This is a genomic window from Burkholderia pyrrocinia (assembly GCF_001028665.1).
GTDB lineage: Bacteria > Pseudomonadota > Gammaproteobacteria > Burkholderiales > Burkholderiaceae > Burkholderia > Burkholderia pyrrocinia.
This window is the reverse complement of the sequence record NZ_CP011503.1, coordinates 1,130,294-1,185,378: the sequence shown is the minus strand read 5'-3', so window position 1 is coordinate 1,185,378 and position 55,085 is coordinate 1,130,294. Positions and strand designations below refer to the sequence as shown.

54 protein-coding genes (2 of these 54 running past the window's edge) are annotated in these 55,085 nt (G+C 67.9%); 23 read left to right on the top strand and 31 right to left on the bottom strand.

Translation table 11 applies throughout. The features are described 5' to 3' along the window. A protein-coding gene (locus tag ABD05_RS05515) for a response regulator transcription factor (protein WP_011546464.1) crosses the window boundary here: on the top strand, positions 1-320 show its 3' portion. Its footprint begins 223 nt before the window's first position; 320 of the gene's 543 nt are visible here — the last part of the coding sequence; its start codon lies beyond the left edge, outside the window; its stop codon occupies positions 318-320. A gap of 166 nt (positions 321-486) precedes the next feature. On the opposite strand, the gene ABD05_RS05510 is transcribed toward ABD05_RS05515, so the two are convergent. Continuing rightward, entirely contained in the window at positions 487-1,605 is a 1,119-nt protein-coding gene (locus tag ABD05_RS05510) for a helix-turn-helix transcriptional regulator (RefSeq protein WP_047899304.1), read from the bottom strand. 256 nt (positions 1,606-1,861) lie between these two features. Here ABD05_RS05510 and ABD05_RS05505 point away from each other — a divergent pair, with 256 nt between their 5' ends. Further along, on the top strand, positions 1,862-3,934 hold the full coding sequence (locus ABD05_RS05505; RefSeq protein WP_047899303.1) for a hypothetical protein: 2,073 nt from the start codon (positions 1,862-1,864) through the stop codon (positions 3,932-3,934). Positions 3,935-4,025: 91 nt separating this feature from the next. On the opposite strand, the gene hslU is transcribed toward ABD05_RS05505, so the two are convergent. From hslU to dapF, 8 genes are all read right to left on the bottom strand, one after another. Further along, positions 4,026-5,369 carry an ATP-dependent protease ATPase subunit HslU gene (gene hslU, locus ABD05_RS05500; protein WP_047899302.1) on the bottom strand — a complete coding sequence of 448 codons (1,344 nt, stop codon included), beginning with the start codon at positions 5,367-5,369 and terminating at the stop codon, positions 4,026-4,028. Between the two features lie 10 nt (positions 5,370-5,379). Further along, positions 5,380-5,916, bottom strand: coding sequence for an ATP-dependent protease subunit HslV (gene hslV, locus ABD05_RS05495; protein WP_047899301.1), 537 nt, complete (start codon positions 5,914-5,916; stop codon positions 5,380-5,382). Positions 5,917-6,147: 231 nt separating this feature from the next. Continuing rightward, positions 6,148-6,564: an RNA polymerase-binding protein DksA gene (gene dksA / locus ABD05_RS05490; RefSeq protein ID WP_006477498.1), complete on the bottom strand. Its 417-nt coding sequence runs from the start codon at positions 6,562-6,564 to the stop codon at positions 6,148-6,150. Between the two features lie 495 nt (positions 6,565-7,059). Beyond that, entirely contained in the window at positions 7,060-8,136 is a 1,077-nt protein-coding gene (locus tag ABD05_RS05485; protein ID WP_047899300.1) for a CobW family GTP-binding protein, read from the bottom strand. A 193-nt stretch (positions 8,137-8,329) separates the two neighbouring features. Continuing rightward, entirely contained in the window at positions 8,330-9,544 is a 1,215-nt protein-coding gene (locus ABD05_RS05480; RefSeq protein WP_034179327.1) for a class I SAM-dependent rRNA methyltransferase, read from the bottom strand. 76 nt (positions 9,545-9,620) lie between these two features. Beyond that, the gene (xerC, locus tag ABD05_RS05475; protein WP_047899299.1) at positions 9,621-10,541 is read right to left on the bottom strand and encodes a tyrosine recombinase XerC; all 921 of its coding nucleotides are present in this window, start codon (positions 10,539-10,541) and stop codon (positions 9,621-9,623) included. A gap of 9 nt (positions 10,542-10,550) precedes the next feature. Then, a complete protein-coding gene (locus tag ABD05_RS05470; protein WP_047899298.1) occupies positions 10,551-11,276 on the bottom strand; it encodes a DUF484 family protein in 726 nt (241 codons plus the stop codon). 37 nt (positions 11,277-11,313) lie between these two features. Then, on the bottom strand, positions 11,314-12,183 hold the full coding sequence (gene dapF, locus ABD05_RS05465; protein ID WP_047899297.1) for a diaminopimelate epimerase: 870 nt from the start codon (positions 12,181-12,183) through the stop codon (positions 11,314-11,316). Between the two features lie 165 nt (positions 12,184-12,348). On the opposite strand from dapF, the gene ABD05_RS05460 reads away from it, so the two are divergent. Further along, positions 12,349-12,672 carry a HigA family addiction module antitoxin gene (locus tag ABD05_RS05460; RefSeq protein ID WP_047899296.1) on the top strand — a complete coding sequence of 108 codons (324 nt, stop codon included), beginning with the start codon at positions 12,349-12,351 and terminating at the stop codon, positions 12,670-12,672. Positions 12,673-12,702: 30 nt separating this feature from the next. On the opposite strand, the gene ABD05_RS05455 is transcribed toward ABD05_RS05460, so the two are convergent. Continuing rightward, entirely contained in the window at positions 12,703-13,587 is an 885-nt protein-coding gene (locus ABD05_RS05455; protein WP_047899295.1) for a lipid A biosynthesis lauroyl acyltransferase, read from the bottom strand. Between the two features lie 265 nt (positions 13,588-13,852). On the opposite strand from ABD05_RS05455, the gene metK reads away from it, so the two are divergent. Next, positions 13,853-15,040, top strand: a complete 1,188-nt coding sequence (metK, locus tag ABD05_RS05450) for a methionine adenosyltransferase (protein ID WP_039353866.1) — start codon at positions 13,853-13,855, stop codon at positions 15,038-15,040. Positions 15,041-15,150: 110 nt separating this feature from the next. Here the strand turns inward: metK and ABD05_RS05445 are convergent, their stop codons facing one another. Beyond that, positions 15,151-15,492 (bottom strand): hypothetical protein, encoded by a 342-nt coding sequence (locus ABD05_RS05445; RefSeq protein WP_047899294.1) that lies wholly within the window; start codon positions 15,490-15,492, stop codon positions 15,151-15,153. A 353-nt stretch (positions 15,493-15,845) separates the two neighbouring features. Here ABD05_RS05445 and ABD05_RS05440 point away from each other — a divergent pair, with 353 nt between their 5' ends. After that, positions 15,846-16,619: a phytanoyl-CoA dioxygenase family protein gene (locus ABD05_RS05440; RefSeq protein WP_047899293.1), complete on the top strand. Its 774-nt coding sequence runs from the start codon at positions 15,846-15,848 to the stop codon at positions 16,617-16,619. Positions 16,620-16,771: 152 nt separating this feature from the next. Here the strand turns inward: ABD05_RS05440 and ABD05_RS05435 are convergent, their stop codons facing one another. Then, complete coding sequence (locus ABD05_RS05435; RefSeq protein ID WP_006477510.1) at positions 16,772-16,978, bottom strand: DUF3185 family protein; 207 nt, start codon at positions 16,976-16,978, stop codon at positions 16,772-16,774. 185 nt (positions 16,979-17,163) lie between these two features. Between ABD05_RS05435 and mgrA the strand changes: the two genes are divergently transcribed. Beyond that, positions 17,164-18,207, top strand: a complete 1,044-nt coding sequence (gene mgrA, locus ABD05_RS05430) for an L-glyceraldehyde 3-phosphate reductase (RefSeq protein WP_047899292.1) — start codon at positions 17,164-17,166, stop codon at positions 18,205-18,207. 109 nt (positions 18,208-18,316) lie between these two features. On the opposite strand, the gene ABD05_RS05425 is transcribed toward mgrA, so the two are convergent. Beyond that, complete coding sequence (locus tag ABD05_RS05425) at positions 18,317-18,502, bottom strand: hypothetical protein (RefSeq protein ID WP_014895742.1); 186 nt, start codon at positions 18,500-18,502, stop codon at positions 18,317-18,319. A 259-nt stretch (positions 18,503-18,761) separates the two neighbouring features. Next, complete coding sequence (locus tag ABD05_RS05420; RefSeq protein WP_047901088.1) at positions 18,762-19,643, bottom strand: DMT family transporter; 882 nt, start codon at positions 19,641-19,643, stop codon at positions 18,762-18,764. An 804-nt stretch (positions 19,644-20,447) separates the two neighbouring features. Between ABD05_RS05420 and ABD05_RS05415 the strand changes: the two genes are divergently transcribed. Next, entirely contained in the window at positions 20,448-20,660 is a 213-nt protein-coding gene (locus tag ABD05_RS05415) for a hypothetical protein (protein WP_011353523.1), read from the top strand. Between the two features lie 49 nt (positions 20,661-20,709). After that, the gene (locus ABD05_RS05410) at positions 20,710-21,744 is read left to right on the top strand and encodes a serine/threonine protein kinase (RefSeq protein ID WP_047899291.1); all 1,035 of its coding nucleotides are present in this window, start codon (positions 20,710-20,712) and stop codon (positions 21,742-21,744) included. Between the two features lie 72 nt (positions 21,745-21,816). On the opposite strand, the gene ABD05_RS05405 is transcribed toward ABD05_RS05410, so the two are convergent. Continuing rightward, on the bottom strand, positions 21,817-23,259 hold the full coding sequence (locus ABD05_RS05405; protein ID WP_047899290.1) for a coniferyl aldehyde dehydrogenase: 1,443 nt from the start codon (positions 23,257-23,259) through the stop codon (positions 21,817-21,819). A gap of 39 nt (positions 23,260-23,298) precedes the next feature. After that, entirely contained in the window at positions 23,299-23,829 is a 531-nt protein-coding gene (locus ABD05_RS37320; RefSeq protein ID WP_193389171.1) for a hypothetical protein, read from the bottom strand. A gap of 211 nt (positions 23,830-24,040) precedes the next feature. On the opposite strand from ABD05_RS37320, the gene ABD05_RS05395 reads away from it, so the two are divergent. Beyond that, positions 24,041-25,681, top strand: coding sequence for a GMC family oxidoreductase (locus ABD05_RS05395; protein WP_047899288.1), 1,641 nt, complete (start codon positions 24,041-24,043; stop codon positions 25,679-25,681). A gap of 26 nt (positions 25,682-25,707) precedes the next feature. Here ABD05_RS05395 and ABD05_RS05390 read toward each other — a convergent pair whose 3' ends face one another. The 6 genes from ABD05_RS05390 to fliF are packed head-to-tail and all read right to left on the bottom strand — an operon-like array spanning position 25,708 to position 32,568. Then, positions 25,708-27,099 carry a flagellar hook-length control protein FliK gene (locus ABD05_RS05390; RefSeq protein ID WP_047899287.1) on the bottom strand — a complete coding sequence of 464 codons (1,392 nt, stop codon included), beginning with the start codon at positions 27,097-27,099 and terminating at the stop codon, positions 25,708-25,710. Between the two features lie 30 nt (positions 27,100-27,129). Continuing rightward, positions 27,130-27,588, bottom strand: a complete 459-nt coding sequence (gene fliJ, locus ABD05_RS05385) for a flagellar export protein FliJ (RefSeq protein WP_047899286.1) — start codon at positions 27,586-27,588, stop codon at positions 27,130-27,132. 5 nt (positions 27,589-27,593) lie between these two features. Further along, entirely contained in the window at positions 27,594-29,147 is a 1,554-nt protein-coding gene (gene fliI, locus ABD05_RS05380) for a flagellar protein export ATPase FliI (RefSeq protein WP_047899285.1), read from the bottom strand. Continuing rightward, a complete protein-coding gene (gene fliH, locus ABD05_RS05375; RefSeq protein WP_047899284.1) occupies positions 29,141-29,824 on the bottom strand; it encodes a flagellar assembly protein FliH in 684 nt (227 codons plus the stop codon). The genes fliI and fliH overlap by 7 nt, the downstream gene beginning before the upstream one ends. After that, on the bottom strand, positions 29,817-30,812 hold the full coding sequence (gene fliG / locus ABD05_RS05370) for a flagellar motor switch protein FliG (protein WP_047899283.1): 996 nt from the start codon (positions 30,810-30,812) through the stop codon (positions 29,817-29,819). Before fliG ends, fliH begins: the two co-directional genes overlap by 8 nt. Further along, positions 30,802-32,568 (bottom strand): flagellar basal-body MS-ring/collar protein FliF, encoded by a 1,767-nt coding sequence (gene fliF, locus ABD05_RS05365; protein WP_047899282.1) that lies wholly within the window; start codon positions 32,566-32,568, stop codon positions 30,802-30,804. The genes fliG and fliF overlap by 11 nt, the downstream gene beginning before the upstream one ends. A 250-nt stretch (positions 32,569-32,818) precedes the next feature. Between fliF and fliE the strand changes: the two genes are divergently transcribed. The 6 genes from fliE to ABD05_RS05335 all read left to right on the top strand — a co-directional run bounded on the left by fliE (position 32,819) and on the right by ABD05_RS05335 (position 36,941). Then, positions 32,819-33,163 (top strand): flagellar hook-basal body complex protein FliE, encoded by a 345-nt coding sequence (gene fliE, locus ABD05_RS05360; protein WP_047899281.1) that lies wholly within the window; start codon positions 32,819-32,821, stop codon positions 33,161-33,163. 216 nt (positions 33,164-33,379) lie between these two features. Beyond that, complete coding sequence (gene fliS, locus ABD05_RS05355) at positions 33,380-33,814, top strand: flagellar export chaperone FliS (RefSeq protein WP_047899280.1); 435 nt, start codon at positions 33,380-33,382, stop codon at positions 33,812-33,814. After that, positions 33,811-34,143, top strand: a complete 333-nt coding sequence (locus ABD05_RS05350) for a flagellar protein FliT (RefSeq protein ID WP_047899279.1) — start codon at positions 33,811-33,813, stop codon at positions 34,141-34,143. Before fliS ends, ABD05_RS05350 begins: the two co-directional genes overlap by 4 nt. A gap of 137 nt (positions 34,144-34,280) precedes the next feature. After that, positions 34,281-35,624 (top strand): flagellar hook-length control protein FliK, encoded by a 1,344-nt coding sequence (fliK, locus tag ABD05_RS05345; RefSeq protein ID WP_047899278.1) that lies wholly within the window; start codon positions 34,281-34,283, stop codon positions 35,622-35,624. Next, entirely contained in the window at positions 35,621-35,938 is a 318-nt protein-coding gene (locus tag ABD05_RS05340; protein ID WP_047899277.1) for an EscU/YscU/HrcU family type III secretion system export apparatus switch protein, read from the top strand. The genes fliK and ABD05_RS05340 overlap by 4 nt, the downstream gene beginning before the upstream one ends. Positions 35,939-36,206: 268 nt before the next feature. After that, positions 36,207-36,941, top strand: coding sequence for a PepSY-associated TM helix domain-containing protein (locus ABD05_RS05335; RefSeq protein ID WP_047899276.1), 735 nt, complete (start codon positions 36,207-36,209; stop codon positions 36,939-36,941). A gap of 91 nt (positions 36,942-37,032) precedes the next feature. On the opposite strand, the gene ABD05_RS05330 is transcribed toward ABD05_RS05335, so the two are convergent. The 9 genes from ABD05_RS05330 to ABD05_RS05290 form a co-directional block, all read right to left on the bottom strand. Then, the gene (locus ABD05_RS05330) at positions 37,033-38,058 is read right to left on the bottom strand and encodes an XdhC family protein (RefSeq protein ID WP_047899275.1); all 1,026 of its coding nucleotides are present in this window, start codon (positions 38,056-38,058) and stop codon (positions 37,033-37,035) included. Positions 38,059-38,343: 285 nt separating this feature from the next. Then, complete coding sequence (locus ABD05_RS05325) at positions 38,344-39,750, bottom strand: branched-chain amino acid transporter BcaP (protein WP_047899274.1); 1,407 nt, start codon at positions 39,748-39,750, stop codon at positions 38,344-38,346. Between the two features lie 223 nt (positions 39,751-39,973). After that, complete coding sequence (gene rqpR, locus ABD05_RS05320) at positions 39,974-40,630, bottom strand: response regulator transcription factor RqpR (RefSeq protein WP_047899273.1); 657 nt, start codon at positions 40,628-40,630, stop codon at positions 39,974-39,976. A 7-nt stretch (positions 40,631-40,637) separates the two neighbouring features. Continuing rightward, entirely contained in the window at positions 40,638-41,453 is an 816-nt protein-coding gene (rqpS, locus tag ABD05_RS05315; protein WP_047899272.1) for a quorum system sensor histidine kinase RqpS, read from the bottom strand. Positions 41,454-41,869: 416 nt separating this feature from the next. After that, the gene (locus ABD05_RS05310) at positions 41,870-42,640 is read right to left on the bottom strand and encodes a ferredoxin--NADP reductase (RefSeq protein ID WP_047899271.1); all 771 of its coding nucleotides are present in this window, start codon (positions 42,638-42,640) and stop codon (positions 41,870-41,872) included. Positions 42,641-42,868: 228 nt separating this feature from the next. Further along, complete coding sequence (locus ABD05_RS05305; protein ID WP_047899270.1) at positions 42,869-43,516, bottom strand: LysE family translocator; 648 nt, start codon at positions 43,514-43,516, stop codon at positions 42,869-42,871. Between the two features lie 109 nt (positions 43,517-43,625). Then, a complete protein-coding gene (locus ABD05_RS05300; protein WP_047899269.1) occupies positions 43,626-44,441 on the bottom strand; it encodes an endonuclease/exonuclease/phosphatase family protein in 816 nt (271 codons plus the stop codon). A 5-nt stretch (positions 44,442-44,446) separates the two neighbouring features. Next, positions 44,447-44,935 (bottom strand): hypothetical protein, encoded by a 489-nt coding sequence (locus tag ABD05_RS05295; protein ID WP_047899268.1) that lies wholly within the window; start codon positions 44,933-44,935, stop codon positions 44,447-44,449. A 146-nt stretch (positions 44,936-45,081) separates the two neighbouring features. Then, a complete protein-coding gene (locus tag ABD05_RS05290) occupies positions 45,082-45,801 on the bottom strand; it encodes a nitroreductase (protein WP_047901087.1) in 720 nt (239 codons plus the stop codon). Positions 45,802-46,030: 229 nt separating this feature from the next. On the opposite strand from ABD05_RS05290, the gene ABD05_RS05285 reads away from it, so the two are divergent. From ABD05_RS05285 to ABD05_RS05250, 8 genes are all read left to right on the top strand, one after another. Next, entirely contained in the window at positions 46,031-47,011 is a 981-nt protein-coding gene (locus ABD05_RS05285) for an AAA family ATPase (protein WP_047899267.1), read from the top strand. A 145-nt stretch (positions 47,012-47,156) separates the two neighbouring features. After that, positions 47,157-48,266, top strand: a complete 1,110-nt coding sequence (locus tag ABD05_RS05280) for an NAD(P)/FAD-dependent oxidoreductase (protein ID WP_047899266.1) — start codon at positions 47,157-47,159, stop codon at positions 48,264-48,266. A 138-nt stretch (positions 48,267-48,404) separates the two neighbouring features. Beyond that, positions 48,405-48,716, top strand: coding sequence for a high-potential iron-sulfur protein (locus ABD05_RS05275; RefSeq protein WP_047899265.1), 312 nt, complete (start codon positions 48,405-48,407; stop codon positions 48,714-48,716). A 187-nt stretch (positions 48,717-48,903) separates the two neighbouring features. Further along, positions 48,904-50,211 (top strand): MFS transporter, encoded by a 1,308-nt coding sequence (locus ABD05_RS05270; protein ID WP_047899264.1) that lies wholly within the window; start codon positions 48,904-48,906, stop codon positions 50,209-50,211. A gap of 334 nt (positions 50,212-50,545) precedes the next feature. Continuing rightward, positions 50,546-52,174 (top strand): ABC transporter substrate-binding protein, encoded by a 1,629-nt coding sequence (locus tag ABD05_RS05265; protein WP_047899263.1) that lies wholly within the window; start codon positions 50,546-50,548, stop codon positions 52,172-52,174. Positions 52,175-52,290: 116 nt separating this feature from the next. Further along, positions 52,291-53,301 carry an ABC transporter permease subunit gene (locus ABD05_RS05260; protein ID WP_047899262.1) on the top strand — a complete coding sequence of 337 codons (1,011 nt, stop codon included), beginning with the start codon at positions 52,291-52,293 and terminating at the stop codon, positions 53,299-53,301. A gap of 4 nt (positions 53,302-53,305) precedes the next feature. Beyond that, positions 53,306-54,223, top strand: a complete 918-nt coding sequence (locus ABD05_RS05255; protein ID WP_047899261.1) for an ABC transporter permease subunit — start codon at positions 53,306-53,308, stop codon at positions 54,221-54,223. An 84-nt stretch (positions 54,224-54,307) separates the two neighbouring features. Next, positions 54,308-55,085 carry the 5' portion of an ABC transporter ATP-binding protein gene (locus ABD05_RS05250; RefSeq protein WP_047899260.1) on the top strand. Its footprint extends 269 nt past the window's final position, so 778 of the gene's 1,047 nt are visible here — the first part of the coding sequence; the start codon lies at positions 54,308-54,310; its stop codon lies off the right edge, out of view.

Below are 55,085 nucleotides of genomic sequence, written 5' to 3'. Positions count from 1 at the left end.
ATGCGCGGATTCTGGTGCTGACCGGCTACGCGAGCATCGCGACCGCCGTGCAGGCCGTGAAGGAAGGCGCCGACAACTATCTCGCGAAGCCCGCGAACGTCGAGTCGATCCTGGCTGCTCTGCAGACCAACGCGACCGAAGTGCAGGCCGACGAGGCGCTCGAGAATCCGGTCGTGCTGTCGGTCGACCGGCTCGAATGGGAGCACATCCAGCGCGTGCTCGCGGAGAACAACAACAACATCTCGGCGACCGCGCGCGCGCTGAACATGCACCGCCGCACGCTGCAGCGCAAGCTCGCGAAGAAGCCGGTGCGGCAGTAAGGCGGGCGTGCGCGGATTCGCGCGGCAAGCCGTTTGCGCGAGGGAGCCGGCGTCGGGCCGCGCGCCGGCTGCCGCCGCCTCGGACGCGTGCGGTAGCGGTGGGCTGCGAGGATCACCGCGGGAGCGCACCGACGGCCGGGTGCGCGACACTTGCCGATTCGTGGCGTCAGTTTTCGCGTGGGTGCCGCGGAAGCACCCACAGCATTCTTCCCACCGCCTCGGCCTGGTTTCGTGAATGCGTTTTCTCGTAGATCGCGCGCAACTGGGTGCGGATGGTGGCGAGCGACACCCGGGCGCTCGCCGCGCATTCCTCGGGCGTTTTGCCACCGATCAACGCCTCCGCAACGGCGGCTTCGGCACTCGACAGGCCGAACGCCTGCCGCAGCTGTTGCGCGACGACGAGCGGCGCGGCGCTTCTCCGCCTGGCCGTCACGAGCATCGTCGCGCCGCCGAACGCGGCGTGGAGCGCCGGTCCGGTCAGCGCGGCAATGCCGAGAAAGATTTCGTGGGCGGCGTCCAGCGAGCCCGCCAGGGCGAGGCTCTCACCGTTGCGGGTTTTCGCGACGCGTGCCAGTGCGGCCTTCAGCGCATCGTTGTGCGGCGCGCTCGCGGCACTCAGGTGTCCATGCTCGAGCTTGAGGCAGGTCGTCGCGCGCAACATCGACTCCGCGGCCCGATTGACGAAGACGACGCGCGCATGCCGGTCCAGCGCGAACACGGCCAGCCCCAGCTCTTCCATCAGTTCGGCGCCGAGCGCGGCGTCGCGGTGCAGCACGGTCGCATCCTGCCAGAGGTTGATCGCGCGTTGCAGATGTCCGGCCATGCCCGACAGGGTCGCGCGTTCCTCGGGCGAGTAGGGTGGGCGGCCGCAAGCCCTCAGCAACCCGAGCAGGATGTCGTCGCCGCCCGGGCGCGCGAGGCGGACGCCCATCAGATAGCGAATGCCTGACGGAATCTGGTAGTCCTGGAAGAATTCGCTGCGCGCGACATCCTGCTCGGTGAGGTGATCCTGACAGCAGACGAATTGCCCGAGCGGTGCCTGCTCGACAAAGCTGCGGCGCGGATCGAGTGCGCCGTAATACTGGTCGTAGAGCGCCACGACACTTTCCAGTTCCGCGCGCGGCGAGTAGATCGAGAACTGCGGCGCATTGCGCGCGGAGTCCCAGCTGAACATGTGAAAAACGTTTGCACCGAGTGATTCGGATACCTGATGAAAGACTTCGAGAAAGCCGTCCGGGCGCAGCGCGGCCTCATAGAGGTCGCCGATGAGGTGGTCTCTTTGCATTGTTGTTCCCCCGCTTCCCTCGGTGTCGCGCGTGGCAATCGCGGCGCATCGGTCTTTTGTCTGATGATATTGCTTCGAACCCCGAATGTTTGGTCAGGCTATCACAGGTCCTTTGCGAACAAGGGCATGCGCGATCGCGATTTTCATCTACCTGGATGATGATCCGGAAAATCGGTTTTGCGAGAATCCCCGCCATTCAGCGTGCATGCGCGACGCGTATGTCACGCAATAACCAGAAGGTCCTCGGGGAAAAGCAATGAAACGCACACCTGTCGTACTCGGTATTGCCGCACTGGTCCTGACTGCTTGCGGGGGCGGCAGCGATTCGTCGTCCGGCGGTTCGCCGCCGCCGGCCGCGCAGACGGTCAGCGGCGTCGCGGCGGCGGGTGCCGCGATGCAGGGCGCGACCGTCACGCTCGTCGACGCGACGGGCAAGTCGGCCGACTGTCCGGCCGACGCGACCACGGGCGCGTTCCATTGCACGGTGACCGGCATGACCGCGCCCTTCGCGCTGTCGGCCGTCGGCAATGTCGCCGATTCGCAGGCGACGCTGATCTCGCTCAGCGCCACCGCGGGCACGCAGACGATCAACATCACGCCGCTCACGAATGCGATCGCCGCCACGATCGTCGGCGACAACCCCACGAAGTTGCTGGGCAACACCGGACTGCTGCAGAGCAAGGTGACGGCGAAGGCCGTCGCCGGCGCCGTGCAGGCCTACTCCGCCGCGCTGGCCGACGTGCTGGCCGCGACCGGCAACGCCGGCGTCGACCTGATCGCGGGCCCGCTGACCGCGGGCGCGCCGGGGCTCGACCGGCTGCTCGACCAGTTGAAGGTCAGCGTGCTTCCGGACGGCGGCGTGCAGATCAGCTCGGTGGCGGGCGCTTCGAGCGATACGCCCGCGCAGCTTCAGCTCGCGCCCGGCGTGGCGCCGCAAGCCGGCGACAAGGCCAGCCTGCCGGCTGTCGCGACCATCAACGGCGCGCCGGTGACGAGCCTGCCGAGCGCCAGCGATCTCGCCGCACTGCAGGCCGCGTTCAACAAATGCTTCGCCGGCACCACCGCCGCCGCGCGTCTCGGCGGCGGCGCGGCGGCCTGCAGCCAGCTCGTCGTCGACGACGTCGCTTCCGGCGCGTTGAACGCCGGCGTGCCTTCCACCTACCTCAACAACGGGATGTCGGCGCAACAGGAGTTCGGCACGGCGCCGGGCATCGTGGCCGACGATGCGATGAACAACGCGAGCTTCAGCCTGCCGGAAGTGATTCGCGTGACGGCAGGCGACACGATGTGGGTCAAGCTGTCGTGGACGCGAGCGGACGGCATTCGCGACGGCATGCAGCAGCACGTGCAACTGGCGGTGAAGGAAGGCGCACGCACAAGCGGCGACACTGGCTGGCGCGTGATCGGCAACCAGCGCGCGGTGCTGAGCAAGGTGAATGCGAACGCGCAGAAGTGGGACTGGCTGAATCCGGCCAATCCGTCGACCGGCACCAACGCGTTCGTCGACTCGCTGAACCTGCAGGTCGGAATCGTCGATGCTGCCGGCAAGGCAGTGGATTTCGCGATCGTCAAGGGTCCGGGCTTGCGCAACGGCGTGTTCCTCCAGCCGTCGAGCGGCACGTGCGACACGCTCAATATCCGCGCGCAGATCGCCGGCGGGCAGACGCCGGCCCAACTCGCCGCGCTCGCGAAGGGCAGCCAATGCCGCAACAACTATCGGCTGGCCGGCGTCGCGCAGGACCCGGCGAACCAGGGCGTGTTCACATGGCCCGGCGACGCGCCGCGTAACAACACGGCATGGTCGAAGCCGCAATTGAGCGCAGCGGAGCTGGCCGACATCAAGCCGTTCAGCGCCTATACGATCGACCTCTACCAGGACGGCAGCACGGCCGCGCCGGCAAGGAGCTATACGGTCCGACTGCGTACTCCGTCGCCGTTGCCCGACGCGCTGCGCCAGTATCAGTGGCACGACCCCGCGCAGTCGACGCGCGACATGCTGACGCCGGGCACGGCCAGCACGTTCGCGGGCGGCACGATCTTCCCGCTCGGCTGGACGTCGAAAGCGGGGCTGCCGTTCGTCAAGCGCGGCAACGTGCAGATTCGCGCGACGTCGGCGGGGCAAGCGTCGGCGGTCTTCGTCAACGGGTCAGCACGCGCCACGCCCGCGCAGCCGGGCACCGCGGTGACGCTCAACGTGCCGGGCGATCAGGGCGTGGCGTTTCCGTCGGTGGCCGGCTGGACGGGCAGTGCCGATTTTTCGTTCGCGAATCTGAGCTGGTCGGATCCGTTCGACATGCAGTTTACGGTGTCGGTCGAGTACGACCGCTGACGGGCCGGTGTCGGCGGGCCGCTGCGCCCGCCAAAAAAAACGGGCGGCTCCAGCGGAGCCGCCCGTTTTTCGTTGGATGCCGGGTGCCGCGTTACAGCACGTAGCGCGACAGATCCTCGTCCTGCGACACTTCGCCGAGCGCCCGGTCGACATACTTCGCGTCGATCGTCACGCGCTCGCCGGCGTGATTGCCGGCCGAGAACGACACTTCATCGAGCAGTTTCTCGATCACCGTGTACAGCCGGCGCGCGCCGATGTTCTCGGTCTTCTCGTTGACCGCATACGCGATCTCCGCGAGGCGGCGGATGCCGTCCTGGGCGAATTCGAGCTGCACGTCCTCGGTCGCGAGCAGCGCCTGATACTGCTTGACGAGGCTCGCGTCGGTCGCGTCGAGGATCGCCTCGAAGTCTTCCACCGACAGCGATTCGAGCTCGACGCGGATCGGGAAGCGGCCCTGCAGTTCCGGGATCAGGTCGCTCGGCTTCGCGAGGTGGAACGCGCCGCTCGCGATGAACAGGATGTGATCGGTCTTCACCATCCCGTACTTCGTGTTGATCGTCGTGCCTTCGACGAGCGGCAGCAGGTCGCGCTGCACGCCCTGGCGCGACACTTCGCCGCCGCTGCCTTCGTTGTTGCGCGACGTGATCTTGTCGATCTCGTCGAGGAACACGATGCCGTTCTGCTCGACGTTCTGCACGGCCTTCGTCTTCACTTCCTCGTCGTTGAGCATCTTCGCCGCTTCCTCGTCGGTCAGCAGCTTCAGCGCCTCCTTGATCTTCACCTTGCGGCGCTGCTTCTTGCCGCTGCCGAGGTTCGAGAACATCGAGCGGATCTGCTCGGTCATCTCTTCCATCCCCGGGGGCGCCATGATGTCCAGGCCGGCCGACGGCTGCTCCAGGTCGAGCTCGACTTCCTTGTCGTCGAGCTGGCCTTCGCGCAGGCGCTTGCGGAACGTCTGGCGCGTCGCGTTGTTGTCGTCGTTCGCGTGTTCGGCATTGCCGCCGAAACCCACCGCGCGCGGTTGCGGCAGCAGGATGTCGAGGATGCGGTCTTCCGCCTGGTCGGTCGCCTTGCTGCGCACCTTGCGCATTTCGGATTCGCGCGTCTGCTTGACCGAGGTCTCCATGAGGTCGCGCACGATGCTGTCGACGTCGCGGCCGACGTAGCCGACTTCGGTGAACTTGGTCGCTTCGATCTTGATGAACGGCGCATCGGCGAGCTTCGCGAGGCGGCGCGCGATTTCGGTCTTGCCGACGCCCGTCGGCCCGATCATCAGGATGTTCTTCGGCGTGATTTCCGTGCGCAGCGGATCGGCGACCTGCTGGCGGCGCCAGCGGTTGCGCAGCGCGACCGCGACGGCCTTTTTCGCCTTGTCCTGGCCGATGATGTGCTTGTCGAGTTCCGAGACGATCTCGGCAGGGGTCATGGTGCTCATGGTGCGGTCCTTACTCGATCGTTTCGATGATGCGGTTGTGGTTCGTGTAGATGCACATGTCACCGGCGATCCCGAGCGACTTCTCGACGATCTCGCGCGGCGACAGCTCGGTGTTCTCGACGAGCGCGCGGGCCGCGGCCTGCGCGTACGCGCCGCCCGAGCCGATCGCGCAGATGCCGCCTTCCGGGTCGAGCACGTCGCCGTTGCCGGTGATCACGAGCGTGGTGGTCGCATCGGCCGTGATCAGCATCGCCTCGAGGCGGCGCAGCATCCGGTCGGTGCGCCAGTCCTTCGCGAGCTCGACGGCCGCACGGGTCAGGTTGCCCTGGTGCTTCTCGAGCTTCGCCTCGAAGCGGTCGAGCAGCGAGAACGCATCGGCGGTGCCGCCCGCGAATCCGACCAGAACCTGGTTGTTGTAGATCCGCCGCACTTTCCGCGCGCCACCCTTCATGACGATGTTGCCGAGGGTTACCTGGCCGTCGCCGCCGAGCGCGACCTGGTCGCCGCGCCGGACCGAAACGATGGTCGTGCCGTGAAATTGCTCCATCTGCGTTCCTTGAGAAAAACGGGGAAGAGTCGGGCGGCGCGAGGCGCCGCCGCGTGAATCGCAGTGCGCCGGGGAGCGGCCCGGCGCGCGTCCGTTTCATTTTAGGGCGCGCGCCGGGATATCAAGAGGCGGAGGGGCAAATCGGCCGGGAACCGGTGCCGGAAAAACAAAAAGCGCGCGGCAGGCCGCGCGCTTTCGGGAAGCAGCGTGTCGGAGCGGAACGCCGCTCGATCAGTCGCCGAACAGCTTCTGGCGCAACTCGCGGCGCTCCTGCGCCTCGAGCGACAGCGTGGCCGTCGGACGCGCGAGGAGGCGCGGAATGCCGATCGGCTCGCCGGTTTCCTCGCACCAGCCGTAATCGCCGGAATCGATGCGGGCGAGCGACTGCTGAACCTTCTTGAGGAGCTTGCGTTCGCGATCGCGCGTGCGCAGCTCGAGCGCGTGCTCTTCCTCGATCGTCGCGCGATCGGCGGGATCAGGCACGATCACCGTCTCGCGGAGGTTCTCGGTCGTCTGGCCTGCATTCTTGAGGATGTCCGCCTGCAACTGTTCGAGCCGATTTTTGAAGAAGGCGAGCTGATCCTCATTCATGTAATCCTTGTCGCTCATCTTCAGGATTTCGGCTTCGGTCAAGAGTTTCTTCGTCATCTGCTTGCTTCTTCAATGTGCGGCAAATCGACAGATATTGCCTGCACTTTGGGATTACCCGCAACCGCGTTTGCATTCATTTGCGATTTGCCGCCGCGGGGCCGAAAGCCTCTGGAAAACCGGTTCTCAAATACCAGGATAGGCCTGGCGCGGATTTGCGCGCGCGGCGAACCGGTGTGCTGCGCGGCAGATCGCATCGGCCGCGGCCGGGTGGCGGATTGGCGATCCGGCGCGGTTGCGATGCCCGGAAAACTGGTTCAGCAAGAACCGGGCCTGTTTGTTGCCGTACTCCAGCGGGCACGTATTGTAACTGAATCGCAAGCGGGCGCCGTATCGGGTCGATCCCCGTCGGCTGCGCCAATATCTAGAAAATATAACGCGCAAATCGCGAAAAAGCGATGACGGCGAAACCCTGCCTGCACGCCGCCCCCGGGACCGCCGCGAAAGCGGCGGCGCGGACGGGGCGCAAAGGGGCGCAAACGGCGCCCGCGCGCGTCAGGCGAGGCAGGCGTCGAGGCCGTCGGTGATCAGGTCCTGCGGCAGGTCGACGCCGATGAACACCATCTTGTTGGTCTTCTTCTCGGCCGGCAGCCACTTCGCGGCGAGGTCGCTGCCCATCATCTGGTGCACGCCCTGGAACACGACCTTGCGGTCGACGCCCTTCATGAACAGCACGCCCTTGTAGCGCAGCATCCGCTCGCCGTAGATCTGCAGGATGCCGCCGAGGAAGTCTTCCAGCTTGTTCGGGTCGAACGGGCGATCGTTGCGGTACACGAACGACTTGATCTTGTCGTCGTGGTGCGCGTGGTGGTGGTGGTGGCCGTGGTCGTGATCGTGCGCGCATTGGCCGTGATCGTGGTCGCAATCGGCGTGATCGTGATCATGGCCGTGATCGTGGTGATGGTGCGCGTGATCGTCTTCGGCGAGGAAGTCGGGGTCGATCTCGAGCTTCGCGTTCAGGTTGAAGCCGCGCAGGTCGAAGATTTCCTTGATGTCGGCTTCGCCGAAGTTCACGACCTTGATCGTCGCCTTCGGGTTCATGTGCATCAGGCGGTGCTTGAGGCCGGCGACGGCCTGGTCGTCGACGAGATCCGACTTCGTGATGAACAGGCGGTCGGCGAAACCGACCTGGCGCTGCACGACTTCGTGTTCGTCGAGCTGCGCGTTCGCGTGCTTCGCGTCGACGAGCGTGATGACCGCGTCGAGCAGGAAGTCGTCGGCGATTTCGCTGTCGATGAAGAAGGTTTGCGCGACGGGGCCCGGGTTCGCGAGGCCGGTCGTCTCGATCACGATGCGGTCGAAGTCGAGCTTGCCTTCGCGCTTCTTCGCAGCCAGATCGCCGAGTGCGCGTGCGAGGTCGCCGCGGATCGTGCAGCAGATGCAGCCGTTGCTCATCTGGATGATCTGCTCGTTCGAATCCTGCACGAGGATTTCGTTGTCGATGTTCTCTTCGCCGAACTCGTTCTCGATCACGGCGATCTTCATGCCGTGCTGTTCGTTCAGGATGCGCTTGAGCAGCGTCGTCTTGCCGCTGCCGAGAAAGCCGGTAAGGATGGTGACGGGAGTGGCCATGTCGGTCGCCTGTGGTTCGTGAATCGGGGTCAAAACCAGGATGTGCGTCGCGCCCTCGCGTGACGAGCCGGGGCGCACAAACATCCATTGAAACATACCTGTCAAGCCCCCGCCCGTCGTCCGGACGACAGGCGAAAGCGCTGGCCCGCCAGGCGGGGCCGGCGGACCAGGGTGTCCGCCAAGATCGGGGCGATCAGACGATTTGCAACAGCAGGCCCTTCAGATATTCGCCTTCCGGGAATGCGGCGAGCAGCGGGTGATCGACGCCCGCGCCGAGCCGCTTCAGGATGCGCGCGTCGACCTTCGCGTCGGCTGCCGCGCCCGCGACGATCTTCTGGAACAGGTCCATGTCGATCGCACCCGAGCACGAGTACGTGAACAGCAGGCCGCCCGGACGCAGCAGCTTGAAGCCGCTCAGGTTGATGTCCTTGTACGCGCGCGCCGCGCGATCGACGCTGTCGCGGGTCGGCGCGAACTTTGGCGGATCGAGCACGATCAGGTCGAAACGCTCGCCTTCGTCGACGAGACGGCGCAGCGTCTTGAATGCGTCGGCGTCGAGCCAGGTCGCGCGTTCGGCGTCGAAGCCGTTGGCGACGACGTTCTGCTGCGCGAGCGCGAGCGCATCGCCCGACGAGTCGATCGATACGACGCGTTTCGCACCGCCCTTGAGCGCCGCGAGCGAGAAGCCGCCCGTGTAGCAGAAGCAGTTCAGTACGTCGCGGTCGGCCGCGTACTGCGCGACGAGCGCGCGGTTGTCGCGCTGGTCGACGTAGAAGCCCGTCTTGTGGCCGTTCGGCACGTCGACGTGATAGCGCACGCCGTTTTCGTTCGCGATCAGCGTCGCGGGCGGCGCATCGCCGGCCAGCACACCGGTCGTCTGTTCAAGGCCTTCCTTGTCGCGGATCGACACGTCCGAGCGCTCGTACACGTTCGGGCAGCCCGTCGCGCCGGTGAGCGCCGCGACGATCGCGTCCTTCCACGCTTCGACGCCCGCGGCCATGAACTGGCAGACGAGCTGGCCGCGCGGCGCCGCGCCGGCTTCCGCGGTGTCAGCGACGTAGTAATCGACGATCAGCCCCGGCAGCCCGTCGGCCTCGCCGAACACGAGCCGCACCGCACCCGTGCCGGACACCATCGTCGTGCGGTGCGCGACCGCGCGCTGCACGCGGCGCTTGAAGAACGCGTGGTCGATCGGCTCGTTCTCGTCGAAGCTCCACACGCGCACGCGGATCTGCGACTGCGGGCTGTACGCGCCGCGCGCGAGGAAGCGGCCGTCGTGCGAGCGCACGATCACGGTTGCGCCGGGCGCGGGCTTGCCGTCGACGCGGTCGATCGCATTGGCGTAGATCCACGGATGGCGACGCAGCAGCGATTTTTCCTTGGACGGCTTGAGGGTGACGGTTTGCATGATGGGATCGAAATGGGCCGCGCGCGAAGCCGACCGTTGCCGGTCGCCGCGCGCGGCGGGTAACACGGGACGCGCGTCAGTCGCGCTTCTTCGCGCGCGGATGCGCGCTGTCGTAAATCTTCGCGAGATGCTGGAAGTCGAGCGACGTATAGACCTGCGTCGCGGAGACGCTCGCGTGGCCGAGCAATTCCTGCACCGCGCGCAGGTCGCCGCTCGACTGCAGCACGTGCGTCGCGAACGAGTGGCGCAGCACGTGCGGGTGGACGTTGGCGGGAATGCCGGCGGCGAGCGCCGCGCGCTTCACGCGCTCGCGCACGACGCCGGGCGACATCCGGTTGCCGCGCACGGACACGAACAGCGGATGCGGGTCGTGCTTCACGAACTCGCCGCGCACCGCGAGCCACGCATTCAGCGCATCGATCGCCTTGCGGCCGACCGGCACCTTGCGCTCCTTGTTGCCCTTGCCGCGCACGGTGACTTCGGCTTCGGCGAGATCGAGCCAGCCGGCCGAGCGGTAGCCGTCGGCCTGCGTGTACATGACGTCGAGCCCGATCAGCTCGGCCAGGCGCAGCCCGGACGAATAGAACAGTTCGAGGATCGCGTGATCGCGGATGCTCTCGGTCGTGCCGGAGAGCGGTGCGTCCATCAGCGCCGACGCGTCGTCGACCGACAGCGCCTTCGGCAAGGTTTTCGGGCGTTTCGGCGCGCGCACCGCGGCAACCGGGTTCGCGGGCATCTCGATGCGCTGCGCGAGCCAGCGGTAGAACGCGCGCCATGCCGAAAGGCGGTGCGAGATCGACCGCGCGGACAGCCCGCCCGCATGCGCACGGGAAACCGCGCCGCGCATGTCGGCAGCCGTCAGCGTGTCGAGCGGCCGGCCGGCCGCGAGCTTCTTCAGTTCGTCGAGTTCGTGCGTGTACGCGCGCAGCGTATGTTCCGACAGCTGCCTGACGTGCTTCAGGTTCGACAGGTAGGCGGCGACCGGATCGTCTGTCATCGCGTGCGGTCAGTGCGGCAGCAGGCGCGTGAGCGCCGCGCTCGCGAGCGTTGCGATCTGCGCGAGGAAGTCGGTGGCCATCCCGTCGTGGAAGCGGCGCGGATCGGGCGAGCCGAGTACCAGCAGGCCGAACGCGGGCGCGTCGGTGCCGGCGAGCGGCGCGCGCAGCGCGAGCAGTGCGACCGATGTGGCCGAGCCGTCGCCGGCGGGTGCGGCTTCAGCGCCTTCCGCCGCATTCGCGGCCGCGGCGGCAACTGCGGGCGCGAGCCACTGCGCGGCCTCGAAGCCCGTGTTCGCGCCGCAGTACGGCGTCGACAGGCCGTTCGTAAACAGGCGCACTTCCTCGCCGACCTGGCGCGCGAAGTCGGCCTGCGCGTAGGTGTCGGCGACGTCCCACACGCGCAGCGCGGTTTGCGGCACGTCGAACACGTCGGCGATGCCGTCGGCGATCGTGCGCGGCAGCGCGTACGGATCGCGTTCCGCGATCACGCGCGCGGTCCAGCGGCTGAACTTCGCGGACAGGCTGTCGTTCTCGTGGCCGTAGCGCACGAGCTCGGCGAGGCGGCGCTCGAGATGCTTGTTCTTGTCGCGCAGCATCTCCATCTGCCGCTCCTGCAGCGAGATCGCGGCCTTGCCGTGCGGGTTCGCGAGACGGATCGTCGCGAGCAGCTCGGCGTGCTGCGCGAAGAATTCGGGATTGGCGAGCAGGTAGTCGGCGACTTCGCGATCGTTCATGTGGCTGGCGCGTTCAGTTATCAAGGACGTTGCAGGGTCAGGCGTTCAGGTCGATCTCGCCTTCGAACACGGTCGAGGCGGGTCCGGCCATCATCAGCGCGGCGGCTTCGTCGCTCGCGCCGTCCCAGCCGATCGTCAGCGTGCCGCCGTGCGTGTGCACGGTCACGGGCGAATCGAGCAGGCCGCGCCGGATGCCGGCCGCGACCGCTGCGCACGCACCCGTGCCGCACGCGAGCGTCTCGCCCGCGCCGCGCTCGTACACGCGCAGCTTCACTTCATTGCGCGACACGATCTGCATGAAGCCGGCGTTCACGCGCTCGGGGAAGCGCGCGTGGCGCTCGATCAGCGGGCCCTCTTCCAGCACGGGATACGCTTCGGCATCGTCGACGACCTGCACCGCGTGCGGATTGCCCATCGACACCGTCGAGATCCAGCGCGTCGCGCCGCCGACGTCGAGCGGCCACAGCGTGTCGCGGCCTTCGGTGCGGCCGTCGAGGCCCGACGCAACGAACGGCACCTGCGCCGGCGCGAACACGGGCGCACCCATGTCGACGACGACTTCGCCGTTGTCCTGCAGCGTCAGCGTGATCAGGCCCTTCATGACCTGCACGCGCACGCTGCGCTTGTCGGTCAGGCCGCGGTCGCTGACGAACTTCACGAAGCAGCGTGCGCCGTTGCCGCAGTGTTCGACTTCACCGCCGTCGCAATTGAAGATCCGGTACTTGAAATCCGCGCCGTCGACGGTCGGCTTTTCGACGAGCAGCAACTGGTCGGCGCCGATGCCGAAGTGCCGGTTGGCGAGCGCGCGCACCTGCGCTTCGGTGAGCGGCGGCAACGCGCGCGAATAGCCGTCGAGCACGACGAAGTCGTTGCCCGCGCCGTGCATCTTGGTGAACGAGAGTTTCACTGGGTCCGGAATTCCATGGCGAACAAGGCGGCCAGCACGACGCGAACGGCCGGCGGCCATGCCGGGAGGCCTCGTTCGTCGTGCTGATCTCAACCGCAAATGATACATGCAGCCGACAGGGGCGTCCTGCGCGGGCGGGCGTTTCGCGTTGCCGGCCGACGCGGAATGGGCGGCATCGGCCGATCGGTCGACTGGTATTTTCAATCCGCCCATCCGGGCGAAGCGCTGCGCGATGACGTGCTGCCGGCGCTCGGCCTGACCGTCACCGAGGCCGCCGCGCAGCTCGGCGTGACACGCGCGGCGCTGTCACGGATCCTGCACGGCCACGCCGGTATCTCGCCGGAAATGGCGCTGCGTCTCGAAGCATGGCTGGGCGAAGACAATGGCGGGCGTGCCGATCTTTGGCTCGCGCAGCAGGTTGCGTTCGATCTCTGGCAGGCACGCGCGAAAGGCGCGCCGAAGGTGGCGAGGGCGCAGGCGCGCGCATGACGGCGCGCCCGCGGGTTTCGCCCGGCAGGGTCAGTACAGGCTCGGTTCGCCGGGCGGGCGCGTCTTGAAGCGCTTGTGGACCCAGTAGTACTGCTCGGGCATCAGCGGGATCTGTTCCTCGAGGAATTCGTTCATCCGCCGTGCGTCGAGATCGTCGTCGCCGGTAGGGTAGTTGGCCCACGGCTTGAAGACCTTCAGCCGGTAGCCCTTGTAGTTCGGCAACACCTCGCCGATAAAGGGCAGAACCTGCGCGTGGCCGGTCTTGGCGAACCGGCCGACCGCCGTCAGCGTGCAGGCGGGTATGCCGAAGAAGGGCACGAACGTCGAGTTGCGCAGCCCGTAGTCCATGTCGGCGCCCAGCATCACCGGCTTGCGGTCGCGCAGCCAGCGCAGCACGGTACGCGCGCTGTCCGCCCGGCTCGCCAGCTCCGCACCGAAGCGGCCGCGGCCGGCCTTGGCCGCGGCGTCGATTTCCGGGTTCTTCATCGGCGTGTAGAGCGAGCCGCACATGCGGCCGAGTGCGAGATTGATCGCCATCGAGCCGGCCTCGATGCCGACGAAATGGAAGCCGAGCAAGAGGGTCGGCGGCATGTCCGGATCGCTGAGGTCGACTTCGCTCTCGACGGTAAAAAGCTTGCGGTAGGCCTGTTCCGACGCGAACCACTGGTAGCTGCGCTCGACGTAGCTGCGGATCGCATGGCGAAAATGCTGGCCGGCCACTTCCTCGCGCCGTTCGTCGCTCCAGTCCGGGAAGCAGAGTTTCAGGTTGGTGTGTACGATGCGCTTTCGCCCGCTGGGGATCTGGTACAGCAGCCAGCCGAGACCGTCGCCGAGCCGCGCGGTCAGGCCGTACGGCAAAAGGGCGAGCAGCTTCAGGAAGCCGATGGCGAGATGCGTGCCGAGGCGGCCTAGCATGCGGAACCTCCGTAGGGCCGGATGGCTGGCGCGTTGCGAACAGGGTGGTAAGACAGCGGAAGAAACATCACGGGCGGCGCTCTGTGACAATTCAGGAAAGCCGCTATAATACGGGCTTCGCCGAGTTAACTGACAACTTGCGGGGCGAAGCCGGCTGGCGCGAAGCGCGCTGCCCGGTTCTGGTAATCCGCTAAAGCGTCGCCGCTTCAGGCCCAACGAAGCTGGCTACGTGAAACCAACCGTAACCACACAGGAGCCTGAAAAAGTGGCAAACGATTATTTCTTCACGTCCGAATCCGTCTCCGAAGGCCATCCGGACAAAGTCGCGGACCAAATCTCGGACGCGATTCTCGACGCCATCCTCGAGCAGGACAAATATTCCCGCGTCGCGGCGGAAACGCTGTGCAACACGGGTCTCGTCGTTCTGGCCGGTGAAATCACCACGACGGCCAACATCGATTACATCCAGATCGCGCGCGACACGATCAAGCGCATCGGCTACGACAACACCGACTACGGCATCGACTACAAGGGTTGCGCGGTGCTCGTCGCGTACGACAAGCAGTCGCCGGACATCGCCCAGGGCGTCGATCGTGCACACGACGACAACCTCGACCAGGGCGCGGGCGACCAGGGTCTGATGTTCGGTTATGCGTGCGACGAAACGCCGGAACTGATGCCGCTGCCGATCTACCTGTCGCACCGTCTCGTCGAACGCCAGGCCAGCCTGCGCCGCGACGGCCGCCTGCAATGGCTGCGCCCGGACGCGAAGTCGCAGGTGACGGTCCGCTACGTCGACGGCAAGCCCGATTCGATCGACACCGTCGTGCTGTCGACGCAGCACGCACCGGACATCGAGCTGCCCGCGCTGCGTGAAGCCGTGATCGAGGAAATCATCAAGCCGACGCTGCCGGCCGACCTGATCAAGGGCGACATCAAGTTCCTCGTGAACCCGACCGGCCGGTTCGTGATCGGCGGCCCGCAGGGCGACTGCGGCCTGACGGGCCGCAAGATCATCGTCGACACGTACGGCGGTGCCGCACCGCACGGCGGCGGCGCGTTCTCGGGCAAGGATCCGTCGAAGGTCGACCGTTCGGCTGCGTATGCAGGCCGCTACGTCGCGAAGAACATCGTCGCCGCCGGCCTCGCGTCGCGCGCGCTGATCCAGGTGTCGTACGCGATCGGCGTTGCCGAGCCGACCTCGGTGATGGTCAACACGTTCGGTACGGGCCGCGTGTCGGATGCGGTGATCACGAAGCTCGTGCGCGAGCATTTCGACCTGCGTCCGAAGGGCATCATCAAGATGCTCGACCTGCTGCGCCCGATCTACGAGAAGACCGCTGCCTACGGCCACTTCGGCCGCGAAGAGCCGGAATTCTCGTGGGAAGCGACCGACAAGGCGCTCGCACTGGCCGAAGCGGCCGGCGTGGAGCCGACGGCACGCGTCGCGTAAGCGTCGTTCGCCCGAAACGAAAAACCCCGGCCATGCCGGGGTTTTTTTATGGATTCCGATCGCCGGCGCAACGGCGGCGATCATGGCGGGCAGTGCCCGCAGGCGTTGCTTCAGCGCGCGCCGAACCCGAACCAGCCATTGCTGGCCGCGAGGCGGCGTGGCCGGTTGACCCGGCGTTGCGGGCCGAGCGCCCGACGCAGCGCAAGCGCGCGCAGCGACGACGGCTTTTGCAGCAGCGAGCGCAGGCCGGCACGGCGAGCGAACGCCTGCGTGCTCATCATCGAGAAAAACGCGTGGAACCACGCGCGGATGCCGTCGAGCCGGCCGTGCGCGGGCACGCGCTCGGCCAGCGCCTGCGTGCGTGCACGGTGATGGCGCAGCGGGCGGGCAGGAGCGGGCGGCACGATGCGTTTCGCAGTGCGGCTGAGACGGGAAGTCAGACGGAATGGCATGTGAACGATGCTTCGCTTGTATGGATGGCGCCCTTGAAGAGCGCACTGGTATGAACGGCCTCGGATGGCGCAACGGATCTTACCGAAACTCGTTGCGCGCCGCGCCCGCCAGAATTGACAGGCCGCGACAGGCTACAAGGGATTCATGACGGGCAAAAGTCGCGATAAACCCTTGTGCCGCAAGGCGTGTGCCGCATACCGCCTGTCGGTGAGGCCAGCGCCGCGCCGCACAGTTCCCTTGCGCCAGATCAAATCGGCGATTGGCATGCCCCTGCGCACGATAATGGCGCTGTTCGCGGCATCCGGCGCCGATTTACAATCGTCACATTCACACAAAAAACGTCTGGCATCCCATGTCGTCTCCATTGCAGTCGGAATCGATCCGCGCGCAAGTCGCGGAATTGCGCGAGCGCGGCTTCGTCGTCGCGCGTGGCCTTGTCGGCGAGCAACAGTGCGCGGCGCTCAAACGGATAGCGGAGCGCCAGTTGCAGGAGGCCGCCGAGCCGATCGAGTTCGAGGCGGACCTGCGCTACCCGGGCGCACCCGAGTCGAAGCATGCGCCGGGCGGGCACACGGTGCGGCGGCTGCTCGATGCGTACTCGCGCGATCCGGCGTTCGCCGAGCGTGCGATCGCACCCGAAATCGGCGCGTGGATGCGCGAGTATTTCGGCGAAGAGCCCGTGCTGTCGCGCACGCATCACAACTGCATGATGACCAAGCACCCCGCGTACGGCAGCCTGACGGGCTGGCATCGCGACTTCCGTTACTGGGCGTTCGAGCGTTCGGACATGGTGTCGGTTTGGCTCGCGCTGGGGCCGGAAACGAACGAGAACGGCGCGCTGTGGCTCGTGCCGGGTTCGCATACGGCCGAGTTCGGGCCTGAAGCGTTCGACGATGCGAAGTTCTTCCGCAGCGACCTGCCGGAGAACCGGAAGATGATCGACGCGGCAACGTGCCCGTCGCTGCAGGCGGGTGACGTCGTGTTCTTCCACAGCAACACGCTGCATTCGGCCGGGCAGAACCGTTCCGACCAGGTGAAGTTCTCGCTCGTGTATACGTACCACGGCGCGAGCAACCGGCCGGTGCCCGGCACGCGCTCGGCGGCGAAGCCGGAAGTGCAGTTCTAGCTGCGGATCGGGCGGCGCGGCGAGGCCGCGACGATCACGCGATGCGCGGCGCATCGCGGGCGAATGAAGCAACGGGCGGCCTGGCCGCCCGTTTCGTTTTGCGCGGCCCGAACGTGTGACGCGGGCCGTTCGCGCGTCGCGCGGCTGCGCGATCAGCGCTTGCCGCCCGGCATCGCGAGGCCGATCAGGCCGACGAACGACGCGACGGCGCCGCCGACGATCAGCAGGATCGTCTTCGTGGCGGGCGAGCCGGTGAAGAAGCGCGACACGTTGTCGTTGATCGAATGGAACGACTGTCCGCCGAAATACAGCAGCACGACGCCGCCGACCAGCAGCGCAACCGAGATGACCCGGGACATACCAACCTCGCTGAAACGGTGATTCGAGACGCCGCAGTGTAGGCGACGACCGCGGTCGCGTCCATCGCCGTGCGAGCATCGGCCGCCTTCGTTACCATAGCCGTCGTGCGTTTTCTTCGCCGCCGTCGTGCCCTGGGCGCGACCGGTGCGCGCCCCTCCCTCCGACGTCCTGACGGGAAATACTCATGGCCTACGAAGCAGCTTCCGAACGTTATGCGGACATGCAATACCGCACCTGCGGCAAATCCGGGCTCAAACTGCCCGCCCTGTCGCTCGGCCTGTGGCACAACTTCGGCGACTCGACGCCGATCTCGACGCAGCGCGAGATCCTGCGCACCGCGTTCGACCTCGGCATCAACCACTTCGATCTCGCGAACAACTACGGGCCGCCGTACGGCAGCGCGGAAACCAACTTCGGCCGGCTGCTGAAGGAGGATTTCCGGCCGTATCGCGACGAGTTGCTGATCTCGACGAAGGCCGGCTGGGACATGTGGCCGGGGCCGTACGGCAGCGGCGGCGGGTCGCGCAAGTACGTGCTCGCGAGCCTCGACCAGAGCCTGCAGCGGATGGGGCTCGACTACGTCGACATCTTCTATTCGCACCGCTTCGACGCGCATACGCCGCTCGAGGAAACGGCGGGCGCGCTCGCGTCGGCCGTGCAGCAGGGCAAGGCGCTCTACATCGGCATTTCGTCGTATTCGGCGGCGAAGACGCGCGAGATGGCCGGGTTGCTCGCGCAGTACAAGGTGCCGCTACTGATCCACCAGCCTTCGTACAACATGCTGAACCGCTGGATCGAGAGCGACCTGCTCGGCACGCTCGACGACGTCGGCGCGGGCAGCATCGCGTTCACGCCGCTCGCGCAGGGGCTGCTCACGTCGAAGTACCTGAACGGCGTGCCGGCCGACGCGCGCGTGAACAAGCCGGGCGGCGGCTCGCTGAAGCAGGATCACCTGAGCGCGGACAACCTCGAGCATGTGCGCAAGCTCAACGCGATCGCCGAACGGCGCGGGCAGAGCCTCGCGCAGATGGCGCTTGCGTGGGTGCTGCGCAGTGGCCGCGTGACGTCCGCGCTGATCGGCGCGAGCCGTGCGGAGCAGGTGCGTGAGAACGTCGGCGCGCTGAAGAACCTCGAATTCTCGGCGGAAGAACTCGCGGAGATCGATCGTTACGCGACGGAAGGCGGCATCAATCTGTGGGAAAAGCCGTCCACCGATCAGGCCATCTGACCGGCAGTCGATACGGCATGCGAAACATCGCGTGCCGGTATCCCCGGCTTGCAGGCAGCACATCGCATCGCTGCGGTGCAGCGATGCGCGTCAGGCATGAGGTGCGCGGCTAGAGCAGCGCAGGCAGACCTTCGACCAGCAATACCGCGACGCCGACGCCGAGGATGACGCCCAGCACGCGCAGCAGGTTGTGGCGGAATTCGGTTGCGCACGGCACCGCGCCGAGAAATAGCGCTCCGGCCAGCGCCATCGGAATCAACAGGATGAAGTCGCCGATCGTGAAATAGGTCGTCATGCGTGTCTCCCATGCCGGGTTTCTAGTCTTGGTCCGACCCGATTGCGGGCGGGGCGGTCAATTCGAGTATAGGTAACCGGCAGCGCTTTTCGCTATCCGAACCATTAAAAATCAGCGGAAAGCCCCGCGAATCGCGCATTTTTCACGCAAGTTCGACGAACGCCTTGCACGCATCTTTCCCGTCCCTTTCGGTTCTCGCGGAATTGTCGTATATGTCCGATGCAGGCCGCCGCACCCACGGGTGCGGCGGCCTGTCCGCTTACGCGCGGTTCGGTTGCGTGCCGGCGGCCGGCGCACGGAACACGAGCGCCAGCCCCGCGATGATCGCGCCCATGCCGGCGAGCGCGAGCGGCTCGGGCCGGTTGCCGAGCCACACGGCATCCATCAGCGTCGTGACGACGGGCACGAGGTAGAACAGGCTCGTTACGTTGACGAGATCGCCGCGCTGCATCAACCGATAGAACAGCAATTGCGCGATCACCGAGATCACGATGCCGAGCCACAGGAGCGGCACGACGAACGCCCAGCTCATATCGAGCGACACCGGCCGGAACGGCGCGATCGCCACGCACAGCGCGAGGCCGATCGCATTCTGCAGGGGCAGCACGTCGGCGGGCGCCGCGCGTACGCGCTTTTGCAGCAGCGAGCCGACGGTCAGCGCGACGAGTGCCGTGAGCGCGCACGCGATGCCCGCGACCGGCAGGCCGGCATCGCCCACGCCGCGGCATACGACGAGCGCGAGGCCGGCCAGCGACAGCGCGAGCCCCGCGGCGCGCACCGGCTGCCAGCGCCGCTCGACGATCGCGAGCGTGAGGATCGGCTGCACGCCGAGGATCGTCGCGAGCACGCCCGGCGCGATCCCGCGCTCGAGCGCGAGCAGGTAGAAGATCGAATAACCGCCCATCATCAGCAGGCCGGTCAGCGCGGCCATGCGCCGCTCGCCGCGCGGCGGCAGCCAGCGTTTGCGCACGAAGGCCAGCGCGAGCAGCACGAGCGACGCGAGCGCGAAACGCGCGGTGAGAAAGACGAACGCGGATGCGTGACGCAGACCGAGTTCAGCGAAGATCGCGCCGCTGCTCCACAGCAGCACGAAGAGCGACGTCGCTCCATGCGCGGCAAGCGCGCGTTTGAACGAAACCATGTGAATCCACCTGTCGAACGGATCGGAACGTTCCATCCGCGCGCGCAGCAAGGAGCCGTGCGTCACGACGCACGAACGGAAGCTGACGGGCGAATGGAAGACGAAACGGAAGCCGGCTGGTCAGCCGGCGCGTGCCGCCGGAGGGGGCGGCGCGGCGCCGACGAGCGGCGGTGCGACAGGAGGCGGGAGGACCGACGGATGCGCGCACGCCTGCGGCCGCGAGTCGAACTGCGGCCGGGATTTTGCGAGGGCGGACGTGAGCGGATGCATCGTGTCGGAATGCGGTTGAACGCGAATGAACGTCAAAGGTACTGCAAGGCCGGCATCCAGCGCAACAACTGTCGGCAGCCCGCATGACGAAAGACGTGTTGCGGTGATGCCGGGCGACGCGTGCGCGCCGGCGGCTGCACGGGCCGCGTACCAGACGAGGGCATCGCACGAGGCCGGCGGCGTGATTTCGGCATGCTCGGTCACGCGAAATCTCCCGGCGACTTGGCACCGGACAAACGATGTGCGCGTTGCGTCGATCACGTGCGTGCCGCGGTGCCGGGGGGATTCGGCGGGCGGTCACATTCGACAGGGTATGATGGGGGTATCCGCCCGTGCAAGCGCACGCGCGGCGCAGTGGTTGATTGGAGACATTCGACGAATTCGCGGCACTTCGCCTGCTTCTTCTTCTTTTCGCGCTTCGATAAACCGTGAACAATGGGATTACGCGCAGCGCTCCGTCGAGAGCGGCGCGGATCGCGCATTTGCCGGCTCGCCAGCGGGCCGGGTTTCAAGATTCAAGAGTGGGGAACCATCATGCATGTCGGGTCGATTGTCTGCACTACCCATATCGCGGTGCCGAAGGGCGCGCGCGGCATCGTCCAGCGCGTCCTGGGCGACATGGCCATGGTGACCTGGTACGCGGGCGTGCCGGGCGAGTCGAAAGAACTCAACACCGAGCCGTTCTTTCTCGAGGACCTGATCGACACCGGCGAATCCGTGCTGCCGGCCGGCGCGGCGCTTCACTGAGCGTGCAAGCCGCACCGGGCGCTCGTCTTTCGGCCCGGCTGGCGGCACAATGCGGGGCATGAACGAAGTCACTTCCGCTCCAGCTTCCCCCGCCGGGCCGCCGCCGTTCGCCGGCCTCACGCCCGAGTGCGTGCTCGACGCGCTCGACAGCGTGCTGATGCCGGCCGGCCTGCGCACCGACGGGCGCCTGCTCGCCCTCAACAGCTACGAAAACCGCGTCTACCAGGTCGGCATCGAAGACGGCCCGCCGGTCGTCGCGAAGTTCTACCGTCCGGCGCGCTGGTCGGACGACGCGATCCTCGAAGAGCACGCGTTCGTCACCGAACTCGCCGCGCGCGAGATTCCGGCGGTGCCTGCGCGCACTTTCGACGGCCGCACGCTGCACGCGTTCGACGGCTTTCGTTTCTCGGTCTTCGAGCGGCGCGGCGGCCGTGCACCCGATCTCGATCGCCGCGACACGCTCGAATGGCTCGGCCGCTTCATCGGCCGGATTCATGCGGTCGGCGCGACGCAGCCGTATGTCGCGCGTCCCGTGCTCGACATCAAGACGTTCGGCTACGAGCCGCGCGACTACCTGCTCGCGCACGATTTCATTCCGGATGACGTACGACCGGCGTACGAGACGGCGGTCACGCTCGCGCTCGAAGGGGTCGAGGCCGCGTTCGAACGCGCGGGCGAGATCCGCCTGCTGCGCACGCACGGCGACTGTCATCCGAGCAACGTGCTATGGACCGATGCCGGTCCGCATTTCGTCGACTTCGACGACAGCCGGATGGCGCCCGCGATCCAGGATCTGTGGCTGTTGTTGCCGGGCGATCGCGAAGGCGCGTCGCGCGCGCTGGCGGACCTGCTGGCCGGCTACGAGGATTTCTGCGAATTCGAGCCGCGCGAACTGCATCTCGTCGAAGCGCTGCGCACGCTGCGGCTGATCCACTACGCGGCGTGGCTCGCGCGGCGCTGGGACGATCCCGCGTTCCCGGCTGCGTTTCCGTGGTTCAACACGCATCGTTACTGGGAGGAGCGCGTGCTCGAACTGCGCGAGCAGATCGGCGCGATGCAGGAAGGGCCGCTCTGGCCCGTGTGACGGTGCGCGCGGCACCCGCGCCGCGCGACAGGCTTGCGCGGGCCGCGGCGCGATGCGCGCGGCCCGTTCCGATCAGAGCTTCAGCATCAGCTTGATCACCGCGGCGAAGCGCTTGCCGTACGGCGGCGCGATCAGGCCGCGCGTGTTCAGCCGCGCCTGCGTGAGCACGGGCTTCATCTTCGAAAACGTCACGAAGCCGTCGTAGCCGTGATACGCGCCCATGCCGCTCGCACCGACGCCGCCGAACGGCAGGCTGCCGCATGCGATGTGCATCAGCGCCTCGTTGACCGTCACGCCGCCCGAAATCGTTTCGCGCATCACGCGGTCGATCGTGCCGCCGTCCTCGTCGAACAGGTAGAGCGCGAGCGGACGCGGGCGCGCATTCACATACGCGATCGCCTCGTCGAGCCGCTCGTACGGCACGAGCGGCAGCAGCGGCCCGAAGATTTCCTCCTGCATCAGTTGCGACGCGGCCGGCACCTGCGTGACCGCGCACGGTACGAAGCGGCGCGACGCCGGATCGGACTGCGCATCGGACAGCGGATGCAGTTGCGCACCGGCCGCCTGCGCATCGCTCGCGAGTTGCTGCAGCCGCGCGTAATGGCGCGGCGACACGATCGTCGTGTAATCGCCGTTGGTCGACAGGTCGGGATACATCTTCGCGAACTTTGCTCGCGCCCGCTCGATGAACGCGGCTTCCATCCCGCGCGGCAGCAGCACGTAGTCGGGCGCGATGCAGGTCTGGCCCGCGTTCAGCGTCTTGCCCGCGACGATCGCGTCGACGGCTGCATCGAAGCGCGCATTCGGGCCGACGATCGCCGGCGACTTGCCGCCGAGTTCGAGCGTGACGGGCGTGAGGTTATCGGCGGCCGCGCGCATCACGTGGCGGCCGACTTGCGTCGAGCCGGTGAACAGCAAGTGATCGAACGGCAGCCCGCTGAACGCGGCGCCGACCTCCGCATCGCCGTTCACGACCGCGACGTGGTCGCGCGTGAAGGTCTTCGCGATCAGTTGCTCGAACAGCGCCGACGTGCGCGGCGTCAGTTCGGACATCTTGACGATCGCGCGGTTGCCGGCCGCAAGCGCGCAGATCAGCGGGCCGGCCGCGAGCAGCACCGGGTAGTTCCACGGCACGACGATGCCGACCACGCCGAGCGGCTGCGGAATCACCTTCGCGCGCGCCGGGCGCAGCCACTTGTTCATCGGCTTGCGGATCGGCTTCATCCAGCGCTTGCCGTGCTTGAGCGCGTCGTCGATCTCTTCCTTCGCCATCCAGATTTCCGACAGCAGCACTTCCTGCTTCGAGCGATGGCCGAAATCGGCGCTGATTGCTTCGGCGAGCGCGTCCGCGTGGTCGAGCAGCATCGCGCGCAGCGCACGCAGGTGCTGCACGCGCGTCTCCCAGGCCGGGTACGGTGCGCGCAGGTAGGCCGCGCGCTGGTCGCGCAGCAGCGACGTCAGCGCATCGGCCGACGGCAGTGCTTGCGGGGCCAGTTCGGGCAGGTCGTTCTTCATGTCGTCTCCTCCAGTTGGGCCTGGCTTGTCGGCCAGCCGTCACGCCGCACGCGAGCGCTCGGCGAGCGCGGCGACGCGGATCGGGGTGGTGCGCGTCGCGCGGCGCGGGGCCGGATGCGACGGGTGCTCGAAAACCGGTTGCAGCGTGCGGCGGGCGTCGCATCCGCGCGACGGTTTTCGCATGCGAACGTCGTGCCGCACGGCATGCACGCACGGCCTGATGCGGTGATGACCGGGCACGCGACGCTGCCGTGCGACCACCTGCCGGGGCACCGAGGCAGGGCGGCACGACACGCATCCCGATTCGTGCCGCGGCGCATCGTGTCGCTGCGGCGACCCGCCGTCCAAACGGTCGGCGACGACGCGTGCCGTTCGATTTCGATCGGCTGCGCGCATGACGCCGACCGTCCCCGCGCGGGCAGCCGTTTGAAATGAAATGCGGGCCGCGTGCGGTGCATCCGGACAACCCGGTCGACACCCGGCCTGCAGAACCTGGCGCTGCATCGTCGTCTCTCCCGTTTCGCGACGGATCGGCTTCTCGCGGCCGGCGCGTCGCGCGAAGCGAATCAATACATCTTAAATTTAGTTCACGCGGGCGTTTAGAGGAATCGCTCTTGAATCCGCGCGCCGCGCGCATGACGGCCATTCCTACAATGCCCGAACACTACGGTCTGTTTGCATAGGGAACGCATGTGCGCTCCCTATGCAAACAGAACCTATAAGAGGGGGCGCGGTCGCGCGGCGGTGCCGGGCGCCTTCCATGACACGACGGAGACGTGACATGCAATACGACTACATCATCGTCGGCGGCGGTTCGGGCGGTTCGAGCCTGGCAGGCCGTCTCGCCGATGCCTGCCCCGATGCGACGATCGCGCTGATCGAGGCCGGCCCGCATACGGAGCGCAACCTGCTCGTCAACATGCCGGTCGGCATCGCGGCGCTGGTGCCGTTCAAGCTCGGCACGAACTACGGCTACGAGACGGTGCCGCAGCCGGGCCTCGGCGGGCGGCGCGGCTACCAGCCGCGCGGGCGCGGGATGGGCGGCTCGAGCGCGATCAACGCGATGATCTATACGCGCGGCCACCCGGGCGACTACGACGAGTGGGCGCAGCTCGGCGCAACGGGCTGGGGCTGGCAGGACGTGCTGCCGTATTTCCGTCGCGCGGAAGGCAACGAGCGCGGCGCCGATGCGTGGCACGGCGCGGACGGCCCGCTGTCGGTGTCCGATCTGCGCTTTCGCAATCCGTTCTCCGAACGATTCATCCAGGCCGCGCATGCGGCCGGCTATCCGCTGAACGACGACTTCAACGGCGCGACGCAGGAAGGCGTCGGTTTCTACCAGGTCACGCACCGCGACGGCTCGCGCTGCAGCGTCGCGCGTGCTTACATCTATGGCCGCAACCGGCCGAACCTGCACGTGATCACCGACGCGACGGTGCTGCGCGTCGGCTTCGACGGCAAGCGCGCGGTCGGCGTCGCGGTGTCGCGCAACGGACGCGTCGAGACGCTCGGCGCGCGCGCGGAAGTGATCCTGTCGGCCGGCGCGTTCAATTCGCCGCAACTGCTGATGTGTTCGGGGATCGGCCCGGCGGAGCAATTGCGCCGGCACGGGATCGCAGTCGTGCAGGATGCGCCGGACGTCGGTACGAACCTGATCGACCACATCGACTTCATCATCAACACGCGCGTGAATTCGTCTGAACTGGTCGGCGTGTGCGTGCGCGGGATCGCGAAGATGACGCCCGCACTCGCGCGCTATTTCTCGAGCCGCACGGGGATGATGACGAGCAACGTCGCGGAGGCCGGCGGCTTCATCAAGAGCGATCCGTCGCTCGAGCGTCCCGACCTGCAACTGCATTTCTGCACGGCGCTCGTCGACGACCACAACCGCAAGATGCACTGGGGTTTCGGCTATTCGCTGCACGTGTGCGCGCTGCGGCCGTTCAGCCGCGGCACGGTGGCGCTCGCGAGCGGCGATGCGCGCGACGCGCCGCTGATCGATCCGCGTTTCTTCAGCGATCCGCGCGATCTCGACCTGCTCGTGCGCGGCACGCAGGCGATGCGTCGCATCCTGTCGCAGGCGCCGCTCGCGTCGCAGGGCGGGCGCGAGCTGTACACGCGGGCGGACCAGAGCGAAGCCGAGCTGCGCGCGACGATCGTCGCGCATGCCGACACGATCTATCACCCGGTCGGCACGTGCCGGATGGGCTCCGATGCGCGCGCGGTCGTCGATCCGCAACTGCGCGTGCGCGGCGTCGAAGGGTTGCGCGTGGTGGATGCGTCGGTGATGCCGACGCTGGTCGGCGGGAACACGAATGCGCCGTCGGTGATGATCGGCGAACGCGCGGCGGACTTCATCGTCGCGGCGCGCAAGGGCGGTGTGCCGAGCGGCCAGGCGGCTGCCGCGGTGCACGGCCGCTGAGCGGCGCGCGCACCCGGCGGCAATGCTCAGGCAAACGTATCGACGAGGCCGGCACGGCTTACGCTCGCGGCGGCCGGTGCGGATTGCGCAGCGTCGGTGGGTGCGTCGACGGCTGACGATCCGCCGTTCCCGCGCCGCGACGACTGGCCGCGGGCGAAGGTCTGTTGCGGGTTTTGCTGCGACGCGAAGCCGCCGTCGCTGACGGTCGCGCTGCCGAGCCCGAGCCCGCCGGCTTCCATCGCTTCGCGCAGCTTCGGCAGCGCGGCTTCGACCGCGTCGCGAACCTGCGCGTGCTGCGACACGAACAGCGCGTGCGCGTGGTTGTCCGCGACGCGCAGCACCACCTGCAGCGGCCCGAGATCGGGCGGGTTGAGCGTCAGCTCGGCGCTCTGCTGGTGCGCATTCGACAGGAATACGACCTTCTGGCTCAGCGCGTCCGTCCAGTCGGCGGTGCCGACGTGCGGGGCGAGCACGTGCGTGTTGGCGGCGGCGATCGCGCTCGCGGCGGGCGACAGCTGCAGGTTCGCCTGCGCTGCGGCCGCAGCCGTTGCACCGGCCGCGAGCGTCGCGCTGGCGGCCGGGTCTGTTGCTTCGGTGGTTGCCGCGAGCGCATGCTGCGCGCCGGACTGCGCGTTCGCGTCGGCCTGCAGCGCCTGCGCGGTGGCCTGCGTCGGCGTCTGCTGCGTGGCGAGCGCCCCTTTCGCGTCGGCGAGCGTGCGGTCGAACGTCGGCACTTTCGGCGTCAGCGGTGCGGCAGCGGCGGTCGACGCAGACGGTGCCGGTGCCGATGTTGAAGCCGAAGCCGTTGCGCCGGTCGCGGGCATCGCGATCGCGCCCGAGCCACCGGTCAGCTTGGCGAGCGCCGCTTGCAGCGCGTCGCGGCTAGACGCAGGCGTGGCCGGCTGGGCGGCCGCATCCTTGGCGGCGTGGTCCGCCAGAGTCGCCGTCGCGTCGGGCTGGCCGGACACGGCCGTCTTTTGCGCGGCAGCGGCAGCGGTAGTGGCAGTGGCACCGGCAGCGGCAGCGGCAGCGGCGGTAGCGGCATCGGTCGGCGTCGCGTTGTCCATGCGTGCCTGCAGTTGTGCCTGCACGGCGGCGGCGGCCGCGAGCGCGCCGGCGTCGGGGTTGATGGCGGCGTTCGTGTCGTCGGTCGACTGGTCGTCGTCCGTACCGGACGGCTTAGCGCCGGCGGCTGGCTTCGACGCGGCCTGCGTCGTCGACGCATCCGGTGTGGCGGAATTCGCCGCGTCGCGCCGCGTGACGACGCTTTGCTTCAGCGTCTGCGCGAACGGCACGGCGGTCGTGGCGGTTGCGGCGTCGTTGCCGGCGGCAGCGCCGGACGAACCCGAGCCGCGGGCGGCCTTGAGTGCGGCGCCGGCGGTGTCGATCAGCGCGCCGAGCAGGGGCAAGGGAGGCATGAGGTTCTCTCGTTCGAAGGCGGTGGTCGGTTACGACGAGCGGGCCGCGTCGGCACGCATGCGCAGGATTTTCGCGGCGTGTTCGTCGGAGTCGCGCTGTTCGCGCCGGGCGTCGCGCTGCGCTTCCTGCGCGACGCCGCGCGCCTGCAGGATTTCATACGAGCCGACGGTGCGTTTCTTCTGTTGCCAGTTCGGGCGCGCCTCGTCGATGCGGACTTCGGCCGCGGCCAGCACGTTGCGCTGCTGCGCGATCGCCGATTCGAGCGTGTCGATGAATGCCTGGAAATTGCGCCAGTTGCCGGCCGGCATCCCGTGCTGCGCGGATTGCGCGAAGCGCGCGTGGTATTCGTCGCGATAGCGCAGCAGCGCGTCGAGTTGCTCGGCGGCCGCGCTGCGGTCGCGCTGCGCGGTGCCGAGTTGCTTCGCGGCCGAGTCGAGGTCTTCCTGCGCGCGGTCGAGCAGCAGTTGAAGGGGAAAGCCGTGAGCCATCTGGATCAGCCTCCGTAAGCGTCGAACAGCGCATCGAGCCCGGCGAGGCTCGATGCGAACGGCGCGCATTCGCGAAAGCCCTGCTGCAGGAACGCCTCGATGCGCGGATAGAGCGCGATCGCACGGTCGAGCTGCGCGTCGCGTCCGGGTGCGTACGCGCCGACCGCGATCAGGTCGCGATTGCGCTGGTAGCGCGACAGCATCTGCTTGAACTGCCGCACGTGGTCGAGATGCGTTTCGTCGATCAGCGCGGTCATCGCGCGGCTGATCGACGCCTCGATATCGATCGCCGGATAGTGTCCGGCCTCGGCGAGCGTGCGCGACAGCACGATGTGGCCGTCGAGGATCGCGCGCGCCGAATCGGCGATCGGGTCCTGCTGGTCGTCGCCTTCGGTCAGCACCGTGTAGAACGCGGTGATCGAGCCGCCGCCTTCGGGTCCGTTGCCGGTGCGCTCGACGAGCGCGGGCAGCTTCGCGAACACCGACGGCGGATAGCCCTTCGTCGCGGGCGGCTCGCCGATCGCCAGCGCGATCTCGCGCTGCGCCATCGCGTAGCGCGTCAGCGAATCCATCAGCAGCAGCACGTGCTTGCCCTGGTCGCGGAAATACTCGGCGAGCGACGTCGCGTAGGCCGCGCCCTGCATCCGCAGCAGCGGCGACACGTCGGCCGGCGCCGCGACGACGACCGAGCGCGCGAGCCCGTCCTCGCCGAGGATTTGTTCGATGAATTCCTTCACTTCGCGGCCGCGTTCGCCGATCAGTCCGATCACGATCACTTCCGCGCTCGTGTAGCGTGCCATCGTGCCGAGCAGCACCGACTTGCCGACGCCGGAACCCGCGAACAGGCCCATCCGCTGCCCGCGGCCGACGGTGAGCAGCGCGTTGATCGCGCGCACGCCGACGTCGAGTACGTGGTGGATCGGTTCGCGTTCGAGCGGGTTGATCGACGGCGCCGACAGCGGCGCGTCGACCTTCGACGCGAGCGGGCCGAGGCCGTCGAGCGGGCGGCCCGACGCGTCGACGACGCGCCCGAGCATCTCCCAGCCGACCGGCAGCCGTTTCGCGCCCGCGAGCGGATCGGCGACGGGGGCGCTTTCGAGCGGCCACACGCGCGCACCGGGCAGCACGCCGGCGACGTCGGTGGTCGGCATCAGGAACAGGCGGTCGCCGGCGAAGCCGACGACTTCCGCTTCCGCGTGCGGCAGCGTGCTGCCGGGCGGCAATTCGATCGTGCATTCGGCGCCGACCGACAGGCGCAGCCCGATCGCCTCGAGCACGAGGCCCGCCGCGCGCGTGAGGCGTCCGCACGGCCGCAGCGGCAGCGCGCGGTGGCTGCGCGCGGCGAGCCCGTTCAGGTGCGTGCGCCAGTGCGCGAGATGCGGATTGTTCGGCGCGCGCGGCGCGGCGTCGTGTGCGGCCGCCGCCGCAGCGGTGGCGTGCGGCGTCGTGTCGTGTGCGGTGTCGTGCGCGGCAGCGGGGCCGAACGACGCGAGCGCGAGTTCGCGCTCGAGCGGCGTCATGCCGTCGTGCGCGAGCGATTCGGGCGACCGCGTCACCACGTGCTCACCTTGCCGATCGCGGCGGCGACGCGCTGCCAGCGCGTGGGCAGCGTCGCGTCGACTTCGCCGGTCGCGGCGTGCGCGCGGCAGCCGCCGCGCGCGATTGACGCATCGGTGCGCACGGTCCAGCCGAGCGTATCGAGATCGTCCTGCAGATAGGCTTCGACGACGGGCAGGTCGGCCGGATTCACCGCGAGATGCGGCGCGCCGGACAGCGCGGGTTCGGCTGCGAGCACGTCGCGTACGGCGGCGACGAGCGCGGCCGGGTCGTGCTTCACGTGCTGGCGTACGACCTGCTGCGCGATATCGAGCGCGAGTTGCGCGATGTCGGATGCGAGATCGTGCTCGGCGGTCGATACGGCCTCGCGGAACGACGCGGCGAGCGCCGCAAGCTGCGCGGCCTGTTCGCGTACATCGGCCAGGCCGGCTTCGAACCCCTGTGCGCGGCCCTGCTCGAAACCGGCCTGGTAGCCGAGCGCCTGACCTTCGACGTGGCCGGCCGCATGGCCTTCGGCGTGCGCGGCGTCGCGCACGCGCTGCAGTTCCTCGGCGAGCGCGGCGGCGGCAGCGGCCGCGTCGTCGGGCGGCGGCGGGGGCGGCGGCGGGTCGAACGACGCCATCTCCCACCGCTGGTAGGCGGTGAGGGTGCCCGCGCGATCGCTCGCCGAATCAGACATATGCGTCTTCCGCCTTGCCGCCGATCACGATCTGGCCGCTCTCGGCGAGGTTGCGCACGATCTGCAGGATGCGGCGCTGCTGCGTCTCGACTTCGGACACGCGCACCGGGCCGCGCGCGTCGAGATCCTCGGCGAGCAGTTCGGCCGCGCGCTGCGACATGTTCGCGAGGAACTTCTGGCGCAGCGCGGGCGGCGCGCCCTTCAGCGCGATGATCAGCGTTTCCGACTCGACTTCCTTCAGCACCATCTGGATCGCGCGATCCTCGAGCTCGAGCAGGTTCTCGAACACGAACATCTGGTCGACGATCTTCTGCGCGAGATCGGCGTCGTACTGGCGCACGCTTTCGAGCACGCCTTCCTCATGCACGCTCGTCATGAAGTTCAGGATCTCGGCCGCGGTGCGGATGCCGCCCATCGGGCTGCGCTTCAGGTTGTCGCTGCCGGACAGCAGGCCGGTGAGCACGTCGTCGAGCTCGCGCAGCGCGGCCGGCTGGATGCCGTCGAGCGTCGCGATCCGCAGCAGCACGTCGTTGCGCAGCCGCTCGGTGAAGCACGACGCGATCTCGGACGCCTGGTCGCGGTCGAGGTGCACGAGGATCGTCGCGATGATCTGCGGATGCTCGTTCTTGATCAGTTCGGCCACGGCGCCCGAGTCCATCCACTTCAGGCCCTCGATGCCGCTCGTGTCGCTGCCCTGCAGGATGCGGTCGATCAGCACGCCGGCCTTGTCCTCGCCGAGCGCCTTGGTCAGCACCGAGCGGATGTATTCGCTCGAATCGAGCGACAGCGCGGTGTGCTCCTCGGCTTCCTTCACGAAGTCCTGCAGCACGCTCTCGACCTGCTCGCGCGTGACGTTCTTCAGCGCGGCCATCGCGGCGCCGATCTTCTGCACCTCGCGCGGCGCCAGGAACTTGAATACCTCAGCGGCCTCTTCCTCGCCGATCGACATCAGCAGGAGCGCGCTCTTGGTCAAGCCTTCAGCGTTCATCGGACACCCAGTTCTTCACGACGGTGGCGACGATCTTCGGATCCTGGCGGGCGATCGTGCGCGCGTAGTCGAGGTTGCGTTCGTAGCGGTTCTTCTCGGATTCGAAGCCGAGCAGCAGCGGATCGGGCTCGTCGTCGGCCTTGACCGGAGCGGGCAGGCCGTCGAGCGTGACGACGTCTTCCGGCGCCGCGAGCGCCGGCGCGACCGGCTCGGGCGGCGGGAACGCGCGGCGCATCGCCGGGCGCACGAACATGAAGTAGAGCGCCGCCGCGGCCGCCGCGATGCCGAGCCACTTCGCGGCTTCCTTCGCCATCGCGATCATGTCGGGCTGGCGCCACCACGGCAGGTCGGCGTACGGGTCGCTCACGGTCGAGAACGCGCTGTTCACGACGTTCACCGAGTCGCCGCGCTTCGCGTCGTAGCCCATCGCGTCCTTCACGAGCTGCTCGACCTGCGCGAGCTTCGCGGGCGGCAGCGGCTGCATCGTTACGTGGCCCTTCGCGTCCGCGACCGGCTGGTAGTTGACGACGACCGCGACCGACAGCCGCTTCACGCTGCCCATCGGCTGTTCGAGGTGGCGGATCGTCTTGTCGACTTCGTAGTTGGTCGTCTGGTCCTTGCGGTCGCTGACCGGCGTCGTCTGCGGCGCGTTCTGGCCGTTGCCGGCGACGACCGGCGCGGAGGCCGGCTGCGGCGGCGTGTTCGACAGCGCGCCCGGCACGCCCGACGCGCCGCCCTGCGCGAGTTCGGTCGCGCTGCTGGTCTGCTGGCTGCGGATCGCGGCCTGCTGCGGCACGCCGTTCGGGCCGTAGCTTTCCGAGGTCTGTTCGATCTTCGAGAAATCGAGGTCCGCGCTGACCTGCGAGCGTGCGTTGCCGGTGCCGAAGATCGGCGCGAGGATCGCGTCGATGCGCTTCTGCGTGTTGTGCTCGACCTGCTGCACGTACTTGAGCTGGCTCGCGTCGAGGCCGGACGCCGAAGCCGACTGGGTCAGCAGGTTGCCGTCCTGGTCGACGATCGTCACGTTCTTCGCGGGCATGTCGGGCACGCCGGACGACACCATCCGCGTGATTGCCTGGACCTGGCCCTCGTCGAGCACGCGGCCCGGGTAGAGGTCGACGAACACCGACGCGCTCGGCGCTTCCTTGTCGCGCACGAATACCGACGGCTTCGGGATCGCGAGATGCACGCGGGCGCTGCGCACCGCGTTGATCGATTCGATGGTGCGCTGCAGCTCGCCTTCGAGCGCGCGCTGGTAGTTGACCTGTTCGGCGAACTGGCTGATGCCGAATTTCTGGTTGTCCATCAACTCGAAACCGACCGAGCCGCCCTTCGGCAGCCCCATCGCGGCGAGCTTCAGGCGCGTTTCATGCACCTGGTTCGACGGCACGAGGATCGCGCCGCCGGCATCGGCGAACTTGTAGGGAACGTTTGCCTGCTGGAGCGCGGTAATGATCGCGCCGCCGTCGCGGTCCGACAGGTTGCTGTACAGCACGCGGTAGTCGGGCGTCCGGCTCCACAGCACGAGTGCGGTAATCGCGGCGATCGCGAACGCGACGGCGATCAGGAACGGCAGCTTCGGGTTGCCCTTCATCCGCGAGATGCCGGGAATGCGTTCCGCGAAGCCGCCGAGCCCGAAGTCCGCGCCGGCGACGCCCGCGCCCGGCAGCGCGGCGGCCGCGGCGGCGCCGGGCGCCGGGCTGGCGAGGCCCGCGCGGGCGTCGGGGTTGATCAGCGAGTTGGCCTGCGAATCCATGCGTCGAGTTTCTCCGGAGCGGGACGACTGAGCTCGCTCGGACGAGCGGGCGGACAATGACACGATGCGATTATCGTGATCCGGGCCGGACTCCGATCGACCGAAAAGAGCGGGGTTTCCCCCGTACTTTCTCGGCTTTGCCGCGCGGCGCGCTGCTATCCTTTTTCGCGATCCGGCATGGTGCGCGTGGTGCGGCGCCGGCGGAAACGCCCGGTGCGTCCGGGTCTCTTCTCTTATGTCTGGGGACAGCATGACTGCGAACGTCAGCGGAATCGGTTCGGTGTTGCAACAGATGCAGTCGATGGCCGCGCAGGCGTCGGGCGGCGTCGCGAGCCCGACGGCGGCGCTTGCCGGCTCGGGCGCGGCGACGGCCGGCACGTTCGCGAGCGCGATGAAGGCGTCGCTCGACAAGATCAGCGGCGACCAGCAGCACGCGCTCGGCCAGGCGCAGGCGTTCGAGGTCGGCGCGCCGAACGTGTCGCTGAACGACGTGATGGTCGACATGCAGAAAGCCAACATCGGCTTCCAGTTCGGGCTTCAGGTCCGCAACAAGCTAGTGAGCGCTTACAACGACATCATGCAGATGTCGGTGTGACAGGACGGCTATCCGGGCGACGGCGACCCAGGGCCGGCCAACCGGGCTTGCCAACCGGGCTTGCCAACCGGGGCCGGCGGGCCGGTTTCCCGCTCCCGCCGGCGGCCCCGCGCGCCTAAAGCTTTTCAAATCCCTTCCGATAACTCCGGAGAAGGCCGCGTCGTGCGATGCACGGCGGCGGCTCCCGTATAGCCAAGGCATCACAAGGAGAAGCGCATGTTTTCCCCAGGACACGCTGGAGCCAGTGCCTACGCGCGTGTCGGCGTCGAGACGGGGGTGATGGGCGCGTCCCCGCACCGGCTGATCGCGATGCTGTACCAGGGCGCGCGGCAGGCGATCGCACTGGCGCGCATGCACCTGCAGCAGGGCAACGTGTCCGCACGCGGCGAAGCGATCGGCAAGGCGATCCGGATCGTCGAGAGCGGCCTGCAGGCGTCGCTGAACCGCGACGCGGGCGGCGAGATCGCGGGCCGGCTCGACGCGCTGTATGCGTATATCGGCCGGCGCCTGCTGGAAGCGAACGCGCAGGCGAGCGACGCGATGCTGGTCGAGATCGACGGGCTGCTCGCCACGCTCGAGGAAGCATGGACGGGCATCGCCCCGGAAGTCGCGCGGATGGCCGCGCAACAGGCAGTGGAAGCAGCACGATGAATCTCAAGGCCGAATACTTCGCGCGTTACGAGGCGCTCGCCGCCGTGTCGGGCCGGATGCTGTGCGCCGCGCGCAGCGCCGACTGGAGCGCGTTGCCGGGGTTGCAGGCCGAATTCATGCAGCTCGTCGACGGGCTGAAGGAAGCCGATCCGGGCGTTGCGCTCGACGAATCGGATCTCGGCCGCAAGCTCGACCTGATTCGCCGCATCCTGGCCGACGACGCCGCGATCCGCGATCTCGCGAGCCCGGATGTCGCGCGGCTGTCCGCGCTGTTCGAGGCGCGGCGCTCGACCCAGGTATTGACCGATCTCTACCGCGCGCGCGGGTAGGGCCCGTTTTCCGGGGAGACGGGCGCGGGGCGCCCGTGCCCGTTGCCGCACGTGGCACGCGCGCTGTTCCCGTGGGCCGCACCGGCGTGCTGCTCCCGGATTCGCAACGATGTCGCTGAGGTGAGCAGGCTCCGATCATGACCGGTATCGACCCCGTTGCGGCCGCGCTGCTGGCGAGCCGCCTCGACAGCCTGCTGACCGGCACCGTATCGGCGCCCGCCGGCGGCGGCGCGACCGCGCAGGTCGGCACGCCGGGCGTCGGCGTGTCTTCCCCGCCTCCGGCCGGCAGCCAGCCCGCCGCGCCGCAAGCCTCCACGCAGACCGCGCTGTCCGACGTCGGGCGCGTGCTCGACGCGATCTCGCGCGCGGGCGGCGACGCGACGCCCGCGATCGCCGGGCGTGCGCCGCTGCTGGCCGATCCCGCCGTGCTGCTGACCGATCCGGCCGTGCCGGCGCGTGCGCCGGCCGCGTCCGATCCGGCGGCGTCTTCCGCGCCTTCTTCCGCTGCAGCTTCGTCCGCAGCGGCGGCGCGCGAAACGACCGCGCTGCCGCCGGTCACGGCGTTGCGCGCAGCGCTCGCGCAGGCCGTGAGCGAGAGCGGTCTCTTCTATGAATCCCATCTGGCGCAGTGGCTGGCCGGCCAGCGTCCGCTCGCGGCGCTGATGCGCGAGCCGCAGGCGCGCCTGACGGCTGCGCTCGCGCCGGCCGACCCGGATGCCGCGCAGCACGACTCGACCGACGTGCTCGACGAACTGCTCGCGCCGCGCACGCCGCTGCCGGCGACCACGCGGGCGACCGCGCAAGCGGGCCTGCCGGCCCAAGGCGGCGCACCCGCTCGCGACCCCGCGCAGACGTTGCCGGCGGCCGCCCGGCAGGGCGCGTCGTTGCCGCCCGACACCGCCGATCCGCTCGGCGCGCACGCCGACCCGCGCTGGACGCCCGCGCGTGCCGAGCTGGCCGCCGCGTCGTCCGATCCGCAGGCGCAGACGCTTGCTCCCGTGCACCCGGCCGCCGTGCCGCTCGTCAGGCAGCAGCTCGACGCGCTTGCGACCGACCAGTTTCGCTGGACCGGCGAGGCGTGGCCCGGCGCACGGCTCGACTGGACGATCGAACCCGACGATCCGGGCAGCCGCGCGCCGCGCGGCGGTGGCGATGACGCGGGCGACGGCATCGCATGGCGCACGCGCCTGACGCTGACGTTGCCGTCGCTCGGCACGGTCGACGCGGAGCTGGTGCTGAACGGCGCGCAACTCGTCGCGCGGCTGCGTGCGAACCAGACGGGCGCCGACCGCCTCACGCGGCACGAAGCCGCGCTGCGGCAGCGGCTCGAGGGATCGGGGCTGCGGGTGGGCGGACTGTCGATCCGCGCGGTCGACGACGGGCCGGACGGCTTCGACCTGTTTGCCGCGCAGGCCGCCGCCGCCGCGTATGCGCGCGGTGCGGCGGGTATGCCGGGCGCCGACGACGAGGTGCCGCAATGAGCATGACGTCCCGCAAGCGTGCGGCCGCGCTCGTCTACGACCCGAAAGGCGGCGATGCGGCGCCGCGCGTGGTCGCGAAGGGCTACGGCGTGCTCGCCGAGATGATCGTCGCGCGCGCGCACGATGCGGGGCTGTACGTGCATACGGCGCCGGAGATGGTGTCGCTGCTGATGCAGGTCGACCTCGACGACCGGATTCCACCGCAGCTCTACCAGGCCGTCGCGGATCTGCTCGCATGGCTGTACGCGCTCGATCGCACCGAGCCCGCGCCGGACGGCGCCGCGCCGCGTTTTCCGCTGCCGCCGCTGCGCTGAACGGCGCGCCGCCGCGCCGCTTCTTACGAAATGCTGTCCCGGTCTTGCGGGATTATTCGGCCGGCATTTGTCGTCCATTTGTCGATATTCCGGCGCAACGTGTCTGCATCGTCCGCGTTCCTTGGTTCGTCGAGCCCGCCGCTGCGTAGCCGGACCGATTGAGCCGGAATTCGATTTATGTAATGATATCCATTCTCATTTTCATGTTGCCGGGCGGCGCGCGATCTCTGCGCGCCGCCCGTTGTTTTGAACGAATGGAACCTTCCGCGTGAACGCGCCCGAAACGATCGACCCTCCCAAAACGGGTATGCCGCGCGCGGGCGTCACCGTGCTGCATCCGGCGGCCCGCCCGCTGACCGACGACGAACTGGCCGCGCGCCGCCAGCGCTCGCGCCGCGCGACCTTCATCAAGTGGCTGCGCAAGGTGCACGGTTGGGTCGGGCTGTGGGGGGCGGTGCTCGGGCTGCTGTTCGGCGTGACGGGCGTGCTGCTGAACCATCGCGCGCCGCCGCTGAAGATTCCGACCGGCGAGCCGCAGGTCGAGCAGATGCAGATCGCGCTGCCCGATCCGGTGCCGAAGACGCCCGCCGCGATGACGAAATGGCTGCAGCACGAACTGCACTTCGACGGCCGGCCCGGCCGCATCCGCAAGGATCCCGCGCAGGCCGTCGCATGGGGCGACCAGCGCGTGATGCAGCCCGAGCACTGGCAGTTCGGCCTGTTCGGCCCGCACCAGAACCTGCAGGCCGAATACTGGGTCGGCAACGGCTATGTGTCGGTGAAGCGCACGGACAACACGTTCCTGACGACGCTGAACAACCTGCATCGCGGCGTCGGGATGAACCTCGGCTGGGTGCTGCTGATGGATACGATCGCGGGCTCGCTGATCCTGCTGTCGCTGACGGGCGTGCTGCTGTGGACCGAGCTGAACAAGCGCCGCACGGTCGGCGTCGTGCTGGTGGTCGGTTCGGTTGCCGCGGCGCTTGCCGCCGGCCTGACCTGAGCGACGATCGCGCCGGCCTGACGCCGGCGCGAACCGATTCGTTCGCTTCCGGCGCGCATCCGGCGCGGCCGAGGCGGTTGGCCGGTGCGGCTCAGAGGCCGCAGGCCGCGCCGCTGTTCGCCGCGATTTCTCGCGCGGCCTTTGCGCCCTCGACCTGCAGGATCGTCGGCAGCGACACGTTATTCTTCGCGGCGGTGATCTCGGCCAGGATCGAGATCGCGATTTCCGGCGGCGTCCGGCTGCCGATGTAGATGCCGGCCGGCCCGTGCAGCCGGCCCAGTTCGGCTTCGTTCAGGTCGAACTCGCGCAGCCGCTCGCGCCGCGCCGCGTTGTTGCGCCGCGAGCCGAGCGCGCCGACGTAGAACGCGGGTGTCTTCAGCGCTTCCATCAGCGCGAGATCGTCGAGCTTCGGATCGTGCGTGAGCGCAATCACGGCCGAACGCGCATCGAGCTTCATGTCGAGCACCGTATCGTCGGGCATCGTGCGCACGACGCGCGTGCCCGGCACGTCCCACGCATCCGTGTATTCCTCGCGCGGATCGCACACCGTCACCTGGTAGTCGAGCCCGGCCGCGATCTGGCACAGATAGCGCGACAACTGGCCGGCGCCGATCACGAGCATCCGGTAGCGCGGCCCGTGGATCGTCACGAGCCGCTCGCCGTCGAACGCGAGTCCGTCGGCCGCCTGTGCGGGCGACAGCGACGCGCGGCCGGTCGCGAGCGTCATCGTGCGCGTGACGAGGCGGCCGGCCTCGACTTCCGCGCACAGCGCGGCAATTCCGCTGTCACGCGTGAGCGGCTCAAGCACGAGCTGGATCGTGCCGCCGCACGGCAGCCCGAAGCGGTGCGCTTCCTCGGCCGTCACGCCGTACTTGAGCGCTTCCGGGCGCGCATCGGCCGCGATCCCGCTCGCGTGCACGCGGGCGATCAGGTCGTCCTCGATGCAGCCGCCCGACACGGAGCCGACCACGAGCCCGTCCTCGCGCACCGCGAGCATCGCGCCTTCGGGGCGCGGCGACGAGCCCCACGTCTTCACGACCGTCACGAGCAGCACGCGGCGGCCTTCTTCGATCCAGCGCGCGCTGGATTTCAGTACATCGAGATCGACGCTTTCCATCATCTTTTTCCTGTTGCCGGACGGCCCGCCGGTCCGGGCCGTCGTTCGATGGCGGGATTATGAACCGCCCGGCGCGCGTGTGCAGGCAGCGTGCAATTCGTGCGGGCAAATCCGGACGATCAGGCAAGATTTCGCGACGATCGGACACGATCGCGCGGGGGAACGGCGCTGCGGCGCGTGGCCGGCGGCGGGTTCGGCAGGGGAAGGGGTGTGCCGCGCGAGGCCGGCAACGGCCCGGCGCGGCGTCGAACCGCTGCGCGCGGCGTGCGCGCGCAGCGGCGGAGGTCAGTGCGCGTCGTGGTGACCGTGCGCGAGCTTCGAGTGGTGGCGCGAGTACAGGAAGTAGATCACGAGGCCGATCACGAGCCAGATGCCGAACGCGGCCCACGTGACGGGCTGCAGGTTCAGCATCAGGAACAGGCACGACGCGACCGCGAGGATCGGCACCACGGGCACGCCCGGGCAGCGGAACGCGCGCGGCAGGTCCGGGTGCGTGCGGCGCAGCACGAGCACCGCGATCGACACCATCGAGAACGCGGCGAGCGTGCCGATGTTGATCAGTTCGGCGAGCACGTTGAGCGGCACGAGCGCGGCGATCAGGCCGAAGAACAGGCCGACGAGCCAGGTCGTCAGGAACGGCGTCGCGTAGCGCGGATGCACGCGCGACAGCGTCGCCGGCAGCAGGCCGTCGCGCGACATCGCGAAGACGATGCGGGTCTGGCCGTAGCTCATCACGAGGATCACGGTCAGCATGCCGAGCACGGCGCCGAGGTCGATGAAGCCCGCGACCCAGTTCTCGCCGGCGGCCTGCAGCGCGTACGAGATCGGGTGCGAGATGTTCGCGTACTGCGCCGACGGCACGATGCCGGTCGCGACCGCGGCGACCGTCACGTACAGCACCGCGCACACCGCGAGCGACGCGATGATGCCGATCGGCAGGTCGCGTTTCGGATTCTTCACTTCCTCGGCCGCCGACGACACCGCGTCGAAGCCGATGAACGCGAAGAACATCACGGCCGCCGCGCCGAACACGCCGTTCCAGCCGTGCGGCATGAACGGCTTCCAGTTCGCGGGCGTCACGTGGAACACGCCGACCGCGATCACGAGCAGCACGACCGACACCTTGATGAACACCATGATGTTGTTGATGCGGGTCGATTCGCGGATGCCGATCGACAGCAGCGTCGTGATCACGAGCATCACGAGGAACGCGGGCAGGTTGAACCACGTGACCACGCCGGGCACCGCGCCGGGCGCGGCCGTCAGCACGGTCGGCAGCGACAGCCCGAAGCCCTGCAGCAGCGACTGCAGGTAGCCCGACCAGCCGACCGACACGGCCGATGCCGCGAGGCCGTACTCGAGCATCAGGTCCCAGCCGATGATCCATGCGACCAGCTCGCCGAGCGTCGCATACGAATACGTGTAGATCGAGCCGGCGACGGGGATCGTCGACGCGAATTCCGCGTACGACAGCGCCGCGAGGCCGCATGCGATCGCGGCGATCACGAACGACAGCATCAGTGCGGGGCCGGCCTGCACGGCGCCGGTGCCGGTCAGCACGAAGATGCCGGTGCCGATGATCGCGCCGATGCCGAGGAAGGTGAGGTCGATCGCGCCGAGCGCTTTCTTGAGTCCGGCGGCGTGCGCGCCGGCGATCATGCGATCGACGTTTTTCTTGCGGAAGAGAGACATTGCGGATGAATGGCCAGCGCGCGCGAGCGCGGCGGCGCTGACTGAGTGAAAACCCGTAATTTTAGCCGATTTGGCGAACAAGACCCGCTGCGGCGCAGCGGCGTGCCGTGGAATCGTCCGGTAAAACAAGCGCTTGCGCGCGAAACGGGGAGCTGTTGAAGGCGACGCGGCGTGCCGCGTCGTTGGATCGGACGAATCCGATGTGTCGGGGGGATCGGACGAATCAGGCGCCGGCCGCGGGCGCCATGTCGACGAGCCGGTTGCTCATCACGTAGAACGTGAGTTCCGCGTTGTTCGACAGCCGCATCTTCTCGAGCAGCCGTGACCGGTACACGCTCACCGTCTTCACGGACAGCGACAGCGTGTTCGCGATGTCGGTGAGCCGCTTGCCCGATGCGAGCATGCAGAGCGTCTGGTATTCGCGGTCGGACAGCTTCTCGTGCGGCAGCGGCTCGTTCTCGAACGACACGTATTCGGCGAGCGCCTCGGCCATCGCGGGGCTCACGTACTTGCGGCCGGCCGCGACCTGCTGGATCGCGCCGATCATCTGCGCGGCGTTGACCGTCTTCGACAGGTAGCCGGCGGCGCCGGCCTTCAGCGCACGCACCGCGTACTGGTCCTCGCGGTACATCGAGAACATCAGCACCGGCGTGCGCGACAGCTTGCGCTTGAGGCGCTTGAGCACCTCGATGCCGTTCGTGTCCGGCAGCGAGATGTCGAGCAGGATCACGTCGAATTCCTGTTTGTCGACGGCAGCCATCGCGTCGCCGCCGGTCTCGGCCTCGGTCACGTCGCGCGCGATGCCGCGATCGATCAGCAACTGGCGGATCCCTTGCCGGACGATTGCGTGATCGTCCACGAGCAGGATGTTCAGGCTCATGCCGACCTCACGAAAGCGACGCGCGGCGTGCCGCGACGGGCACCGCGAGCAGCGAATCCCACGCGAAGCGCGCGGTGACGCGCGTGCCGTGGCCGGTTTCCGGCGTGGCCGTCTCGAAGCTGCCGCCGAACGCTTCGCAGCGGGCGCGCATGCCGGCGAGGCCGTAGCCGGTGCGGCGGCGTCGGGCGAAACCGGTCCCATCGTCGGAGACACTCAGCGACAGATGCGTGCCGTCGGTGACGATCCGCACGTCGACCGACGCCGCGCGTGCGTGTTTCGCGACGTTCGACAGCGCTTCCTGCGCGACGCGGAACACCGCGAGCGCGCTGGCGCCGGCGATCTGCGTCAGGCGCGCGTCGGCCGCGCACACGAAGCTGGTGCGCAGGCCCGTGCGCGTCGCATGACTGTCGACCCACGACGACAGCGCGCCGACCACGCCCGCGTCGAGCGCCGGCGTGTCGCGTTCGTCGATCAGCCGGCGATTCGCGTCGGTTGCGGCGTCGAGCGCCTGCTGGGCAAGCTCCAGCGCGCGCAGGCAGCCGTCCGGCGCATCGGCCGGCAGCCACGTTTGAACGTTTGCGAGCGCGAAACGCGCGGCGGTGAGTTCGGCGCCGAGCCCGTCGTGCAGCTCGCCGGCCAGATGGCGGCGGGCGGCTTCGTCGGCGGCAAGCAGTTGGGCGGACAGCGCCGCGATGCGCGCGGCGCAGGCATCGCGTGTCGGCGCGGCTTCGGCAATGGGCGGAGTAGCGGCGCAGCCATGCACGAGCTGCGGCGACGGGAACGGGGCGTGGGCGCCCGGGGGCGCGTTAAGCGACGTATCCATGACTCTCCCTGCTGTCAGAAAGCGGTTCAGACACCGGCTGGCTGCGTGGAACGGCTGCCGTTTCGATGACGGTCGCCGCCAGTGAATCGCCCCATGCCGAGGTAACAAAAGTTACGTTTTGTAACACTTGCATCCGACCCTTCACACGTATCCGAGCGGCAACCACGCGCGCCGAATAATATCTCAAAAATTCCGTAAAAGTCATGTCAGACGGACATTTAAGGGTAAATGTGAATAATCGGGATGAAGCTGTTGTAGGAAAAACACTGACACCCGAGCACCGGGCGATGACGTATCGAAATGTAACTATTTGAGATGAGATGGTCCCAGTTTGTTACGAATTCGCCAAGTGGGGACGAAAAAAAAACCGGAGCGAAAGCTCCGGTTTTTGATGCGGCGCAAATTCCGGGGACGGATCAGTCGACGAACGCGCGTTCGATCACGTAGTGGCCCGGCGCGCTGTTCTTGCCTTCGACGAGGCCAGCCTGCTTCAGCAGGTCGGTCGTGTCCTTCAGCATCGCGGTGCTGCCGCACAGCATCACGCGGTCGTGTTCCGGCGAGAACGGCGGAACGTCGAGATCCGTGAACAGCTTGCCCGTCGCGATCAGGTCGGTGATCCGGCCTTCGTTGTCGAACGCTTCGCGCGTGACCGTCGGGTAGTAGACGAGCTTTTCCTTGATGATGTCGCCCAGGTACTCGTGGCCCGGCAGGTCGTGCTTGATGTAGTCCATGTACGCGAGCTCGCCCTTCAGGCGGCACGTGTGCGTGAGGATCACCTTGTCGAAGCGGTCGTAGATGTCCGGATCGCGGATGATCGACATGAACGGCGCCAGGCCCGTGCCCGTCGACAGCATCCACAGCGTCTTGCCCGGCAGCAGGTTGTCGGCGACCAGCGTGCCCGTCGGCTTCTTGCCGATCAGCACGGTATCGCCCACCTTCAGGTGTTGCAGGCGCGACGTCAGCGGGCCGTTCTGCACCTTGATGCTGAAGAATTCGAGGTGCTCTTCGTAGTTCGGGCTGACGATCGAGTAGGCGCGCGCGAGCGGCTTGCCGTCGACCTCGAGGCCGACCATCGTGAATTCGCCGTTGTTGAAGCGCAGGCTCGCCTCACGGCTGCAGGTGAAGCTGAAAAGCGTGTCGGTCCAGTGGTGGACGGATTGGACGGTGGCGGTGTCGTATTTGCTCATGGCTTTGAAAACGGACGCGCGTAGCGAACGCGTGTAACGGGCCCAAAAATGGGCAAAAAAAACCGAGTGCGACGGCCCGATCGCGGATCGGCCGGCCGGCGCGTCGGACACGCGCCTTCTCGATGACAGACGATTGACGAACTCGTTATTTTACCCTGTTGGCGCTGATCGCGGGCTTGACCCCCGCGGTTGCGCGGATTTGGCGCAACGAATTATTTCAATCTGCTTTCATCGGTCGGCCGCGAGTTTCGCGCCGAGGCCGACGAGCGCGACGCCGCACAGCGCGTCGAGCGGGCGCCGCACGCGCCGGTAGCCGCGCTGCGCGCGCGGGCTCGCGAACAGGTACGCGACGCACGAATACCAGCCGGCCGACAGCACGCCGATCGTCACCAGCACCGCGCCGTTGAACCACAGCGGCACATGCGCGGGCAGCATCGCCGCGAATACGCTGGTCCAGAACGCGCACGATTTCGGGTTCGTCAGGCAGGTGAACAGGCCGCCGCGATAGGCGCGCAGGTAGTCGCGCGCGTGCGGCGCGGCCAGCGGCGCGCGTTCGTCCGGTGCGTCGGCCGGCGCCGCGTCGCGGCGCACGCCCGAGCGCAGCAGCTTGAAGCCGAAATACACGAGATAGACGGCGCCGCCGATCCGGATCGCCTCGTACAGCCATTCGACCTGGTGCAGCACGGCGGCGAGGCCGAGCATCGCGAGCGTTGCCCACGCGACCGACGCGGTGCCGACGCCGAGCGCCGACGCGGCGCCGAGGCTGCGCCGCCCCGCGAGCGACAGTTGCGAAATCATGAAGAAATTCGGGCCGGGCGTGATCGCCGCGACGAGATAGACGACGGCGATTTGCAGCAGGATCGGCAGGTAGGACATGGCGGCGCGGGCCTCGGACGGCTCGGTGGCGGGATGGGCAAGCCGTTAATGTAGCGTGCGCCGCGCGGCCGCGCTTGCGGCGGATCGCGATCGCGCCGTTATTGCGCGGTTATTGCGGATCGAGGCGCAGGCGCGCGATGTACGGCAGGTGGTCCGACAGCCACGCGGCCTCGCCGGACGGCGCGCGCCATTCGAGCGGCGTCAGGCCGCGCACGAACATCTTGTCGAGCGCCAGCGCCGGCGAGAACGCAGGGAACGTGCGGCCCGATTCGCCGAGCAGCGTCGCGACCTCGGACATCCCGATCTCGCCGAACAGCGCGACCGAATCGTTGCGCCAGTCGTTGAAGTCGCCGGCGAGCATCAGCGGGCCGTCGCCCGCATTGCGCACGATCCAGTGCGCGATCCAGTGCATCTGGCGCAGCCGCGCGGCGCGCGTGAGCGCGAGGTGTGCGCACAGCAGCGTGACCGGGCGCGCGCCGGCGAGCGTCGCGCGTGCGACGAGCAGCCCGCGCCGCTCGAAACGGTGCGCGGAGATGTCCCAGCGGCCGCCGAGGTCGAGCGGATGCGGCGACAGGATCGCGTTGCCGTGCCGCCACGACGGCTTGAACACGTTCGGCCCGAGCGCGATCTGCCAGTCGAGCGCATGCGCGATCTCGGTGGCCTGGCAGTGCCACACGTCGTCGACCGCGTCGTCCATCTGCGCGCCGAAGCCGGGGGCGAGCATCGGGCGCGGCATGCGGCGCGCCATCGCTTCCTGCAGGAAATACACGTCGGCGTGCGTCGACTGCATCCAGTTGCGCATCGCGTTCCACGCGGTGAAGCCGAGCGGCGAGCGGCCCTTGTGCAGGTTCCAGCTGACCGCGGTGATTTCGTCGGGGGCGGCGTGCGGTTCGGCGAACGGCAGGGACAGGGCGTCGGCGGACATGACGCTCAGTCCTTCGCGACGTGCGCACGCACGCGGTACACGAGATGCGGACGCTGCTCGACGAGCGTCCAGTCGGTCCATGCGTCGCTGCCGACCGACAGGCCGGGGTGGCTTGCGACGATCTGCCGCGGCGATGCGGGCACGCACGGATCGCTGCGCGTCGCGTTTTCGTCGTCGAGCGTTTCCTGCACGTCGAGCGCGAGCGACACCGTGTTCGCGCTGGCGTCGACGGTGAGCGGCGCGACCGTCACCGAGCGCGAGCGCTCGGTCGGCACGACGCGCGCGGCGTTGCCGCAGCCGACCGGCACGGCGGAAGGATAGCGATGGGTATCGGTGCGGGTCTGACCCACGGTGGTGCGCTGCTGGAACGTGTCGATCGTCTGACCGTCGCGCACCACCTGGATCTCCCATGCGACGGAGGCCGGTGCGGGGCTCTGCGCATGGGCGGCGAGCGCGACGCTCGCAAGCAGGACGGCCAGGCCGTGTTTCAGCATGAAACGTCTCCGGAAACGCGGGATAGCGGGGAACGGACGCACATCTTACGCCCGATCGATTTCGATCGTGATGTGACAGGACGCGCCGCGACCGGTTCGCCGCACGATGCGGTCCTGTCCGAAAGGTAGGTGCGCGTCATGCGTTTTCAAGCGAAAAAGCGCGCGAATTCGGCGACGGGCGCGCGTTCGGTGACGAGGCGGTTCTCGATCGCGTCGGGGTCCGCATGGCCGAGCGACATGCCGCAGACGAATTGCTCGTTGGCGGGAATGCCGAGGTGTTCGGCGACGATCCGGTGAAACGGCACGAACGCGGCCTGCGGGCACGTATCGAGCCCGTGCGCGCGCGCGGCCGTCATCACGCCTTGCAGGAACATCCCGCAATCGAGCCACGCACCGTACGTCATCACGCGGTCGAGCGTGAAGAACAACGCAACGGGCGCATCGAAGAAACGGAAGTTGCGCGCGTGCTGCGCGTGCATGCGCGCCTTCTCGTCGCGGCCGATGTCCAACAACCCGTACAGGTCCCAGCCGACCTTGCGGCGCCGGTCGAGATACGGCGATACCCATTCGCGCGGGTAGTAGTCGTACTCGGCCACATATTTCTCGTCGCGCGCGGGATCGTCGTGGGCCGCGGTGAGCGCGGCGGCGAGCGCATCGCGCGTGGCGCCCGTCGCGACGTACACGCGCCACGGCTGGATGTTGGTGCCCGACGGCGCGCGGCTCGCGGCTTCGAGGATCGCCTCGAGCGTGTCGCGCGGCACGGGTGTCGGCAGGAACGCGCGGATCGCGCGGCGCGACGTGAGCGCCGTGTCGACGGCGCCGATCGCATCGGCGTCGACGCGCGGGGAAGCAGTGGGGACGGACATCGGCATACCTTCGGGACGGGGCGCGACGCGCCGCGCGGGCGCCGTCGGCGAAGCCTTGGGGCGGGTGGGTGAACCGACGATCATACGCCGCGCCGCGCAGCCGTGCAGCGCACGCCGGGTGTTAGCAGCAGACTCGCACGGCTGCTTGCTTGCGTGCGGATACGGGCCCGCTACACTGAAATCGTAAGGGTCTGATGGTTGTGCGACAGCAAGCGGCAGCGAGGTTGGTATGACGACGGCGATGGTGAAACAGGAACTGGCGGTGGCGTCCTTCAGCACGGTGTACGACCTCGAGCAGGTCGAGACGGCGCTGAGCGACCTGAACGAGAGCGCGAGCGATGCATTGCGCGCCACCTACGAAAAGATGCTCAAGACGGGGAATCTGCGCTTTTGCGTGAAGCCGAACCGGATGCCGTCGTTCGACGCGCTCGGCGACGCGCTGCCCAATTTCGTCGAACCGCTCGACGACGTGCGCAAGCAGGTCGCGCTGTGTCTCGAAACGGACGACCGGCTCGAACTGATGCCGATCCTGCTGCTCGGGCCGCCCGGCATCGGCAAGACGCATTTCGCGAAGGCGCTCGCGCAACTGCTCGGCACCGCGTACCACTACGTGCCGATGAGTTCGCTGACGGCCGGCTGGATCCTGTCGGGCGCGTCGTCGCAATGGAAGAACGCGAAGCCCGGCAAGGTGTTCGATGCGCTCGTGAACGGCAGCTACGCGAACCCGGTGATCGCGGTCGACGAGATCGACAAGGCCGGCAGCGATGCGCAATACGATCCGCTCGGCGCGCTGTATGCGTTGCTCGAGCACGACACCGCGCGCGCGTTCATCGACGAATTCGCCGAAGTGCCGATCGATGCGGGCAACGTGATCTGGGTCGCGACCGCAAACGACGCGCAGGCGATTCCGGAGCCGCTGCTCAACCGGATGAACGTGTACGAGATCGCGCCGCCCGATGCGGCCGGCGCGCGCCGGATCGCTCAGACGATCTACGACGAGATCCGCACGTCGCACGCGTGGGGGCGGCGCTTCCCCGAAACGCTCGGCGACGACGCGCTCGACGTGCTGGCCGCGACGTCGCCGCGCACGATGCGCCGCGCGCTGCTGCACGCATTCGGCGCCGCGCGGCTCGGCGGCCGCGACGCGATCGGGCCGCACGACATCCGCGCGGACGAGGGGGCGGCGAAGCGCAGGCCGATCGGCTTCTGAACCGGCGGCGCGCACGGCGGCGGCGTGCGCACGCTGCGTCGTGCGCCGTGTCGTCGCGACGCAATGCAGATGCGTTCGGCAAGCGGATGAACCGGGACGTACAATTCTGTTCTCTCCCCTCGACGCGCTAGCGGCGCGAAAAGTCATGGAGCAGATGGATTGTGTAGTGATCGGCGCGGGCGTCGTCGGCCTTGCGATTGCACGCGAACTGGCTGCGCGCGGGCGGGACACGCTCGTGCTCGAGGCCACCGATGCGATCGGCATGGGCACGAGCTCGCGCAACAGCGAAGTGATCCACGCGGGGCTCTACTATCCGCGCGGTTCGCTGAAGGCGATGTCGTGCGTGCGCGGCCGCGATCTGCTGTACGAATTCTGCGACACCCATCACGTGCCGCACCGGCGCACGGGCAAGCTGCTCGTCGCGACGAGTGTCACGCAGGTGAAACAGTTGAAGGCGATCGCCGCGCGCGCGGCCGAAAACGGCGTGCTCGACCTGCTGCCGCTCACGCGCGTCGAGGCGCAGACGCTCGAACCCGCGCTCGAATGCGTGGAAGCGCTGTTCTCGCCGTCCACCGGCATCGTCGACAGCCACCAGTTGATGCTTGCGCTGCTGGGCGATGCGGAACGCGACGGCGCGGTGTGCGCGCTGAAATCCCCGGTCGAGTCGATCGACGTGCTGCGCGGCGGGCGCTTCGTCGTGCGCACGGGCGGCGACACGCCGACCGAGATCGAGGCCGCCTGCGTGATCAACAGTGCGGGCCTCGGTGCGCAAGCGCTGGCGCGCCGCACGCGCGGCCTCGACCCGCGCTGGGTGCCGCCGCTCTATCTCGCGCGCGGCAATTATTTCAGCCTGTCGGGTCGCGTGCCGTTCTCGCATCTCGTCTACCCGATGCCCGACCGCGCGGGGCTCGGCGTGCACCTGACGCTCGATCTCGCCGGGCAGGCGCGCTTCGGCCCGGACGTCGAATGGTGCGATTCGCTGCGCTACGAAGTCGATCCGGCGCGCGCGGGCGCGTTCTACGCGTCGATCCGCGCGTACTGGCCGGATCTGCCCGACGACGCGCTGCAGCCTGCGTACGCGGGCATTCGGCCAAAGCTCGCGGGGCCCGGCGAGCCGCCGGCCGACTTCATCGTGCAGGGTGCCGCGCAGCATGGCGTGCGCGGGCTCGTGAACCTGTTCGGCATCGAATCGCCGGGGCTCACCGCGTCGCTCGCGCTCGCGCAGCGGGTCGGCGAGATGACTGCTTACGGCTGACGCACCGGTGCGTGTCGCGCCGTGTGGAATTCCTTATCTCCGGCATTTCGGCGCGCACATTTATTCGCTTGGCGGTTATTCTGTCGAACGGCTGTCGCCAGAACAGCTTTCATATCGATAACGTTGGAGCGAGTCCCCATGAAAACATCCCGTCGGAGTTTCCTGATTTCGAGCGTTGGCGTCGTGTCCGCGCTGGCGCTGTCGCGTGAAGCGCTGGCCGATGCGCCGATGCTGTCGGAAACCGATCCGACCGCGGTGGCGCTCGGCTACAAGGCCGAAGCCACGAAGGTCGACAAGACGAAGTACCCGAAATACGCAGCGGGCCAGGATTGCGCGGCCTGCATGCTGTACCAGGGCAAGAAGGGTTCGGCTTCGGGCCCGTGCGGCGCCTTCCCCGGCAAGCAGGTGTCGGCGAAGGGCTGGTGCAGCGCATTCTCGAAGATGGGTTGAGGTCCGTGCGGCATCGTGCGATGCCGCAATGTGGCGAAAACCGCAAAACGCCCGCCATCGAAAGATGGCGGGCGTTTTTATTGCTTGAAAACGGTTCCGTCGCTTTCTACACTCGCTGCAAACCAGCGCGCCGCGGCACACTGCGCCGCGCCACCCGACACGGCGAATTCACGAGGATGAGGCACGCATGGCGACGATTGCGAATTCAACGAAAACGGTCCGGCCCGAGCGTGCGCTGAACCGGCGTGCGGTCGTGGCCGCCGTGATCGGCAACGCGCTCGAGTGGTACGACTTCACGGTGTTCGGTTTCATGACGGTCGTGATCGCCGAGCTGTTCTTCCCGACCTCCAGCGAATACTCGTCGCTGCTGCTGACCACCGCGACGTTCGGCGTCGCGTTCTTCATGCGCCCGATCGGCGGCATCGTGTTCGGGCTGTACGCGGACCGCGCGGGCCGCAAGGCCGCGCTGTCGCTCGTGATCCTGCTGATGACGGGCGGCATCTTCCTGCTTGCGATCGCGCCGCCCTATGCGGCGATCGGTATCGGCGGCCCGATCCTGATCGTGCTCGGCCGGCTGCTGCAGGGCTTCTCCGCGGGCGGCGAATTCGGCAGCGCGACGGCGCTGCTGATCGAGGCCGCGCCGTTCTCGAAACGCGGTTTCTACGGCAGCTGGCAGATGGCGAGCCAGGCGGCCGCGCTGCTGATCGGCGCGCTCGTCGGCGCGGCCGTCACGCGCGGGTTGTCGCACGACGCGCTGCACAGCTGGGGCTGGCGCGTGCCGTTCGTCCTCGGGCTCGTGATCGGCCCGATCGGCTTCTACATCCGCCGCCATCTCGCCGATTCCGAAGCGTTCCTGCATGCGCAGCAGAGCGCGCGCCGCGCGACGCTCGGCGAAGTGTTCACGCGCCATCCGCGCGAGGTGCTGTGCGGGCTCGGCTCGGTGATCGCGCTGACGGTGACGATCTACGTGCTGATCAGCTATCTGCCGACCTTCGCGGTGAAGCAGCTGAAGCTGCCGTACTCGGAGTCGTTCTACGCGGTGATCGTCGGCAACCTGCTGCTGATGGTGCTGTCGCCGATCGCGGGCGCATGGTCGGACCGCATCGGCCGCAAGGGGCTGTCGCTGTGGTCGCTCGTGCTGACGCTCGCGCTGATGTATCCGCTGTTCGCGTGGCTCGACGCGGCGCCGAGCATCGGGCGGCTGATCGCGGTGCAGGCCGTGCTGTCGGTGACGCTCGCCGGCTATTACGGGCCGTTCGGCGCGATGATCGCCGAACTGTTCCCGGCCAACGTACGCTCGACCGGACTGTCGATCGCGTACAACGTCGCAGTGATGATGTTCGGCGGCTTCGGGCAGTTCATCGTCACGTGGCTGATCAAGGTCACGGGTTCGCCGCTGGCGCCGACCTACTATGTGATGGCCGGGCTCGCGCTGTCGATCGTCGCGGTCGCGTTCGTGCCCGCGCGCAGCGCCGACCTCGACGCGCCGGCGTGACGCATGACGCATGACGCATGACGGCGTGAAGACTGTCATCGAATCGTTTCGCAAAACGCAATGATGTGCGGCCAATTGCGGGAAACGTCGCACGGAACCTTCGAGTTCGCGCCCGAATTGTTTAGTTGTCGAACGAAACTTGCGCGGAATGAACGGAACTGACGCTCGCGCGCGTTCTCGCATTTTTTAACCGTGCAAAACATCGGCAAAAACCCGTGCGGGTGCGTCTAGAAGAGTTTTTTCTCCAGCTTGTTGCAGCATCGCTAGCTCAAGTAATATCCGCGTACGCCGGACCCTGGCGGGACCGGTTCCGATCTGGAGACCTGGAGGAAACATGGAATACAACCGTCTGTTGCACACCCTGCGTGTTACCGCCATTGCAGGCGTGGCAGCGGCATCGTTCGGCGTCGCGGGTTCTGCATTCGCACAGATCCCGAACAAAACGCTCGTCTACTGCTCAGAAGGCAGCCCGGCGGGTTTCGATTCCGCGCAATTTACGACCGGCGTCGATTTCACCGCCGCCACGTTTACCGTTTACAACCGTCTCGTCGAATTCGAGCGCGGCGGCACGAAGGTCGAACCGGGCCTCGCCGAGAAGTGGGACGTGTCGTCCGACGGCAAGGTGTACACGTTCCACCTGCGCCACGGCGTGAAGTTCCACACGACCGACTTCTTCAAGCCGACGCGTGAATTCAACGCGGACGACGTGCTGTTCACGTTCCAGCGCATGCTCGACCCGAACCAGGCGTTCCGCAAGGCGTATCCGGTGTCGTTCCCGTACTTCACCGACATGGGCCTCGACAAGCTGATCACGAAGGTCGAGAAGGTCGATCCGTACACCGTGAAGTTCACGCTGGCCGAGCCGAATGCGCCGTTCATCCAGAACATGGCGATGGAATTCGCGTCGATCCTGTCGGCCGAATACGGCGACCAGCTGATGAAGGCAGGCAAGGCCGCAGACATCAACCAGAAGCCGGTCGGCACGGGCCCGTTCATCTTCCGCAGCTACACGAAGGACGCGACGATCCGTTTCGACGGCAATCCTGATTACTGGAAGAAGGGCGAAGTGAAGCTCTCGAAGCTGATCTTCTCGATCACGCCGGATCCGGGCGTGCGCGTGCAGAAGATCAAGCGCAACGAATGCCAGGTGATGAGCTATCCGCGTCCGGCCGACATCGCGACGCTGAAGGCCGATTCGAACGTCGACATGCCGTCGCAGGCAGGCTTCAACCTCGGCTACCTCGCGTACAACGTCGAGCACAAGCCGGTCGACAAGCTCGAAGTGCGTCAGGCGCTCGACATGGCGATCAACAAGAAGGCGATCCTCGAATCCGTCTACCAGGGTGCGGGCCAGGCTGCCAGCGCGCCGATGCCGCCGACCCAATGGTCGTACGACAAGAACCTGAAGATGGCCGCGTACGACACCGAGAAGGCGAAGGCGCTGCTCGCGAAGGCCGGTTATGCGAACGGTTTCGAGATCACGCTGTGGGCGATGCCCGTGCAGCGCGCGTACAACCCGAATGCCCGCCTGATGGCCGAGATGATCCAGGCCGACTGGGCGAAGATCGGCGTGAAGGCGAAGATCGTCACGTACGAGTGGGGCGAGTACATCAAGCGTGCGCACACGGGTGAGCAGGACACGATGCTGATCGGCTGGACGGGCGACAACGGCGATCCGGACAACTGGCTCGGCACGCTGCTTGGCTGCGAGGCGATCAAGGGCAACAACTTCTCGCACTGGTGCTACAAGCCGTTCGACGAACTGGTCCAGAAGGGCCGCACGACGACGGGCCAGGACGCACGCACGAAGCTCTACACGCAGGCTCAACAGGTCTTCGCGCAACAGCTGCCGTTCTCGCCGATCGCGAACTCGACGGTCTACCAGCCGGTGCGCAAGAACGTGGTCGACATGCGCATCGAGCCGCTCGGTTATGCACGCTTCGACGGTGTCGGCGTGAAGTAATACGACCGGCGTAAGCTGTCTACGAAGACCGAGACCGGTAATTCATCCGGCGGCGGGAGGCCACGAGCTTCCCGTCGCCGGTCGCACATTTCCCACAAGAAAATACGAGACGCATCATGTTCACATTCGTGTTGCGCCGCGTGGGCATGGTGATCCCGACTTTCATCGGCATCACCATCCTGGCGTTTGCGCTGATTCACCTGATACCGGGCGACCCCATCGAAGTGATGATGGGCGAGCGCGGCGTCGATCCCGCCATGCATGCGGAGGCGATGAAACGCCTCGGGCTCGACCAGCCGCTGCCCATGCAGTACGTCCACTACATCGGCCGTGCGATGCACGGCGACCTCGGCACGTCGATCATCACCAACACCAGCGTCGCGGGCGAGTTCTTCGCGCGCTTCCCGGCGACCGTCGAGCTGTCGCTGTGCGCGCTCGTGTTCGCGCTCGCGGTCGGGCTGCCGGCCGGCGTGATCGCCGCGCTGCGGCGCGGCTCGGTCGTCGACCACGGCGTGATGGGCACCGCGCTCACCGGCTACTCGATGCCGATCTTCTGGTGGGGGCTGATCCTCATCATGGTGTTTTCGTCGTACCTCGGCTGGACGCCCGTGTCGGGGCGCATCGCGGTCGAATACGACTTCCCGCATCCGACGGGCTTCATGCTGATCGACGCGCTGCTCGCGCCGGACGAAGGCTCGTTCAAGTCGGCGGTCAGCCACCTGATCCTGCCCGCGATCGTGCTCGGCACGATCCCGCTCGCGGTGATCGCGCGGATGACGCGCTCGTCGATGCTCGAAGTGCTGCGCGAGGACTACATCCGCACCGCACGCGCGAAGGGGCTGTCGCCCGCGCGCGTGGTCGTCGTGCACGCGCTGCGCAACGCGCTGATCCCGGTCGTCACCGTGATCGGCCTGCAGATCGGCACGCTGCTCGCGGGCGCCGTGCTGACCGAGACGCTCTTTTCGTGGCCCGGTGTCGGCAAGTGGCTGATCGATGCGATCGGCCGCCGCGACTATCCGGTCGTCCAGGGCGGCATCCTGCTGATCGCGACGCTCGTGATCGTCGTGAACCTGGTCGTCGACCTGCTGTACGGCGTGCTGAATCCGCGCATCCGCCACACGAGGTAATTCCATGAGCAATCTGCAAAACACCCTGCCGAGCGAATCCGCGCCGGCCGGCGGCCGTGCGCTCGCGCTGCGCGAGTTCTGGGCCAACTTCTCGCGCAACCGCGGCGCCGTCGGCGCCGGCATCGTCGTGCTCGCGCTGATCCTGGTCGCGTTGCTCGCGCCGCTGATCGCGCCGCACAGCCCGGTCGAGCAATACCGCGACTACGTGAAGATTCCGCCCGCGTGGCTCGCAGGCGGCAACTGGCAGTTCATCCTCGGCACCGACGAAGCGGGCCGCGACATTCTTTCGCGCCTGATGTACGGCGCGCGGATGTCGTTCTGGATCGGCTTCGTGTCGGTCGTGCTCGCGCTGATCCCCGGCATCGTGCTCGGGCTCGTCGCCGCGTTCTTCCAGAAGTGGGCCGACACGCCCGTGATGCGCATCATGGACGTGCTGCTCGCGCTGCCGTCGCTGCTGCTCGCGGTCGCGGTCGTCGCGATCATCGGCCCGGGGCTCACCAACACGATGTTCGCGATCGCGATCGTCGCGCTGCCGGCCTACGTGCGCCTCACGCGCGCGTCGGCGCTCGGCGAGCTGCAGAAGGAATACGTGACGGCGTCGCGCGTGGCCGGTGCCGGCACGCTGCGCCTGATGTTCTCGCAGGTGCTGCCCAACTGCACGGCGCCGCTGATCGTGCAGGCGACGCTCGGCTTCTCGTCGGCGATCCTCGACGCGGCCGCGCTCGGCTTCCTCGGCCTCGGCGTGCAGCCGCCGACCCCCGAGTGGGGCGCGATGCTCGCATCCGCGCGCGACTACATCGACAACGCGTGGTGGATCGTGACGATGCCCGGCCTGTCGATCCTGATTTCGGTGCTCGCGATCAACCTGCTCGGCGACGGGCTGCGCGACGCGCTCGATCCCAAACTGAAACGGATGGCCTGAGATGAAACAACCCCCACGCTCACTTTGTTCGCTGCCCCCCGAGGGGGCGGTCATCCTCCTTGGGGCGGCCCGGCGGAGGATGACATGAGCCAAGATCTTCTGACCATCCGCAATCTCGCGGTGAATTTCAACGGCCTGCCCGCCGTCGACCGGATCAACCTGTCGATCGCGCCGGGCGAGGTGGTGGGCGTCGTCGGCGAATCGGGCTCGGGCAAGAGCGTGACGATGATGGCGCTGATGGGCCTGATCGACGCGCCGGGCAAGGTGACGGCCGACGAGGTCACGTTCAACGGCGTCGACCTGCTGAAGGCGTCGCCGAAGGCGCGCCGCAAGATCGTCGGCAAGGACATCGCGATGGTGTTCCAGGATGCGCTGACGAGCCTGAACCCGAGCTACACGGTCGGCTACCAGATCAAGGAAGTGCTGAAGCTGCACGAGGGGCTGCGCGGCGACGCGCTGCACCGGCGCGCGCTCGAACTGCTCGACCAGGTCGGCATTCCCGATGCGAAGAACCGCATTACGTCGTTCCCGCACCAGATGTCGGGCGGGATGAACCAGCGCGTGATGATCGCGATGGCCGTCGCGTGCAACCCGAAGCTGTTGATCGCCGACGAGCCGACCACCGCGCTCGACGTGACGATCCAGGCGCAGATCATGGATCTGCTCGTGAAGCTGCAGAAGGATCGCGGGATGGCGCTCGTGCTGATCTCGCACGACCTGGCCGTGGTGTCGGAGGTCGCGCAGCGCGTCGCGGTGATGTACGCGGGCGAGATCATCGAGACCAACCGCGTGCCCGACATCTTCCGCGCGCCGCATCATCCGTACACCGAAGCGCTGCTCGCGGCGATTCCCGAGCACAATA

What these genes read in the sequence shown, in the direction of transcription:
- ABD05_RS05340 (WP_047899277.1), top strand. Translation starts at nt 35,621, where the DNA reads ATGAGCATGACGTCCCGCAAGCGTGCGGCCGCGCTCGTCTACGACCCG.
- fliG (WP_047899283.1), bottom strand. Translation starts at nt 30,812, where the DNA reads ATGAACGCTGAAGGCTTGACCAAGAGCGCGCTCCTGCTGATGTCGATC.
- ABD05_RS05310 (WP_047899271.1), bottom strand. Translation starts at nt 42,640, where the DNA reads ATGAGCAAATACGACACCGCCACCGTCCAATCCGTCCACCACTGGACC.
- dksA (WP_006477498.1), bottom strand. Translation starts at nt 6,564, where the DNA reads ATGACGAAGAAACTCTTGACCGAAGCCGAAATCCTGAAGATGAGCGAC.
- ABD05_RS05270 (WP_047899264.1), top strand. Translation starts at nt 48,904, where the DNA reads ATGGCGACGATTGCGAATTCAACGAAAACGGTCCGGCCCGAGCGTGCG.
- ABD05_RS05295 (WP_047899268.1), bottom strand. Translation starts at nt 44,935, where the DNA reads ATGCTGAAACACGGCCTGGCCGTCCTGCTTGCGAGCGTCGCGCTCGCC.
- ABD05_RS05290 (WP_047901087.1), bottom strand. Translation starts at nt 45,801, where the DNA reads ATGTCCGTCCCCACTGCTTCCCCGCGCGTCGACGCCGATGCGATCGGC.
- ABD05_RS05410 (WP_047899291.1), top strand. Translation starts at nt 20,710, where the DNA reads ATGCGGGGCATGAACGAAGTCACTTCCGCTCCAGCTTCCCCCGCCGGG.
- ABD05_RS05395 (WP_047899288.1), top strand. Translation starts at nt 24,041, where the DNA reads ATGCAATACGACTACATCATCGTCGGCGGCGGTTCGGGCGGTTCGAGC.
- fliE (WP_047899281.1), top strand. Translation starts at nt 32,819, where the DNA reads ATGACTGCGAACGTCAGCGGAATCGGTTCGGTGTTGCAACAGATGCAG.
- ABD05_RS05330 (WP_047899275.1), bottom strand. Translation starts at nt 38,058, where the DNA reads ATGGAAAGCGTCGATCTCGATGTACTGAAATCCAGCGCGCGCTGGATC.
- ABD05_RS05470 (WP_047899298.1), bottom strand. Translation starts at nt 11,276, where the DNA reads ATGAACGATCGCGAAGTCGCCGACTACCTGCTCGCCAATCCCGAATTC.
- fliJ (WP_047899286.1), bottom strand. Translation starts at nt 27,588, where the DNA reads ATGGCTCACGGCTTTCCCCTTCAACTGCTGCTCGACCGCGCGCAGGAA.
- ABD05_RS05445 (WP_047899294.1), bottom strand. Translation starts at nt 15,492, where the DNA reads ATGCCATTCCGTCTGACTTCCCGTCTCAGCCGCACTGCGAAACGCATC.
- ABD05_RS05265 (WP_047899263.1), top strand. Translation starts at nt 50,546, where the DNA reads ATGGAATACAACCGTCTGTTGCACACCCTGCGTGTTACCGCCATTGCA.
- rqpS (WP_047899272.1), bottom strand. Translation starts at nt 41,453, where the DNA reads ATGGATACGTCGCTTAACGCGCCCCCGGGCGCCCACGCCCCGTTCCCG.
- mgrA (WP_047899292.1), top strand. Translation starts at nt 17,164, where the DNA reads ATGGCCTACGAAGCAGCTTCCGAACGTTATGCGGACATGCAATACCGC.
- hslV (WP_047899301.1), bottom strand. Translation starts at nt 5,916, where the DNA reads ATGGAGCAATTTCACGGCACGACCATCGTTTCGGTCCGGCGCGGCGAC.
- ABD05_RS05440 (WP_047899293.1), top strand. Translation starts at nt 15,846, where the DNA reads ATGTCGTCTCCATTGCAGTCGGAATCGATCCGCGCGCAAGTCGCGGAA.
- rqpR (WP_047899273.1), bottom strand. Translation starts at nt 40,630, where the DNA reads ATGAGCCTGAACATCCTGCTCGTGGACGATCACGCAATCGTCCGGCAA.
- ABD05_RS05305 (WP_047899270.1), bottom strand. Translation starts at nt 43,516, where the DNA reads ATGTCCTACCTGCCGATCCTGCTGCAAATCGCCGTCGTCTATCTCGTC.
- ABD05_RS05325 (WP_047899274.1), bottom strand. Translation starts at nt 39,750, where the DNA reads ATGTCTCTCTTCCGCAAGAAAAACGTCGATCGCATGATCGCCGGCGCG.
- ABD05_RS05280 (WP_047899266.1), top strand. Translation starts at nt 47,157, where the DNA reads ATGGAGCAGATGGATTGTGTAGTGATCGGCGCGGGCGTCGTCGGCCTT.
- ABD05_RS05460 (WP_047899296.1), top strand. Translation starts at nt 12,349, where the DNA reads ATGGGCGGCATCGGCCGATCGGTCGACTGGTATTTTCAATCCGCCCAT.
- ABD05_RS05425 (WP_014895742.1), bottom strand. Translation starts at nt 18,502, where the DNA reads ATGACGACCTATTTCACGATCGGCGACTTCATCCTGTTGATTCCGATG.
- ABD05_RS05505 (WP_047899303.1), top strand. Translation starts at nt 1,862, where the DNA reads ATGAAACGCACACCTGTCGTACTCGGTATTGCCGCACTGGTCCTGACT.
- ABD05_RS05455 (WP_047899295.1), bottom strand. Translation starts at nt 13,587, where the DNA reads ATGCTAGGCCGCCTCGGCACGCATCTCGCCATCGGCTTCCTGAAGCTG.
- fliF (WP_047899282.1), bottom strand. Translation starts at nt 32,568, where the DNA reads ATGGATTCGCAGGCCAACTCGCTGATCAACCCCGACGCCCGCGCGGGC.
- ABD05_RS05435 (WP_006477510.1), bottom strand. Translation starts at nt 16,978, where the DNA reads ATGTCCCGGGTCATCTCGGTTGCGCTGCTGGTCGGCGGCGTCGTGCTG.
- xerC (WP_047899299.1), bottom strand. Translation starts at nt 10,541, where the DNA reads ATGACAGACGATCCGGTCGCCGCCTACCTGTCGAACCTGAAGCACGTC.
- ABD05_RS05255 (WP_047899261.1), top strand. Translation starts at nt 53,306, where the DNA reads ATGAGCAATCTGCAAAACACCCTGCCGAGCGAATCCGCGCCGGCCGGC.
- ABD05_RS05485 (WP_047899300.1), bottom strand. Translation starts at nt 8,136, where the DNA reads ATGGCCACTCCCGTCACCATCCTTACCGGCTTTCTCGGCAGCGGCAAG.
- ABD05_RS05510 (WP_047899304.1), bottom strand. Translation starts at nt 1,605, where the DNA reads ATGCAAAGAGACCACCTCATCGGCGACCTCTATGAGGCCGCGCTGCGC.
- ABD05_RS05300 (WP_047899269.1), bottom strand. Translation starts at nt 44,441, where the DNA reads ATGTCCGCCGACGCCCTGTCCCTGCCGTTCGCCGAACCGCACGCCGCC.
- fliH (WP_047899284.1), bottom strand. Translation starts at nt 29,824, where the DNA reads ATGTCTGATTCGGCGAGCGATCGCGCGGGCACCCTCACCGCCTACCAG.
- ABD05_RS05415 (WP_011353523.1), top strand. Translation starts at nt 20,448, where the DNA reads ATGCATGTCGGGTCGATTGTCTGCACTACCCATATCGCGGTGCCGAAG.
- hslU (WP_047899302.1), bottom strand. Translation starts at nt 5,369, where the DNA reads ATGAGCACCATGACCCCTGCCGAGATCGTCTCGGAACTCGACAAGCAC.
- fliS (WP_047899280.1), top strand. Translation starts at nt 33,380, where the DNA reads ATGTTTTCCCCAGGACACGCTGGAGCCAGTGCCTACGCGCGTGTCGGC.
- ABD05_RS05350 (WP_047899279.1), top strand. Translation starts at nt 33,811, where the DNA reads ATGAATCTCAAGGCCGAATACTTCGCGCGTTACGAGGCGCTCGCCGCC.
- ABD05_RS05260 (WP_047899262.1), top strand. Translation starts at nt 52,291, where the DNA reads ATGTTCACATTCGTGTTGCGCCGCGTGGGCATGGTGATCCCGACTTTC.
- fliK (WP_047899278.1), top strand. Translation starts at nt 34,281, where the DNA reads ATGACCGGTATCGACCCCGTTGCGGCCGCGCTGCTGGCGAGCCGCCTC.
- ABD05_RS05405 (WP_047899290.1), bottom strand. Translation starts at nt 23,259, where the DNA reads ATGAAGAACGACCTGCCCGAACTGGCCCCGCAAGCACTGCCGTCGGCC.
- ABD05_RS05480 (WP_034179327.1), bottom strand. Translation starts at nt 9,544, where the DNA reads ATGCAAACCGTCACCCTCAAGCCGTCCAAGGAAAAATCGCTGCTGCGT.
- ABD05_RS05275 (WP_047899265.1), top strand. Translation starts at nt 48,405, where the DNA reads ATGAAAACATCCCGTCGGAGTTTCCTGATTTCGAGCGTTGGCGTCGTG.
- ABD05_RS05285 (WP_047899267.1), top strand. Translation starts at nt 46,031, where the DNA reads ATGACGACGGCGATGGTGAAACAGGAACTGGCGGTGGCGTCCTTCAGC.
- ABD05_RS05420 (WP_047901088.1), bottom strand. Translation starts at nt 19,643, where the DNA reads ATGGTTTCGTTCAAACGCGCGCTTGCCGCGCATGGAGCGACGTCGCTC.
- ABD05_RS05390 (WP_047899287.1), bottom strand. Translation starts at nt 27,099, where the DNA reads ATGCCTCCCTTGCCCCTGCTCGGCGCGCTGATCGACACCGCCGGCGCC.